Consider the following 55,826-nt stretch of genomic DNA (forward strand, 5'->3'; position numbering starts at 1 on the left):
TGTTGAAGACGACGAAGAGCTGCATCCCGAGCAGCCACCGCAACGCGCCGAACCGCTCCGGGTCCAGCACGATCAGCGCCGCGCAAACCCCGGCCGCGACGATGTCGATCATCGGGCCCACCATGGCCACCGCGAGGCGGCCGAAGCGCGAGCGCACCCGGTAGGCGTCGGTGCGGTCGACGTAGGTCAACGGGACCAGGAAGCAGAACAGCTTCACCCCGGCCTCCCGCACCGGTACCCCGAGCGCCTGGCAGACCGTGGCGTGGCCCATCTCGTGCACCGCCGCCTGCACCAGCAGGGCGGCGAACAGGACCAGCCAGGGCGGGCCGACGAAGTCGAGCGGAGCCGGCAGCGTCAGCGCCAGGACGATCGCGGCCACCGCCGCGGCACCGGCCAGCACGGTCAGCGCCGTGGCGGTCCGGGGGAAGCGGGCCAGCACCGCCGACGGCGGCCGCAGCATCAGGTTCAGGTGCCGCGCCGGGATCCGCAGGTGCGGGGTGAGCCGGAAGAACCTGGCGATCCACAGATCCCTGCCGCGCAGCGGCTCGGGCGGCACGGAGAGCACGCCGGCCCTGCGCAGATCGGTCAGGAACGACAGCAGGACGGGCGCGCGGTCGTGGACGCCCCCCGGCCCGCGCGCGCGACGGGCTGCGTTCAGCAGGGCGGTGCCGGTGCGGCTGCCGTCCAGCAGTGGCACCAGGCGCGCGCCGGTCGCGCTCAGCCGGACGTAGGTGCCGGAGTCCTCGGCGAACAGCAGGGGGTGACCGTCGGCGCCGTCGACGAGGGTGACCCGCGGCGCCAGGGCGACCGGCTCGTCGAGCCAGTCAGCGGACATCGTGCCTCCGTGATGTCGGGAGACCACCGGGGGAGCACCGCGCGGCACTCCCCCGGGCTCGTTCACTGAACGCTCAGCGAGCGGGGCGTCAACGGCATCCGCCGCAGCCACCGCCGCAGCCGCCGCAGCCGCCGCAGCCGCCGCAGCCATGGCAGCCGTGGCAGCCATGGCAGCCACGGCACCCGATGCAACCGCGGCAGCCGTGGCAGCCGCCGCAGCCACCGCCGCCACCGCCGCAGCCACCGCCGCAGCCACCGGTGCCCAGCAGAGAAGCGCTGACCACTGTCGGCAGCTGCTCGGCGGTAAGGTCGTCCTCCAGCCAGAGGTCGAGTTCCTCGGAGACCTCGGGTCTGCTCAGTTCACTTTGCATGCGACTCAGCTCCTTCGATGTGTCGTTCCATGCGGTTCGCCGTCCGGCCAGCAGGCCGTCCGACCGGGGGCCCGACGGCTCGCGAGCGAGCGTGGACCCCAGACTGTGTTCCGGTGCTACGCCGGCGCACCCGTCGCCGGTTGCCCGGCGGCGAACGCGATCAGCGCGGCCCGGTGGTATCCGTCGGCTCCCGCCCGCTCGCGCAGCACGTGCGGCAGCAGACCGGCGAAGACGGTGCCGCCGAGGTGCAGGCGCAGCGCGGCCAGCCACGCGGCGTTGCCGGCCGCGCCGGCGCGGGCCAGCAGCAGCCGGTGGCCGTGGCTGCCGTGCCGGTCGAGCGCGCCGGCCAGGTTTCCGGTGATCAGGATGAGCGCGGGCGCCCAGGCGAACTCGCGCTGCAGGACCAGCTCCTCGGCCGCCGCGCCGTCCGGCAGACCGGCCACCCGGCACAGTGCCGCCTTCTCCGGCAGATAGCGGTAGAGCCCCGTGCCGAGGCCGGTTACCCGCCACGCCGCGCAATAAAGCTCCAGGTCCACACCGGCGGCCCGCTCCTGCGGCCAGGATTGCGCGTCCATCCGCTCGGCGGCGTCGAGCATCGCGGCGAGTTCCGCGCCGGTGAGCGCGGCCGGCGTGAAGTAGTGGACCGACACGCGGTCGAGGAGCACGTCCGGCAGGCCGGCGCGTGGGGCGGCCGGCTCCGGCAGCGCGACGAGGTTCGACCGGTCCGGCGGGATCCGCAGGAAGTCCGGCACCGGAGACAGCGGGCGCCGTGCCGACACGGCGTCCAGCCGGGTGTCCGCCAGCAGTTCCATCAGCAGCTCGGAGCGGTCCTCGTCGACGGGCGTGGTCATCGTTCCTCCTTGAGCGCCACCACCGCGGTCACCGGCTCGGCGGTCGGATCGATGCGCAGGGCGGCGGCGATCGCCGCGTCGTCCCACCGGTCGGCGAAGCGTGCCGCCAGCCGGTACTCGGCGGCGAGCGCGGACAGCTGGGCGAGCGCCACCCCGGCGTCCAGGCAGAGGATCCGGTAGGCGAAGTCGTGGTACTTGGCGGCCACCACGCCGAGCGCGCCGGTGAACACCAGCAGGGCCGCGGGCCGGTCCGTCTCCAGGGCCGGGCAGATCCCGGCCGACACACCGCGGATCCGGCCCAGGCTGTGGTCGCCGCGCTGGTAGAAGTACCAGGCCGGGTCCAGGGTGGGCACGTCCAGGGCGAGCAGGTACACCTGCACCGAACCGAGATTCCCGCCGGTCGCCGCCCACCGGCTGATCTGGCCGGGCCGGCCGCGCTCGCCGAGGTCACGCAGCCCGGCGGTGTGGCGCAGCAGCGCGGACAGGTGCCGCAGCGGCCCGCCGTCCAGCGGGATCCGCGGGGCGGCCTGGTACTCCTTGTTGTACCGCTGCAGGGCGTGGTTCGCCGGACGGAAGTGCGCCTGGTGGTCCTTCGGGTGTAGCCACTCGCGCGGCGGGAACGCCACCGCCTGCTCGTAGCGGTGCGCCACCGGCGGGCGGTCCAGCTCGGCCCGCGGGTCGGCGGGCAGGCAGACGGGGCAGCCCGGCCGGCGGTACGCGGCCACCGCCCGCTGCGCCCATCCCGCCAGGTCCAGGACGGTGCAGACGCTCATCGACGGAACCTGGCCGACCCGGGACAGCAGGTGTACGACCTCGGTCGCCACCAGCGCCGCCCAGATCGCGGCGCGTACCGGCGACGGCACGCCGGCCGGGGTGGCCCGGTTCCGCGAGAAGCAGTCGTGGCAGCAGGTGTACCGGGCGTCGAACAGCGGCCCGATCTCTGCGGTGTCCGCGCCGGCCGCGGCGCGCAGCCAGCTGATCCCGGCCTTGCGGCAGGCCTCGTCCACCTCGGCCATCGCCGCGGCGTCGCCGTCGTCGACGGCGACCACCAGGTCACCGGCTCCGGCCGGCCAGGCGCCGGCCTCCGCGTCGACACCGGCCCGGGTCAGCTCGGCGCGCAACAGACCGGCCAGCCTTTCCGGCCCACTGATCAGCACCCGGGCGCGGGCCAGCCGCTCGCACGCCTCGTCCCGGCTGCGGTTGACCCGGGTGGTGTCCAGGTTCCGGCCGAGGTAGCCGGCCACCTCGGGCGGGATCACCTCGACGACGTCGCCGGCCGGGCCGTCCTGCAGCAGCCCGCTGGCATACAGCAGGGTCACGCAGGCACTCAGATCGGATTCGGACACTCCGGGGAACGCCGCGGCCAGTTCGGCGACCGTGCGGGTGCCGTCGAGCTCGGGCAGCAGCCGCGGGACGAGCCGGACCGCGGCCCGGCCGCGCAGCACGGTCTGCCGGTTGCCGGTGCCGGCGAACGCGAGGCCGTCGACCAGCGGCACCTGCACCAGGCCCGGGATCAGGCACGGCCGGACCGGGACGGTGAACTGCGGATCACTGGAGGCCACTTCCGCCATGGTGGCCGCGGTCAGCCGGCCCTCGTCGCGGGTGGCCTCCTCGGTCGGGATCATCGCCACACCCCCTGCAGCATCTCGGGCAGCCGTTCGTACGACCGCGTCGTCTCGTCGCGTCCCAGCCCGCACCGCGGGCAGCCGTGCACGCCGACCACCCGGCCGGTCCGCACCTGCTGGGTCGCCACCTCGATCTGCCGCACCCGCCCGGCCTCGGCGGCCGCGTCCTCGCGGATCCGGCCCACCACCTCCGCCGCGGCGGCCGCGGCGAGCAGGGCGGTCGACGGCAGGTAGCCGCCCGGTCCGGCCTCGGGGTGCGCGTCGTAGTACTCGTCGAGCGCGGCGCGGATCACCCGGGCGTCATCGTGCTGCATGATTCGGCGGCGGTAGCAGCCGAGGCACGCGCCGGCGCCGGGCACCACCACCGGGCCGATCTCCAGCTGCGGATGGTCCAGGGTCACCGGCAGCCACGGCTGCCCGGTGCGGAACGCCTCCTCGTCGAACTCGCGTTCCAGCTCGGGCACCCGCCGCCAGGACGCGAGCAGGTGCAGGTGAGGGCCGGGCGGGGGTGGCGCGGCGCGCGGCCGGACGAAGGCGGCGCCGACGACCTCGGCGTCGTGGCACAGGTCGCCCAGCCGCTCGGCGACCGCGTACCCGAACGGGCCGACCGGCGTGATGATCAGGTGATGCATGCTGGCTCCCGGTGACATCAGGCGAACGGCTGCGGCCAGGCGTTGAGTTCGGTCTCCGGCCGGCTCGGATATCCCATCCGGACCGGCGCCTGGTAGAGGCGGGGCGAGCCGAGGTAGCGCGAGCGGTAGCTGAACGAGAGCGGCAGCAGCCCGGGGACGACCGCGCGGACCACAGTCATCCCGGCGCGCAGCGCCTCGTCCGGGGTCAGATCGACCAGGTACGAATCCATCCCCCGCTCGTCCAGCCGGGACAGCACCACGCGCAGGTCCTCGGCCGGGTCGCCGGTGGCGAGCACGGGCAGGTCGGAGAGCCGGCGCCGGGCCGGGCCGGCGAGCAGGAAGTCGAACGCGGCAGCGTGCTCGGGGCGGGCCAGGTAGGCCGCGCCGTCGGACACCCCGGTGAAGTCGCGCACGTCGTCGGCGAGCGGCTCGTAGCCCTGCAGCGCGATCCGCACCGACACCGTCTCGGCGATCGCCTTCACGGCGGCGGCCTGCGGGTCCAGCCCGGTGGCGCAGGAGACGACGGTCCGCAACCGGGGGTGGTGCGGGGCCACCGAGACGCCGTACACGGTGGGGATCCCGAGGTCTGTGGTCCCGTCGAAGAGGTGGATCGCGACGTCCCGGCCGCCGTACAGGTCAAGGTAGCGCTGCAGGTCCGGCCCGACGGTGTCGAGTTCGAGCCGTGGCAGGGGAAGCTGCTGCAGCCAGGTCAGGCTGATCGCGTCGCGTTCGATCACCTCGCACAGGGCGCCGCAGATCGCGCGGACGGGATCCGGGTGCGCGGCGGCACCGGTCGAGATGGGGTTGGCGACGCGCTCCGCCCCGTGTGCCGGGAAATGCATATACACCAGCACCGCGGGAACCCAGGCGGGCTCCCGGGTACGCAGGTTCAGGCCGCGTATCCACCGCATCCGAACGGATTTGTCGGGCCGGGCCACCGGGCAGTGCGGATCGGACAGCTCGGTGGGCGAGCAGCGCGGCAGCGTGTCCAGGTCGAGCGCCTCGGCGCCGAGCTCGTCGGCGGTGGCCCAGCGCAGCTGTCTCTCGTCGTAGAGGCAGTTCGCGTAGCGTTCCAGAGCCTCGGCGGTCGCGACCATCTCGGCGCGCTCCGGATCCACCCCGGTGCCGGCGCCGTCCAGCGAGCCGAGGCAGTCCGGGCCGCAGAGGTTGGCCAGCACCGCCGACACGTCGCCGAGGTCGGCGGAGGAGACCTGCAGCGGGGGGTTGGACGGTTCGACAGCCAGCTGCGTAACGTTCGTGATCAGGCCGCCGAGCGGCGAGACCAGATCCTGCAGACCCGCGGATCCGGCCGTCGCCGGTCTCCGCCGCGCCGCCTCTGCGGCAACCGCACTCATCTCGTGTGCCCTTCCGATCCAAAGCCGTGGCGCCGTCCGGGAGGTTCGGCGCGTTCATAACTCTGGTCCGAAAAAGGCCGCTTCGCTGGGGTTTACCGAAATTGCTCTCCGGGTAATTGAATTGCGCTTCTTGTAAGGACGTAGGAACAGTAACCCACTGATTGTCCGATCGTTTCCGCCGGACCCGCCAGGTTCTTTTTCCTAGTACCGCGGTAGGTATTACGCTCCGTTGTTTCCCTCCAGGGTGACAGTCACCTGGGTGATCGTTTTGTCACTCAGAAGTGAATGCCGCAACCGGGTGACCCGATCCACCAGATCGCCCTCGCCCTTCGGCGTCACCCACAAGTTCACGAGCAACTGCGACGGGCCGACCCAGACTCCGTGCAGATCGCGGATCCGCGCGATCCAGTCCTCGTTCTCCACCTGCTCGCGGATCGGGCCGAGCACGTCGGCCGGCGCGGACTCGTCCAGCAGCAGTGCCTTCGAGCGGCGGGCCAGCAGGAACGCCACAGCGATCAGCAGCAGCCCGATCGTCGTGCTGCCCACCGCGTCCCAGCCGGCCCAGCCGGTCACGGCGTGCAGCACCAGCGCCGCGAGCGCCACCGCGAGGCCGATCAGCGCCGCGCTGTCCTCCAGGAAGACGGTGACGGCGCTCGGGTCGGAGGCGTGCCGCAGGTGGTGCCGCATCGACCGGTTCTGCTCCCGCGCCTCGTCGCGCAGCTGCTTGTGCGCGGTGTACCAGGAGTAGCTCTCGAATCCGGCGGCCACCACGAGCACCCCGACACCGACCCAGAGGGACTCCACCGGCTCCGGCGCCAGCAGGCTGCGCACACCCTCCCCGATCGACAGCACCCCGCCGACCAGGAAGATCCCGAGGGCCGCCAGGAACGTCCAGAAGTACCGCTCCTGGCCGTAGCCGAACGGGTGCCGCTCGTCGGGGCTCTTGCGCGACTTGCGCAGGCCGACGAGCAGCAGCACCTCGTTACCGGTGTCCGCGACCGAGTGCGCGGCCTCCGCCCACATCGACGCGGATCCGGTCAGGAACCCGGCCACGATCTTGGCGATCGCGATGGCGAGGTTGGCCGCCACCGCCACGATCACCGTCCAGGTGCTGCCCTTTTCGTCGTCCGGCCCGGACTCTTCGATACGGCCTTCGATCACGCTCGTGCTGTTGTCCACGCAAGCGCACTACCCGGGTACCGTCTTCCCCGAACCATCGACAGTGATTTCTGGAGGCCCGTCGTGACCGTGCTCCCCGTCCGGACGGTTGGCGACCCGGTGCTGCGCCAGGTCGCCGCCCCGGTGACCGACTTCGACGCCGAGTTGGGCAGGCTCGTCGAGGATCTGGCCCAGACCCTGGCCCGGTCGCGCGGCGCCGGGCTGGCCGCGCCGCAGATCGGCGTCGGTCTACGGGTCTTCGCGATCAACCCGGACCTGCCCGGCAACGATCTGCGACTCGACCACCTGGTCAACCCGGTCCTGGAGTTCCCCGACGAAGAGGAGCAGAGCGGGCCGGAGGGCTGCCTGTCCATCCCGGGGATCTACCTGGACACCAGGCGCCGGATGAACGTGCTGGCCAAGGGCTACACGAAGAAGGGCGACCCGGTGCAGGTGGTCGGCGCGGGCATCCTGGCCCGCTGCATGCAGCACGAGACCGACCACCTGGACGGCGTGCTGTTCATCGACCGGCAGGACACCGAGGGCCGGCAGCGGCTGCTGGACACGCTCCGGGAGGCGTCCTGGTTCGACGGCCTGCCGGCGCCCGAGGTCCGCGTCAGCCCGCACTGACGCCCGGTTGCCGCCGATCACGCCGCCGAGGGCCGCGGCGCCCGAAGCGCGATGGGCACGCCGCGCCACCCGGCCGGAACCGCCGGGGCGCGATCGCCGCGCCACCCCGCTCGGAACGGTCGCGGTCACGAAACCGCGGTCGCCCGGTCCGATGCCGTGAAACCCCCCGTGGAATTGACGGACGAATAGGCCGGATCCGCTGATTGTCCCAGCCAGGCCGGCCACCTGGACAGAAAAGGCCGGACGCGCCCGGCCCGCCTTTCGCCTCTGCTCTACTCGACCGGGTACGACCCGCGAACAGAAAGGCTGAGAGATGAACAAGGCAAAAGGCCTGATCGTTACGGCCGCCGGCGTCGTCTCCGGATTGGCCATGGGCGCCGGCCCCGTCCAGGCGGCCGAGAATCCGCCGCCCCGCGGCGATGACGCGGTCGGTTATTTCCCGCGCCGCAGCGACTGCCAATGGGCCGGAACCGCCGGAATAGCGCTCCGCCGATGGAGCGGTTTCGAATGCGAACGGGCATGGGGCGCATATCGCGGTCTCTGGGCACTCGACGTCTGGCGCGGCGGCTCCGGCGGTCCCGGTCGTCCCGGCGGTCCCGGCGGTCCGGGTGGTCCCGGCGGCCCCGGCGGTCCGGGCAACCCAGGGGGTCCCGGGGGTCCCGGCAACCCAGGGGGTCCCGGGGGTCCCGGCAACCCAGGCGGTCCCGGCGGTCCGGGCAACCCAGGCGGTCCCGGGGGTCCCGGCAACCCAGGCGGTCCCGGGGGTCCCGGCGGACCGGGCAACCCAGGCGGTCCGGGTGGACCCGGCCGGCCTGGAGGACCCGGCGGTCCGGGTGGACCCGGCCGTCCTGGCGGTCCGGGCGGTCCCGGGGGTCCCGGCCAGCCAGCCGCGGCAATGAGCCAGCCCGGTGTGATGGACAACCTGCCCGATACGATGAGCCGGCCCAGTTCGGCCAGCCGGCCCACCGACGTCGACCTGCCCGGCCTGCCACATCCGCAGCACCCGCCGCGCGACTCAGCGCCGGCCTGATCCAGCACCCGCCTCGGGGCCGGCGCCCGATGCCGGCCCCGAGGAGCCGGTGAGGCGTGGCGCGAGCATCTTCTCCGACACCGGGCCGGCGCCGATCCGCGCGATCAGGTCCCGGCTCCAGGCCACCAGGGCGGCGACCGGGATGTCGTGCGGGGCGATTCCGTCGTACGCCGAGATCCGCTCCCCCGCCCTGGTCAGCAGCCGCACCGCACCCACCCGGTTGCCCCGCCGCAGGTGCGTCACGCCGACCGCGAGCTGCGCCAGGCCCTTCCACAGCTCCCGGTTGCCGTCGCCGCACGCCTTCCAGGCACCCTCGAGCACCTCGTGGGCGTGGAACGGCCGGCCCGCCGCGAGCAGCCGCTCGGCCTCGCGCAGCGCCTCTGCGGGCGGCAGCACGAGATCCTCCGGAGTGGTCGGGACACCTGTCATGCCGTGCGGCAACGGCCGCCCCAGACCGTCACGCGGCCGGGCGTTGCGGGCCCGTCCCGCCGTGTCCCGATCCCGCGGCACGTCGACCGGCGCGGGGCCGGGGAGAGCCGGTCCCGTACCGCAATCGCGGTCTTCGCCGTCGTCCGCGGATCCCACACCTCTTCGCATGCCTCCATTTTGCCGCCGGGTCCGAGGCCGCCGCGGCGGCGGCCTCGGACCCGCCGCGCGACGAGCGCCACAGTTGACCTCAAGCTCACTTGAGGTTTTACCGTCTCCCGGTGGATGCAGCAACGAAGCAGGATGCCGGCGAACGCATGAAGGACGCCTTCCGCCGATACCCGACAGGCGTCGCGGTGATCACCGCGGCCGGCGCGGACGGCCCGGTCGGCCTGACCGCCTCCAGCGTCGCATCGGTCTCGGTCGACCCGCCGGCATTGTCGTTCTCGGTCATGGGCACCCGCTCGGCCCGCGCCCTGCTGACCGCGCCGAGCTTCGTGGTCCATCTGCTCGGCGCCCGGCACGCCGGCCTGGCCCGTGCCTTCTCCCGTTCGGCAGGCGACCGTTTCACCCCGGACCAGGGCTGGAGCAGGCTGCCCACGGGTGAGCCGATCCTGCTCGACGCGGTCGCCGCGCTGCGCGGGGAGCGGCTGCGCCTCGTGCCGGTGGGTGACGCGACACTGGTGGTCGCCGCCGTCCTCGACGTGTTCCACGGCCCGGCGGACCGTCCGCTGATCCACCATTCCCGGAAGTTCATCACCCCGGAGGAATGCTGATGAGGATCTTCCGGGAGACCGGCCAGGCCTGATCACCACCCGAGGCGGGGCTTCCCGGACGTACCCGACGATCGCCGGAGCAGGCCGTGCGGCATCAAGCGGCCAGGGCCGCCTTGTCCGGTTTTCCGCTCGGCGTCAGCGGCACGCGCTCGATGACGGTCACGGTCTTCGGCGCCGCCAGCGGGCCGAGACGCGCGGCGACCAGGGCGCGCAGCTCGGCCGGGTCCGGTTCCCGGCCGGTGACCGGGACGACGAACGCGTGGATCGCCTCGCCCGTCTCGTCGTCCGGCCGGCCCACCACGTACGCCTCGGCGACCGCGTCGGCGGTGGCCAGCACCCGCTCGATCGGCCCGGCGCAAACCAGCGTCGCCTGCACGATGATCACGTCCCGGGCCCGCCCGAGCAGGCGCAGGTAGCCGTCCTCGCCGAGCGAGGCCAGGTCCCGGGTGCGGACCCAGCCGCCGGTGAACACCTTCGCCGACTCCTCCGGATCCCCCCAGTAGAAGCTGGCCTGCGCCGGCGTCCGCACGTAGAGCTCGCCGTCCTCGAAGCGCAGCGAGACGGCCGCGGGTGGCCGCCCGACCGAGTCCGGCATCTCCCCCGGCGTGGCCATCGAGATCATGCCGGTCTCGGTCTGCCCGTAACCGTGGAAGACCACCGGGCCGAGCACGTCGAGCGCCTCGCGCAGCCGTCCCGGCTCCAGCGGCGAGCCGGAGACCATCAGCGCCCCGAGGCCGCTCAGATCGACCGGGTTCGCGCGCTGGGAGCGGACCAGCTGGTGCAGCTTGCCGACCGTGATCACGCTGGCGGTGGCCCGGTGCCGGACGAACGCGTCCGGGAAGGCCGGCGAGCGCGCGGCGACCAGGACGCCGCCGGCGGCCAGCGTCAGGATCCCGTACTCCAGCATCACCTGGCTGCTCAGCGACCCGAACACCAGGTAGCGATCCAGCCGCTCGGCGAGCTGGGCGATCGCCGGCGGCCAGCGGTCCGGACACGGCGCCCAGGCCGCGGACATCGCCGCGTACGTCTGGGCACAGCCCTTGGGCCGCCCGGTGCTCCCGCTGGTGTAGATGATCCGCGCGACGTCACCGGGGCGGCCGGCCGCGGCCAGCGGCTCGTCGTCGCCGAACGCCACCTCGTCGATCGGCACCGCGTCGTCACGGGACAGCAGGTGCTCCCGCTGCGCCGCGGTCAGGCCGGCCGGCAGCCCGCAGACCCGTGCGCCGACCGCGAACGCGGCGATGGTGGCCGCGAACGCCTCCGCGCCGACGCCGAGGCGCAGCGCGACGCCGCGGCCCGGGCCGATGCCGCGGGCCCGGAGCCCCGCGGCCGCCCGGCGGATCATCGTGGACATCTCGGCGGCGGTGACCACGCGGTCACCGTCCTCGAACACCGGCCGGTCCCCGCCCACCGCGAGCAGGTCCAGCACCGGGGTGGGCCAGATCGTCACAGCACGCCCTTGACGAACCGGGCGAGCGGCTCCCGGTGCACGGCCGGGATGTTCCAGTGGTTCTCCAGGTTCTCCGCGAGGTGGTGCACGGCGACGACCTCGCCGTCGCGGCGTACCCGGACCACCGGGTGCAGGTAGCTGGCCCGGTGCGCGGTGGCCGCGTCGTTCTCGGCGACCCGCGGGACGTCGATGTCGAACGGGTCCACCTGGTCGTGGCCGGCGCCGTACTCCAGCGTCACCACGAAGGCGAGCGGCTGCGGGCCCAGGTAGGCCACCGGCACCTCCTCGTGGTAGCGCGCCGTGCCGTCCTCGACAGTGACCACGTCGGCCAGCACCCCGAACTGCTGCCACAGGCCGGAGGAGACGTTGATCCGGGCCACGATGGCCTCGGTGATCGCCTCCGGGGTGGCGGCGACAGACGTCGACGGCCACGGCGTGTTCTGGTGGCGGCTGTTCAGGATGCGGTGCAGGGCGCGGACGCCGTACCGGAAACCGTGGATGAACCCGTTCGTGGACTTCTTGAAGTCGCGCTGCTGGGTGAGCGTGCCGGCGAAGTAGAGGCCGGGCACGTTCACCGACTCGAACGCCGGCGTCTGCTCCGGGAAACGGTCGTCGATCGCCAGCCGGGGGCGCGCCGACTCGTCGAAGACGGACGCGTCGAACCGGAAGCCGGTGGCCAGGATGATCCGGTCGTAGTCGATCTCGCGGAGGCGTTCGACGGTCCGGGCGTACCGGAAGACGATCCGCAGCCCGCCGTCCGCGCGCCTGACGATGCGCTCCACGGTCCCGTCCAGCACGGCGTTCTGCGATTTGAGCTGATAGGTGTCGAGGAAGTTGTTGTTCACCGCTCGCAGATGCCCGACGTAATGGGTCTGCCAGGCGAGCCGCACCGAGTGCGGGCCGGCGACGTGGATCACCGCGGCCGTCTCCACCAGGGCGTCGGCGGTCTCGAAGGCCGAGTTGCCCTTGCCGATGATCAGGACCCGCTGGTCGACGAAGTCCTGCGGGTCGACGCTGACCGTGTCGTAGCGCTCGCAGAGTTCCGCGCCCTCGATCGGTGGGACGTGGAGCTGGGAGACGCCGGTGGCCACCACGACCCGTCTCGCGCGGAACGCCCGCTCGCCGGCCTGGACCGTGAACAGCTGCTCCGAGCGGGCGACCCGGTCCACCCGGGACCCGTAGACGACGTTGAGGCCGCGTGCGAAATCGGCCAGATAGCGCACGAAGTCGTCGGCGGCCGGGAAATACCGCTTGCTGTAGTTCTTGAACAGCAGCGCCGGATCGTCGGTCAGCAGCGAGTTCCAGTCCGCGCGCAGATTGAACTCCGGATCCTCGGAGCCGGTGTGCACCTTGTTGATGGAGATCAGCGTCCGGTGCCGCGGATAGCGGGTGAAGAAGGTGCCCGGCACGGCGCCGGCCTCCAGCACGACGTAGTCCTGACCGTCGCGCTCCAGCAGGGCGGCGAGCTGCAGACCGGCGGGCCCGGCGCCGATGATGAGGTAGTCGTGCGTCATGTCCGGCAAACTACCGACGCGATTTCAGAGCGCTCTGAGAAATCGTCACTAGTGTCCCGGTCCATGACGATCGAGGTGGATCTGGCGGCTCCGCTGGGGATCGCCGACCTGCGCGTGGCGCGGGCGCCGATCACCGTGCTGGTCGGCCCGGACGTCCGCGAGCGGCTGGCGGCCGGCCGGGTCTTCCTGGCCGAGGTGCTCGGCGAGGACCGGGCGGTCTACGGCGCCACCACCGGTTTCGGCGCGCTGGTCGGCTACGCGGGCCGCGCCGACCAGCGCGACCAGGCCGACAACACGCTCGCGCACCTGGGCGCCGGTCAGGGCCCGGACCTCGACCCGGACCTGGCGCGGGCGACCATGCTGGTGCGCGCGCACTCGCTGGCCCGCGGCGCCTCGGGCGTGTCGCCGCACGTGGTCGACGCGCTGGCGGCCGCGCTGGGCACGACGTTCGCGCCGGCCATGCCGCGGCTCGGCTCGGTCGGCGCGAGCGGCGACCTGATTCCGCTGGGCGCCGCGGCGCAGGCTCTGCGGGGACGCGGCAACGCCTATCTGCGGGGTACGCGGCTGCCCGCCGCCCAGGCTCTGCGCGACGCCGGGCTGGAGCCGTTGCCGCTGGACGGCCGGGACGCGCTCGCCCTGGTCAACGGCACGTCGCTGACCACCGCGGCGACCGCGCTCGCGCTGCACCGGATCCGCGTCTCGCACCGGGTGATCCAGGCGCTGACGTGTGTGCTGGCCGACCTGCTCGGCTGCGATCCGCAGTTCCTGGACGAGGGTCTGCTGACCGCTCACGGTCATCGCGGCGCGGTGGAGGTGGGAGCGGCGATGCGCTCGGTGCTCGCCGGGACGGCGCCGTCCGGGACGCGGCCGCTGCAGGAGCCGTACAGCATCCGCTGCGCGCCGCAGCTGCTCGGCGCCGCCGAGGACGCGCTGCGCTACGTGGACGGCGTGGTCGCCGCGGACCTGGCCGGCGTCAGCGACAACCCGTTGTTCTTCCCCGGGCGGGATCAGGTCGTACACGGCGGGAACTTCTTCGGTCAGCCCGCCGCCTTCGCCGCCGACGTCCTCACGATGGTCCTCGCACAGCTGGGCAACCTCGCGGAACGCCAGCTCGACCTGCTGGTCGACCCGGTCCGCAACGGCGGCCTGCCGCCGATGCTGGCGGCCGGCCCCGGCCGGCAGCACGGCCTGCAGGGCGTCCAGCTGGCCTCGACGGCGCTGATCGTGGAGATCCGGCGGGACGCGATGCCGGCGAGCATGCAGAGCCTTCCCACCAACCTGCACAATCAGGACATCGTTCCGTTCGGTACGCAGTCCGCCCTGCGCGCGCTGGACCAGTCGCGGCTGCTCGGTCTGATCACCGGCTCGCTGGCTCTGGCGTTGCGCCAGGCCGTCCACGTCGGCGCGCGCCGGCCCACCGCGCCGGGATGCGCCCGGATCCTCGACGCCCTGGCCGCGGCGATCCCGCCGATCGACCCGGACCGCCCGTTGGAGGCCGACGTCCGCCGGGCCGCCGAGATCGCCGAGGGGCTCACGCGGTGACCCGCCGGATCCATGCTTGCGGAGCGGACGCTGGAGATGACGGTTTGCCTGACCGGCTGGGCGCCCTGACCGGTGCTCTTCCCGGCGAGAGCCGACCGGGGAGGATCCGGCCGGCATGACAGTGTTCAGCGGCGGGAAGCACTCCGCCGCACCCGTGGGCGGATGGTCCGGCCCTGGCCTGGGGCCGGCGACCACGCCACCGCCGCCAGCAGCATCAGCATCAGGGCGGTCGCCGTCACGTGCCCGCAGGACGACCGCACGGCCGAACTCCAGGTGGGTACGGCCGCGGCCGACCGGTCCGACGGCTCGCCGGTTGCCGCCGGCGGGCTCAGGGCGGCCCGTTCCACCCGTTCCCGCCGGCGCGCCAGCTCCTTCTTGCTCAGCCGATTGGTTCTGAGGAACTCGCCGGCCAGGGTGAGGGCTTCCCTGATCTCCTCGTCCACGCCGCGGCGCGGCCACTCGTCCGGGGTGTGGGATCCTTCGTCGAAGTTGGTCACCGGATGGTCTCCTTTCCGGGCGGCGCGAACCGGCGGACCGGTCCCCCGCTTTCCTGTGCGCGTTGCCTCTCCAGTTCCCGCTTCAAGCGTTCCCTGGCCAGTTGCAGATTCTTCCGGACGGCCGGCTCGCTCATCCCGAGCTGCCGGGCGATCTCCGGACCCGACCAGCCGTCATAGATGCGGGCCATGACGGCCCGCTGGGCCGGCGGCAGGCGGCGGAGCAGCTGAACGATCCACTGCTTCTCCTCGTATGCGGTCAACTGACGGTCGTCGCACCCGTCGCTGACGTACACGTGCTTGCCGAAGAGGCCGCGGAGTCCCCTGCGGTCCTTCGCCTTGGTCCCGTTCAGGTGGTTGAAGACGATCCGGCGGGCGTACGCGGCATGGTTGTGGATCTGATGCCACCGCCGCCGGATCTCCTCCAGCGCGTGCTCGGCCGCGTCCTCGGCGTCCTGGTGGCTGGCGCCCCACCAGACGCCCGCCGCGACCAGGGGCTCGTACGACTTCTCGAAGAACGTCTCCCACTGTGCCTGGTCTCCGGCCGTCCACACCTGCAGGGCGGGCTCTCCGTCGGCCTGGCTCCTCTCGTCCGAGGACATGGGCGCACTCCACTCCTGTCCGTATCCGGTGAAACTTCGTCAGTTACCGGACCCGACCAAGGCGACTGAGACGATCACCGCAGCAGCCGCCGCCACCATCGTCGCGGGAACGGACGAAGTAGCGAGGAACACGCCACCCACACCGACCAGTATCCCGTTGATCACCACCACCAACCCCCGCGCCGACCACCGATCGTGCCGGTGCCCGACGTTGCCGTTCGCGTTGCCCATCTCCCCCGCCTCTCCCCGGACGTGCGCCTGCACCCCTGAGGTCCGGAGCGGGCCGCCATCGTGAACAAAAACTCGCAACATCCACCGATCGGGTGACAGTGAGCGGTGGCCCGGACGCTTGCGCCCGGATCCGCGACGGCACGGGCGGCGGACACAGCGCCCACCTGACGCCGCGGGGTTCGGGCTGAAAACTCTCTGAATTCTGATTCGTACGTTGGGCCCCATGCCGCTTGATTACGTGATCATCGGGGCTGGCCCGGCCGGCCTGCAGCTCGCCGCCCTGCTGGAGGCCGACGGCAAGCGCGACTACCTGGTACTGGAACAGAGCGACAAACCCGGCGCGTTCTTCGAGCGCTACCCCCGGCACCGCACGCTGATCTCCATCAACAAGCCGCACACCGGCACCGACGACCCCGAGCTCAACCTGCGGCTGGACTGGAACTCGCTGCTCACCGACGACCCGGACCGGCTGTTCACCAGCTACACCGAACGCTACTTCCCGGCGGCCGACGACTACCTGCGGTATCTGGCCGATTTCAGTCAAGGGCTGAGGATCGAGTACCGCACCCGGGCCGACCGCATCAGCAAGGACGGCGACCTCTTCACGATCCGGGCCGGGCGGAAGAGCTTCGAGGCCCGGCGGCTGATCGTGGCGACCGGGGTGTCGCGGACGTACCGGCCGGACATTCCCGGGTTCGAGCTCGCCGAGGGCTACGACGAGATGTCCGTCGACCCGCGCGACTACCTCGACCAGCGGGTGCTGATCATCGGCAAGGGCAACTCGGCGTTCGAGACCGCGGACAACCTGATGGAGACGACCACTGTCATCCACCTGGCCGGGCCGAGCTCGGTGCACCTCGCCTGGCGCACCCACTACGTCGGGCACCTGCGGGCGGTCAACAACAACTTCCTCGACACGTACCAGCTGAAGTCGGCGAACGCGATCCTCGACGGCGAGGTCAGGAAGATCGAGCGCGACGGCGCCGGCTTCAAGGTCACGTTCGCCTTCACCCGGGCCAACGAGGTGATCAAGGAGCTCTCCTACGACCGGGTCCTGGCCTGCACCGGCTTCCGGTGGGACTCCTCGATCTTCGACGAGTCGTGCCGTCCGGAACTGACCATCAAGGACCGGTTCCCGGCGCAGACCGAGGGATGGGAGTCGGCGAACGTTCCCGGGCTGTACTTCGCCGGCACCATCTCGCAGGTCCGGGACTTCAAGAAATCGACGAGCGGTTTCATCCACGGCTTCCGCTACGCCGTACGCGCGCTTTTCAACATCCTCGAGCGTACGTACGGTGACGTGCCCTGGCCCGCCGGGAAGCTGGACGGCACGCCGGAGGCGGTCACCGGCGCGATCGTCGCCCGGGTGAACCGGACGTCGGCGCTGTGGCAGCAGTTCGGGTTCCTCGCCGACGTGGTGACGGTCGACGGGCCGGACGCCCGCTACCACGACGAGGTGCCGGTGGACTGGTTCGCGCGGCACGGCCTGGCCACTGCCGGCCACGACTACCGGCACGCGTTCGTGGTCACCCTGGAGTACGGCCCCGAGCACGATCGGGTCGACCCGTTCGACGTCACCGTGTCCCGGATCGCCCAGGACACCCCCGGTCAGGCCCACGACGCCGCGTACCTGCACCCGGTGGTCCGCTACCACCACGACGGCCGGCTCACCGGGACGCACCACCTGGCGGAGAACCTGGAGAACCGGTGGGACCGGCCGGACGTGCACGTCGCGCCGCTGCAGGACTTCGTCGCGCGCTGCCTGTCCGGGGCCTGACGTGAACCCCGTGCACGCCGACTTCTTCGCGGGTGGGGCCGGGGAGGAGCGGACGCTGCGCGGCAACCTCGCGGCGTACGACCGGCTGCGGATCGTGCCGCGGGTGCTGCGCGCCACCGGCGAGCGGGACCTGCGCACCACCCTGTTCGGCACCGGGCTGAGCACTCCGGTGCTGGTGGCGCCGACCGCGTTCCACCTGCTGGCGCATCCGGGCGGGGAGGCCGCGACCGCGGAGGGGGCGGCCGCGGCCGGCACGGTCATGGTGGTCAGCATGGCCGCGACGCAACCGGTCGAGGCGATCGCCGCGGCCGGCGGCCCGCTGTGGTTCCAGCTCTACCCGCAACCGGACCTGGCGTTCACCGCGGCGGTGGTGAAGCGGGCCGAGGCAGCCGGCTGCCGGGCGCTGGTGGTGACGGTGGACTCCCCGGTCTTCGGCCGCCGCGAGCGCGACCTGCGCAACCGGTTCACCGATCTGCCGGACGGACTGGCCTGCGAGAACATGCGGGACGCGACCGGCCGGGTACGCACCGTCGAGATGGACGCGACGCTCGGCTGGGACCGGCTGGCCCGGCTGCGCGAGGTGACCGGACTGCCTCTCCTGGTCAAGGGCATCCTGCACCCGGCGGACGCGCGACTGGCCGTGGAGCACGGCATGGACGGGGTGATCGTCTCCAATCACGGCGGGCGGCAGCTGGACGGGGCGATCGCCACGATCGACGCGCTGCCGGCGGTCGCCGAGACGGTGGGCCGGCGGGTCCCGGTTCTGGTGGACGGCGGGATCCGGCGCGGCACGGACGTGTTGATCGCGCTGGCCCTGGGCGCGGACGCGGTGCTGGTGGGACGGCCGGTGCTGGAGGCGCTCGCCGCGGGCGGCGCCCGGGGCGTACAGCGGCGATTGGAGCGGCTCACCGCGGACCTGGACCATGCCATGGCGCTTGCCGGAGCGAAGCGACCGGCCGAGCTGACCCCCGACCTGGTGGCGGTGGCCGGATGAACGCGGTGATCCGGCTCCGGGAGTGGATCTTCCGGCGGGTGAACGGGACGGAGGGGATCCCCGTTCCGGGTCCGTTGGTGGGCGCGGAGCATTTCGAGCGGATCTACAGCCATCCGGCGGCGGACGGGCGCAGCCGCGGGGCCGGGCTGTCCGACCTGTTCTGGTACTGGCTGGCGCCCGGTCCGCAGATGCACCAGGAGCATCTGGAGCCGGGTGATCGGTATCAGACGGTCGCGCGGACTACCCGCAGGGTTCTCGCGGTGCCGGGCCAGCGCTGCGACGAGCTGGCGACCGCGGCGACCCGGCGGATCCTGGACGGGCTGCCGCCGGACCGCACGACGCTGGTCCGGTTGCGCGATCTGATGATGCCGGTCTGGGCGGAGGTCTTCTACGAGCTCGTCTTCCAGGAGGACGAGCCGTGCCCGCCGGCGACGCGGCAACTCATCGTGGACAACGCGAACGACGTGGTGACCGCCCTGAAGGGCCTGAGCCTGCGGCACATGAGGCGCCGCGACCGCCTCACCGGGTATCTGCGGGACCGGATCCACGCGGGCACGTGCCCGGTGACCCTGCCGTTCACCGCCGAGGAGACCGCCTGGTACCTGCAGGGCGCGTTCTTCAACACCGCTGTCGTGCAGATGTCCGAGGCGATGGCCCACGTCCTGCTCTGCGCCGCGCAACACGGAACGCCAGGGCTGTCGGACGACGACCTCGACCGGCTCATCGACGAGACGCTCCGGGTCCATCCGCTGTTCGGCATCGCGCACCGCGTCACCAGCGCCCCGATCGTCGTCGACGAGAACACCACGCTGCCGGCCGGCTCGGTGCTGCTCTTCAACTACCTGGCGTTCCAGCGCACCGGCCCGGCCGGGGACGGCGAGTTCGACCCGGACCGCTGGCGCACGCTCAAACGCCGGGAGGCGCACTTCATCCCGTACGGGATCACCGCGAACCGGGCCTGCCCGGCGCGCGGCGCCGCCCCGGTGATGCTGCGCGCCGCCACCCGGGAGGTGCTGCGCCGGTTCACCCTGGCGTCGTCCGTCGCGCACACCCGCTCGCTGCCCAACCGTGGCCCGGCCTATCTGACCCCGATCGGTCACCGGGGGCCGGGCAGCTCCCGGCTCGCCGCCCTGCGCCGCGCCGATCGCGTCGCCGACGCCGGCCGTTCGGTGAAGCAGCTGGTCCTCGGCACCTGGATGGTCGTCGACGCCCGTCGCCAGAGACTCTGCGGCTCTTACTTCGAGGAGGCCTGCCCGTGACCCCCACCGAGCTCGCACCGCGGTTCTTCATCGCGGTCGCGGTGATCATCCTGTTCTGCCGCCTGGTCACCTGGCTCCTCGGCAAGATCGGCCAGCCGCCGGTGGTGAGCGAGATGCTGGCCGGCGTGCTGCTCGGCCCGTCCCTGCTCGGCCTGCTCCTGCCGCAGGCGCAGGAGGCGCTGTTCCCGGCGCCGCTGCTGCCGGTGCTCTACGTGGTCGGCCAGATCGGCCTGGTGATGTTCATGTTCCAGACCGGGTACGCGTTCAAGTCGCACCGGGTCACCCGGCTGGCCGGCACCGCGGGAGCCGTCTCGGTCGCCGGCGTCACCGTGCCATTGGTGCTCGGGGTGCTGCTGGTGCTGATCACCGCGGGGGCGGCCCCGATCCGGGTGGAGGGCGTCTCCATCGGGGTGACCGCCGTGTTCGTGGGCGTGGCGCTGGCGATCACCGCGTTCCCGATGCTGGCCCGGATCATCACCGAGCGGGGCATCGCCGGCACCCGGCACGGCTCGCTCTCGCTGGCCAGTGGCGCGGTCGACGACGGGATCGCGTGGATCATGCTGGCCGTGGTGCTGGCGTTCGGGTCCGGCGAGGCCGGGCCGGCGTTCGTCACGGCCGGCGGCACGGTGCTGTTCGGGCTGGTGCTGTGGCTGGCCGGAGCGCGGGTGACCGGCCTGCTGATCACCAACCGGCGGTTCGGCGACCGGGCCCGGATGCTCGGCGTGGTGGCGCTGCTGTTCCTGGTCGCCTGGTACACCGACGAGATCGGCCTGTACGCGGTCTTCGGCGCGTTCGCTCTGGGTGTGGTGATGCCGCGGGACGAGCGGACGGACCGGGTGATCGACACGCTGGTACCTGTCGCGTCGGCGGTCTTCCTGCCGCTGTTCTTCACGTTCTCCGGGCTGCGGACCGAGTTCGGGCTGCTCGGCGACGTGCGCGTGCTGCTGTTCGCGGCGGCCTGCGTGGTGCTCGCGATCGTCGGCAAGTTCGGGGCCTGCTGGGCCGCGGCCCGGCTGCGCGGGGAGCCGAACGCGGTGGCGCTGCGGGTCGGGGCGCTGATGAACGCCCGCGGGCTGATGCAGCTGATCGCGCTGAACGTCGGTCTCGAGGCGGGAATCGTGAACTCGTCGCTGTTCACCGTGCTGGTGCTGGTCGCGCTGGTCACGACGCTGATGACGGCACCGCTGCTGTCCTGGCTGGAGCGGTCGGCGCAGACGCCCAGCCCGGACTTCAGGAAGGATCTCGTGACTTCTTAAGAATTTCACAAAGAATCGGCGCAACCTCCAAGACATATGAAATCTTCGATGTCATGCGCCGACTGCTTGTGGTCGAGGACGACACCGATCTGCGGGAGATGGTCAGCGAGACCCTGGCCGACGAGGGATACCACGTCGACCAGGCTCCCGACGGCCAGCGCGGACTGCACCTGGGCCTGACCCGCCCGTACGACGTGCTGGTGATCGACCGGCGGTTGCCGGCGCTCGACGGCCTGGACCTGATCACCCGGCTGCGGGCCAGGGCGGTGGCCGCCCGGGCGCTGATGCTCACCGCGCTCGGCACGGTCGACGACCGGATCGCCGGCCTGGACGCCGGCGCCGACGACTACCTGGCGAAGCCGTTCGACCTGGACGAGCTGAGCGCGCGGATCCGGGCGCTGTGCCGGCGCACCGCGGACGCCACCGAGGCGCTGCGTGTCGGCGCCGGCCATCTCGACCTGGCCGCCCGCGACGCGGTGCTCGCCGACGGCACCCGGGTGTCGCTGTCCGCCCGCGAGTTCGAGCTGCTCCGGGTGCTCGCCGCGCGGCCCGGTGCGGTGCATCCGCGGGCGGCGCTGCGCAGCCGGGTCTTCGACGAGGCCGCGGCGGCGTCGATAGTCGACACCTACGTCTACTACCTGCGCCGCAAGCTGGGCCGCACGGTGGTGCAGACGGTGCACGGACTCGGCTACCGGCTGGGCGCCCTGTGACCGCGACCCTGGAGGTCCGGACCCTGCGGCGGGCCCGGTGGCGGATCGGGATCCTGGTCGGACTGGCGATCGGGGTGCTGCTGGCGATGGCCGGCGCGATCTCGTACGAGGTCCTGCGCCACAGCCAGGAGCAGCAGATCGGCCGGGAGCTGGCCTACGGCGTACGCAGAGGCGTGATCGCCGGTCCCCCGGCCTGCAGCTGGATCTTCCGGTACGCCGCCGACGGCACCTGGATGACTGGCGACCGCTCGGCTCCCCCGGGTGTCCCGCTGCGCGAGGACGTCGACCGGGTGGTGGCCACCGGCGCCGCGCAGACCCGGCAGGTCGACCGCGACGGCACCACCTACTGGGTGCGCACCGAGCCCCGCGAGGGCAGCATCGTGCAGGCGGTGTTCGACGCCCGCTTCCAGAACGCCGACCGCCAGCACCTGCTGACCGCGTTCCTGCTGGCGGCCGCGGCCGGGCTGCTCGCCGCGATCCTGACCGCCGTGATGGTCGGTCACCGGGCGGTCGCACCGCTGGCCGAGGCGCTGGGCCGGCAGCGGCGCTTCGTCGCCGACGCCAGCCACGAGCTGCGCACCCCGATCGCGCAGGTGCACACCCGGGCCCAGTTGCTGGCCCGGCGCGCCGCGCAGGCCGGCGCGGACAGTCACGACCTGGACCGGCTGGTCGGCACCACCCGGCGGCTCGGTGAGATCGTCGACGAGCTGCTGCTCTCCGCCCGGCTGGCCGCCGACCCGGTGCACCTGCCGCCGGGCGGGCCGGTGGACCTGACCCGGCTGGCCACCGAGGAGATCGAGCGGGCCCCCGAGCGCCCGGCGCTGGTCACGCTGCGGACACCGCCGGGGCCGGTGCCGGTCACCGGGGTGGAGTCCGCGCTGCGCCGGGTGGTGAGCGAGCTGCTCAACAACGCGCTCACGCACACCTCGGACGGGCACGTCACGGTCACCGTCCGCAGGGGTGAGGCGAGCCGCGCGTTCCGGCGCGGGACGGCCGAGCTGGTCGTCGCCGACACCGGCGACGGGTTCGACCCGGCCGACGCGGAACGGATCTTCGATCGGTTCCACCGCGGCGCCGGCCCCGGCGCCGGCGCCGGGGAGCGCCGCTTCGGCCTCGGCCTGGCGCTGCTGCGCGAGGTGGTCACCAGCCACGGCGGCACGATCACCGCCGACGGTCACCGCGGGGTGGGCGCGACCTTCACGGTGCGCCTGCCGCTCGCCGGGGATCCGGCCGACAACCCAGCAGCGGCAGCCACAACGCGTCGACGATCCCGTCGATCGTCTCCTCCGGCACCGCCCGCAGCGTCATCAGCGGCTCGTTCCGGAACAGGTCGAACCGCAGGCTGATCATCCGGGTCGGCCCGATCCTCGGCCCGGTGATCGGCGGCCTGATCCTCGGCGCAGCGCTCCGGCTCGCCGGCACCGGCGATCAATGAAGCCGGGCAGGTGGTGGGCGTCTCGATCCCGCTGTCCGTGACACCTTCTCGCGACCTGACAGATCTTTACTCGATGGCCGAAGACTCAGCTCAGCCGATGTGGCCGACGCCGCCGAACAGGTAGACCTCCGGCTCGTCGGCCCGCGGGTCGGGGCGCCAGCGCGAGCACGTAACGACGCCGGGCTCCAGTAGATCCAACCCGTCGAAGAAGCGCTCGAGCTCCACCTTCGTTCTGGCGCGGATGGGAGTGCCGCCGCGCTCGGTGGTCTCTCGCATCACGCGCAGCATCGGCTCGCCGTGGATCTCCGCTGTGGAGTGGGTGAGCACCAGGTGGCTACCGGCGGGCATCGCCCGGACCAGCTGCGCGACGGAGCTGTACGCCACGTCGTCGTCCATGAGGTGGTTGACGACGCCGAGAAGCATGAGCCCGATCGGCTGCGAGAAGTCGAGCGTCTGCCGGGCCGACGCGAGTATCGTCTCCGGCTCCCGCAGGTCGGCCTCGACGTAGTCGCAGGCACCTTCCGGTGTGCTGGTCAGCAGCGCACGCGCATGCACCATGACGAGCGGGTCGTTGTCGACGTAAACCACCCGGCAGCGCGGGTCGAGAGACTGCGCGACCTCGTGGGTGTTGTCCGCCGAGGGGAGCCCGGTCCCGACGTCGAGGAACTGACGGATGCCGGCATCCTCGACGAGGAACCTGACCACGCGCTTGAGGAACGCGCGCTCGGACTTCGCCCCGACAGGGATGTCCGGGATGTGGGCGATCACCTCATCGCCGGCGGCCCGGTCGACCTCGAAGTTGTCCTTGCCGCCGAGCCAGTAGTTCCAGATCCGCGCCGAGTGCGGAACCGTGGTGTCCAGTTTGACGTCTTCGGTGAGCCCTCGATCCTCGGTCATGAGGGCATTCTTCCGCGCCGAAGGGGCGGTGACGCAAGGGGGGCGGCTGGTGCGGACAATGACGGGTCCTGATGCGACGTGGCGCTAGCTCGACATCCAGGCTTCTTCCCGCCGGCGGCGATGCGCTCGCGCAGCTGCCGCGCTTGCTCGGCGGTAGGCGCGTTTGCGGCCGGTGCGGACGCCGCGCTGCTTGGCCGGTTGACACCATGCTGCCCGACAACGATAGTAAGGTGCGTGCCTAAGTATCACGGCGAGATCGACGCCGTGCTCCGCGCACTCGCGGATCCGACGCGCAGGGCCGTCGTGGAACGGCTGGCGAGATCCCCGGCCGTCGTGTCCGAACTCGCCGCGCCGTTCTCGATGGCCTTGCCGTCGCTCATGCAGCACCTGCGCGTCCTCGAGGACGCGGGACTGGTCACGTCGCAGAAGCACGGACGCGTCCGGACCGTCAGCTTGCGGCCCGGCGCCTTCGACGTGCTGCACCTGTGGCTCGACGAGCAACGAACCCCCGCAGAACGCCAGGCCGACCAGCTCGGCATCCACCTGACCCGGACCAAACCGAAGGACACCTGACATGACCCGCGTTCGCATCGACATGTTCGCCTCGCTGGACGGCTACGCCTCGACGACCGGCGGCACCTCCGACAATCCGATGGGAGAAGACTGGGGGCGCCTCACGGCGGCCTACGCCGCCACTCGCACGTTCCACGAACGTGTCCTCGGCGACACCAGCGGCGCCGGCACAACCGGCATCGACGACTCTTACGTCGCCGCGCACTTCGACGGCATCGGCGCCGAGATCATGGGCGCGGCTATGTTCGGCCTGCACGCGTTCCCTGACGACCCCGATTGGAAGGGCTGGTGGGATGACCAGCCGCCGTTCGGAACGCCGGTCTACGTCCTCACCCACACCGCACCGCGTCCGCCCATCCCGATGAAAGGCGGAACGACGTTCCACTTCCGCAACACCGCGGTCGAGGACGTGCTCGCCGAGGCGACCGAGGCCGCAGGCGGCTTGGACGTACGCATCGGCGGCGGCGTCAGCACCGCCCGAGCCTTCCTGCGCGCCGGTCTGGTAGACCACTTGCACGTCATGATCGCCCCTGTCCTGCTCGGCCGGGGCACCCGACTGTGGGACGACCTGCGCGGCCTCGACCTCACCCACAAGGTGACGACGGAAGTGGCCGAGAGCGGCACGATCCACGTCACCTTCACGCGATAGGGCCCACAGATGACGATCGAACGCCGCCTCGCCCGTGCCGGGTTCACTCTGACCCGCGACTACCCCATTCCGCTCGAGCGCGTCTGGGACGCGTTCGCCGACGAGCAGCAGAAGCGGGCCTGGTGGGGCGCCGGTGACGCCATCGAGCCCCGCGAATGGGCCTTCGACTTCCGCGTCGGCGGACGCGACGTCGCCGAGGGCAAATTCCACGACGGTCCGCTCTCACGCTACGAGGCCACGTACACCGACATCGTCGAACACGTCCGCATCGTCACGACGTACGACATGTGGCTCGACGGGATCCACATGTCGACCTCGGTGGCGTCGCTCGAGTTCGAGCCGATCGACGAGGGCACCCGGTTCACGCACGTCGAGCACGGTGTCTTCTTCGACCAGTTCTGGGCCGACGGGCCGAACCGCGAGAAAGGCAGCCGGGGCCTGCTCGATGCTCTGGGCGGCCATCTCGCGTGACGCATCTTCGTAGCTTTTCCGCTCTGTCGTTCTGAGGTACACCGGAGTCGGCCGCTTCCGGGCCGAAGGAAAGCAAGAAAGGGCTGGCCCGGACGCCACGAGCCGTCGCCGCCGGCATGGCCGGCTGCCTGTCGATCGACTTGCGCGCACCCGACGGTCCGCCAGGAACCCGGCGCGCCGGGCGGTGACCGCGGCTTCGGCACCGACCCGTCGGCGTAGGCGTCCGGGTGCTCACCGGCCCGCTCGCGGCCCGGCGGTACAGGCGCGGGCCTGCCGCCGGTAGGCCGCGCCTGCCGCGTACGCGCCGGTGCCACCGCAGCTACCCGACAGGTCGCGCCGGAGTGGCTGCGGACCGTCCTCGCCGATGACAGGTGAAAAACACTCATTTCGCTCATGCTTCCCATGGCAGAACGACGTTTGCTGAGCAAGAGCGACTCTCCTGGGTAGATCCCGATGATCTATCCGGACCGCCATTCTTGACGTCGGCCAGTGGCCGGATAAGGTGGTTTCGGTCATCGACGGATCGCGCCATACGGGGGACGGGGGAAAGGGATGACTGGGTTAGCGGCCACGACCGATATTGATCGTGGCGAGCGCAACCTCCGACTGGTGGTGGCGCCGGATATCGCCGAACGCTATCCAGCCTGCCGGACTGCGGCAATCCTGGTCTGCGGGCTGCGCAACGGGGAGCCCTGGCCGGAAATCGACGCCGCCTTGAGCGCCTTCGAATCAGACGTGCGCAACGGTGCTCGGCAATTGCCCCAACAGGACGATCCCGCCATCGTCGCCTGGCATGATCTGCTGCGCAGTTTCGGTACCAATCCGCGGCGGATGCGACCCGCCGTGGACGCGTTGAGTCGTCGACTGGCCAAGGCGGGACGGCTGCCGCGGATCTCGCCACTCGTCGACGCCTGCAACCTGATTTCCCTGCGCTACACGCTGCCGACCGGTGGATACGATCTGAGTCGGATCCGCGAAAGCTTCACGCTGCGGTTCGCGCGACCCGGGGACGTGCACATCCCGCTGGGAAAGCCGGACGAGCGGGAGCAGCCGGTCGACGGCGAGGTGGTCTACGCCGACGGAGCCCAGGTGCTGACCCGGCACTGGAATCACCGCGACGCAGACAACACCAAGGTCACCGCCGACACGGTGGACGCCATTCTCTTACTCGAGGGCATCGTGCCCACCATCCCGCCGGAGACACTCGCCCGTGCGCAGCGGGAGCTGGCCGGACTGGTGGCTCCACACGCTCGCGCTATCGAACTCTACGCATTCGACCCGCACGCCGTCGTCGAGATCAACTGGAAGCCCAGCTTCTGATTCACACCGAAAGGACAACAACAACGGGGTCTTTGCGTGGATAGCTATCTGACGGGATTGCTTCTCGGACTCGCCATGATCACTCCTATCGGGCCGCAGAACATATTTCTTGTCAATCAGGGTTTCACATTCGGCATGCCGAGGGTCCTGGTCGCCGTCGGGGCGGCCGGGGTTTGCGACACCGTACTCATCGCACTGGGTGGTGCCGGTGCCGCCGCCGCGCTCAACGCCGTACCCGGATTGGAAACGGTTCTCCTGATCGGCGGGGCCGTTTTCCTCACCTATCTCGGCATCAAGTCCTTCCGCACCACATACGAAGAACTGGATCACGCGCGTCCGACAATCATGCGCTGGCCAACGGTGGTCGCCCAATGTGCATCGGCGTCCGTTCTGAATCCCCATGCGGTGCTCGACGTGGTCGGCCTGCTCGGCGTGGCGATCGCCGCGCAGACACCCGATGACCGACCGGTGTTCGCGGCCGGGACCGTCAGCGCCTCCTGGATCTGGTTCCTCGCCCTCGCGATCGGTGCCTCCGCGCTGCGGCCGTGGCTGACGTCCCGCCGCCGGCAATGGATCGATCGCATATCCGGAACGCTGCTGCTGGTCTTCGCCGCGCTCTTCGCAATGGAGGCGCTCCACGGTTGACCAGCCCTTCCCCCCACGGAGGTACACGACCATGATAAAGATTGGTCTGGTCCAACAAAGTGCCTGGGACCTTCCGATTGACTCCATGCCACTGGCCGCGGGTTACCTGAAAGCGGTGGTGGAGGCCGACACCGACCTCGGCCCTGAAACAGAAGTCCGGATCCACAACCTCCGTGGCGGATGGTCCGTCACCGACATGGCCCGCCGGATCTTCGCCGACGACGTACCCGACATTCTCGCCTTCTCGGTGTTGGGCTGGAATTACCGCAATTTTGCCTGCCTCGCCGAGTTGTACAAGCAGCTCAAGCCCGGCGGGCTTGCCGTGTTCGGCGGAAACCACGTCAGCCAGCAGGGCGAACGCGTCTTCCGCGAACATCCGTCGGTCGACATCGTAGTCAACGGCGAAGGCGAGCTCACCTTCCGCGACCTGGTCGGCGCCGTTCTCGCCGACCGCCGCCAACCACGCCTGTCCGACATCGCCGGCCTGTCGTTCAGAGCGCCGGACGGCTCCTGCGTCAGCACACCTGACCGGGAACGGATCGACAACCTGGACGTCATACCGTCGCCGTTCCTCACCGGTGCGATCCCGCTGCTCGACCACGACGGCCATTTTCCGTACGAGTTCGCGTTGCTCGAGACGAATCGCGGCTGCCCGTACAAGTGCTCGTTCTGCTACTGGGGTGGCGCCACCGGCCAACGGGTACGCTCCTTCTCCCGCGAGCGGCTCGCCGCGGAACTGGACCTCTTCGGCTTCCACAACGTCCCGACGGTGTTTCTGTGCGATGCGAACTTCGGGATGCTCGAGGCGGACGAGGAGTTCACCGAAGATCTCCTGCGCACCAACGCCAAGTACGGCTATCCCACGGCCCTGGAGGCGAACTGGGCCAAGAACAAGTCCCAGCGCTTCCACCACATCGTCCGGACCCTCAGGGACCACGGCTTCAAAAGCTCGTTCACGCTGGCTCTTCAGACGCTGTCCGACGAGGCGCTCGCCGACATGCAGCGACGCAACATGAAACTGAACCAGTGGAGCGAACTGGCCGACTGGCTCGCCGAGGAGAAGATGGAAGCCTTCGTCGAGCTCATCTGGGGCGCTCCGGGCGAGACCACGAAGTCGTTCTTCACCGGGTACGACCGGCTCGCCGAGAAGGTGCCGCGCATCGCCGTGTACCCGCTGCTGCTGCTACCCAACACCGCCTACAGCGAACAGCGTGAGCTGCACGGCTTCGTCACCTTGCGGGGTCAGAACGACGACTTCGAGTATGTGCTCGCGAACCGGTCCTCGACCTTCACCGAGAACCTCAGCATGCAACGCTTCATGTACCTCGCCCGGATCCTGGGCGAGAACCAGTACTTCAAGCGGCTGTGGCATCCGGCGCGCCGGCTCGCGGGATTGACACAGTCGCAGGTGATCCACAGCCTCCTGGAGTGGATCGACGCGTCCGTCCGCGAGCCGGTCGTCGCCTTCCGCGAGTCGATCCCCGTCATCGCCGAGTCACCGGCGGTCGCGGCGGGCCATCGGATGCTGTACAGCGACCCCGCTCTGGGCGAGGAGATCGAGCGCTGGTGGAACACCGAGGTGGTGGGTCGCTTCCCGGACGGCTGGGCCGAGGCGGGCCGGTACGTTTACACGTTCGAACGCTGGAGCCGCCCCGTCTACCAGCCGCCCGGCGCACCACTGCCCGCGGGCTGGCGGGTGGACGGCGACGAGTACGTCAGTGATCCGGTGAGCTTCCCCTACCCCATGGTCGAGGTCTTCGATCGGCTCGCGTCCGGGACCGTCGATCCGCCCGACCGAACCCCGGTCACGTACGAGTTCCGCAGCACTCGCGGCTTCTACCAGCACCTGGACAACCACGAGACGGGAGCACACTACTTCGCCCATGCCGTACGACTCGAACCAGCCACCAACGTCCCTGATCTGTACGCCTAGTACGACAGCAGCGCTCCCCGTGAGGTGGAGTCTTCGCCGGTAGTGGCTGGTTCTGGCTCTGTGCTGGTGTCGGCGACGCCATCGTGACCATCGATTGATGAAGTCGCGGGTGCGGCGGATGGTGATCAGGTGTGCCAGCAGACGCCGGGTTTCGTTGCGGGGTGAGGGCGATGAGCCCGTCTTCGGGCTGTCGCCTTTTCCCGCTGTGACAGCGGTGACGGCGGGGCAGGGATGGCCGAGCATGGCCAGCGTGTGGGGCGTACTGCGCCTGCACGACGTGGCCCCCGGCCCGGCCACCGCGCTGCTGGACCAGCGCGGATCTGGGGTGGCGATCCTCCACAGCACTTCGCCCGGTTCCGGCCGCCGGGCATCGCGTCCGCTCCCGGCACTGGCTGCCCGCGTGCGCGCCCCGATCGCCGACGTGCTCATCACGCTGGGCCGCGCCCGCGCCAGGATCACCGCCAACCTGCTCGTCACGCTGACCGCCAGCTGGCTCGCCGCCGCCGGTTATGCACCCGCGTCGCAGTCATCGAGCACCGCCGTACCCGCATGTGGCAACACCGGCCGGTCAGATTCGGCAGGCCGAACGCGTACTGTTGGCGGCCGCCGTCGAGGTAGGAGAAGTGCACCGCTCGAAGTCCTCGGGCGTCTTGCGTAACGTCCATGATCGAGATCAGGGCGACGCCGACCTTACGAAGGTCCCGCCTGGAGACGGCCGCGTCGATGCTGTTGCGGTGCAGCCAGGATCGAGCGTAGACCAGGTCTGTTTCAGTATGCGCAGGTAGCTGAACGCTCGGGCGTACTCCCCGGTCGACCGGCAGACCACACGCCGAGTTCCATGTGGGCGGTCGCGGCGTGGAATGGCTCGGCTTGCGACTCGTCGTCGGAGCACCCTACGACGAGGCGGCGGCGGCGATCGAACTCTACGTCGACCCGCTGCTTCAGGTCACCAAATACAACAGAAAATCCGCCTTTCAGGCAGTCGTTGTCATTCGCACCCCATCGGGCGACGGCATGGGTAGGCTCGACGGTGCGATCCGGCCGGTGTGCCAGTCTGAACCGCCGGATCATTCACAAGATCACCGGACTGCCTGAGCAGCCAACAAGCGGCCTGTCATTCATCTTTCCCACAGGCCGCGCTGGCAGTGACAGGTTGACGTGGCTCCGCAGGGCGCCCATCCGGGCGGGCGGCCGCGTTTGCCGTTACCACCTCATTACGCGGGAGCACCGCATCCGGTGGCGAGACAGCAAAATGTCCGGCGGTTTTGCTATTCCCGCGCGAAAGATGTGAATGAGAGGGTCCCATGTTCAGGTTGAGGCGCATGATGGCGGCCGCAGCCCTCGGAGTATCGCTGATCGTGTCGCTGATCCCCTCGGCGCAGGCGCATGCGCGGGCGCGAGTGGTGGATCCCGTCGTCACGCTGAAGGTCAAGGGAGCCAACGGCAGCGGTTGCCCGGCCTCTTCGAGCGTCACCACCGGCGTACCGGACAACACGGCGTTCTCCGTGAGTTTCAGCCAGTTCAAGGTGACCGGCGGCAGCTACAAAAACTGTAATGTCGTGATCGAAGTCAGCATTCCTGCGGGCTGGACATATTCGGTGTACGAGGTCATCAATCGCGGCTACGGCGTTCTCGGAAATAGCGCGTCCGGCCGGATTACCATGAACTCCTGGTTCACCGGTTTCCCGTGGACCCTGCGCGCGGACCAGACGGTCAAAGGGCCGTACGACGACTTCTGGCAGACGGACAGCACCGCCAGCGCGCAAATCTTCGCCCCCTGCGGCGCGTCGGCCAACTTGATTCTCAACACCACGCTGCGGGTCGCCGGACCCACGACGAGCTCGATGGAGTTGTTCGCGCAGGACGCCCGCGTATCAACCACTTTTCTTCTGAAATGGAAGAACTGCTGATTCCGGCAACACTACTTAATAGGAGTTTCTCATGTCCCGTACGAAGAAGGCGGCGGCGGTCCTCGCGGGAGCGTTGCTCGGGCCGCTTCTCCCGACGGCGGCTCAGGCGGTGCCGACGGGGGCGCCCGAGATCACCCTCAAGGTCCTGGGCGCCTTCGGCAGTGGCTGCCCCAAGGACACCACCTCCGCTCAGTCCACCGCGGACAACACCGCGTTCAGTCTGTCCTACAGCGCGTTCCGCGTGTACGGCAACGACTACAAGAGCTGCAAGGTGTCGGTCCGGCTCAGCGTACCCCAGGGCTGGACCTATGCGGTGACCTCGGTGGTCAACCGGGTGACGCCTGATCTGGACTATCAGTCCTCGGCCAGGTTGCAGATGAACGCGTGGTTCACCGGAAGCCCGTGGAACGCGTCGGCCACCAATTCGCTCAGCGGTCCGGATACCAACCTCTGGACCACGACGAGCAACACCGGCACCCTCATCTACGCGCCGTGCAACAAGTCGTTGGACCTGAACGTCAACAACACGCTGCGGGTGAACGGGAAAGCCTCGAGTTCCGCCGAGCTCATCGACACCGATTCTCAGGAGTCGACGATTTTCAACCTGACCTGGAAGACGTGCTGACATGCGAACACCTATCGGCCGGCAACAGGGCTCCCTGTGGCCGGCCGGTTTCTCGCCACCAAAATCTCCGCTGGGGAGCTGTCCGGCAAGCGCCGCGATACAAGCCAAGGAGTACCCATGTCCGGATTGAAGATCATCGTGTTGGCGCTCGTCGGCGCTTCCCTTTTCGTGCCGTCCACCTCGGCAAGTCCCCTGCCACCGCGGCCCCAACCGCAGCTCACCGTGAAGCTGCTCAGCGCGAACGGTAGCGGCTGCCGCCGCGATACCACCACCAAGCCGCCCGTCGACGCGCTCGTACTGCCGTCCGGGGCCGTTACGGTGCGATATCGCGGTTTTTCGGTATCGGGCAGCGACTACAAGAGCTGCGTCCTCTTCGTCAGCGTGGCGACTCCGGTCGGATGGACCTATCTGATCCCCTCAGTGGCCAATCAGGCCACCGTCACCCTCGACGAGTCTGCAACCGCGACCCTTTCGACGGCCATGTGGTTCACCGGCCTCGAATGGACCGTGCGCGACACCAAGAAAGTGACGGGCCCGCAGAACCGCACCTGGAACACCAGCGCCGTCCCCCGCCCGGCGGCGTGGGCCCCGTGCGGGACATCGGTGAACCTGTCCATCGCTGAAACGGTGCGCGTCGCCGGAAGCCCGGCGAACACCGCTCGCCTGGTGGCGACGACCTTCGGCCCCCCGAAGTGGCGGCGATGCTGAGCCGGGGACCAGGTACGCGCCGGCATTGCGACCCGATGGTCACGGAGCTCGTGCTCAATGGTCTGGTGAATTCGATGGGGCGGCCTGCCTGAGCGGTGCCGGCCGCAAATACCAGCGGTTCCCTGGCAGGGCAGGACGGCCTTCGTTATTTTGTATGCCAGGGTGTATTTCTTCTTGAGGGAGATCGCCGAGAAATCCTGGCCGCGGCAGCAATGCGGCTCCGGCGCTCTCTACCGATATCCAGGTACGTCGCTTGCGGCCGTGGTCGGCGAAGATGCGGGCCTGCCCTCAGAATCATCGGCTCGCAGCCCATTCGAAAAGAATCGCACCCTGTTCCGAATAGTCATACTTTCTCAAGGAGGATCTCATGAAACACCGCAACCCGCGCCGGCGTCTGGGCATTCTGGCGGCCGTCGCCATCCTGATGTTCAGCGCGCTGCCGACCGTCGCGGCACATGCGGCGCTGCAGCCCGTCTCGAAGATCTCGGTGGTCAACAACGGCGGGTACGTGTTCTCGTTCCAGGTGCAGTGGCTCAGCGGCGACGACGGCAACTGGCACACCGCCGACTGGAACAGCGGCAATTATCCGATCGACCAGACCCGGACCAGCCCACCCCTGTCCGAGATAGGTGTGCCGTCCGACGCGCTGGCGGTCACGCCGTACGGTTCGGCCGTCCTGGGCACGTCCGGGCAGGGCCACGGCTTCGTCCAGTTCGACCCGTCGAGCAGCAACGTCGCCACCTACAGCGCGACCGGCACCACGTTCGTCGGCTTCGACATCAAACTGATTTCCTGACCCGCTCAGCGCTGTCGCCCGGCGTCCCCTACAGCCCGCCGGGCGACAGGCTGTCCGCGGCACCGTTGCCGGTCGATGGGTCACCGCTGACCGGCCGCCCGGTTCCGCGTCGGCCGTAGCGCCTGCCAGGACCTCCACCAACGGGCAGAGCGCCACCCTGGTTCCGGTGATCGCCGTTCGGCTTCACTCCGGGACCGCCGGGAGAACCTGGTGAGCCAACGCCTGCCAACCCGGCACGGATCGCGGGGCGTGGTCGTTCCCGTCCTGCCGCCGTCGGCCGGCGTGCCGCGGCCCGCTGGTCCCACAGCAACATGGTCGACGGCCGGGCGTACGCCTTCCCTCCGACGACGCGTTGGCCCAGGAGTCGCTGGTGCATGATGGAGTCCCGCGCCGCCGGCGGCATCACGCCGTCTCGTTCTGATCTTCTACATCGATGAAGCGCACTCTGAAAGAGTGCGCTTCGTGCAGTATGTGGCAATTGTCACTCGGCGGTCGTCGAAGTGCTCCTCACGAGGACATGCGCAGGTAGCGCCGCGCCCGAGGGCCTGTGGGCCCAGTGTCAGAGCGTCCCACGGCGTGCGGGCCAAGTTTCCTTCCCATGCCCGGAAGGCTAGCCTCCCCCTCTAGTTAGGTAAGGTTTACCTTATTGGAGGCCCCGTTGGAGCGGTCCGATTCCCCACATCTGTTTTCCGGCTCCACCCTGGACGGTTACACGGCCGGTGTGTGGCACGCGTCGGCGCTGCTCGCCGACCGGGTGAAGGCAGTGCGGCAGCCGTACTCCGGCGCAGGCGTCGCCGAGTTGCAGGAACAGGTCGACACCGTCGACCTCGACCGGCCCCTCGGTGACACCGGTGCGGCATTGCACGAAGTCGCCCGGCTCTACCTGGACAACGCCGTCTGGTTCCATGAGCCCGCCTACGTCGCCCACCTCAACTGCCCGGTCGCCATCCCCGCGCTCAGCGCGGAGGTACTGATCTCCGCGGTGAACTCCTCGGTGGACACCTGGGACCAGAGCACCGCGGGCACCCTCATCGAGCGCCGCCTGATCGACTGGACGGCCGGGCGGATCGGCTTCGGCCCGGGCGCCGACGGTATCTTCACCAGCGGCGGCACCCAGTCCAACTTGCAGGCCCTGCTGCTGGCCCGCGAGGAGACCCTGGCCGGTCCGGTCGGGGACCGGGCCACCGCGATCCCGAAGCTACGGATCTTCGCCACCACCGAGAGCCACTTCAGCGTCAGCAAGTCGGCCGGCATCCTCGGCATGGCCGCCGACGCGGTGGTCGGTGTGGCCACCGACGGCACCGGCCGGATGGACCCGGAGGCGCTCGCCGCCGCCATCGACGACGTGCGCCGCGACGGCGGGATCCCGATGGCCGTCGTCGCCACCGCCGGCACCACCGACCTGGGCCGCATCGACCCGGTCGACGCCATCGCGGCGATCTGCGAGAGCCGGGGCATCTGGTTCCACGTCGACGCAGCGTACGGCTGCGGTCTACTCGTCTCGCGCCGCCGGAACCTGCTGGACGGCATCGAGCGGGCTGACTCGGTGACCGTCGATTTCCACAAGAGCTACTTCCAGCCGGTCAGTTCCAGCGCGATCGTGGTGCGCCGGGGCGAGACGATGCGCCGGATCGCGGTGCACGCCGACTACCTGAACCCGCGCACCGCCGCCGTGCCGAATCAGGTCGACAAGAGCCTGCAGACCACCCGCCGCTTCGACGCGCTGAAGTTGTGGATGACGCTGCGGACCATGGGCGCCGAGCAGATCGGTGCCATGTTCGACGCCGTCATCGACCGGGCGCACGAGGTCTACCTGGAGATCTGCGACGACCCGGACTTCGAGGCGGTGGCCGCGCCGACGCTGAGCACGGTGCTGTTCCGGTACCGGCCGTCCGGCACGACCGTCGCCGAGTGCGACGACCTGATGCCGCGGCTGCGCCAGCGGCTGTTCTACGGCGGCCGGGCGATCGTCGCCGGCACCACCATCGGCGGACACTACTGGCTCAAGTTCACCCTGCTCAACCCGAACACCACGATGGACGATCTGCGCAGCGTGCTGGACCTGATCCGCGGGATCGGCGCCGAGATGACCGGCGAGCGCGACGAGGCCGCGGCGGTGATGGCCTGATGCGCGGCACGTACGACTTCGCCGCGATCGGCGTCGGCCCGTTCAACCTGGGACTGGCCGCGCTCACCGAGGACCTCACCGACGTCGACGGAATCTTCCTGGAGCAGCGGGCCGAGTTCGACTGGCATCCCGGTCTGATGATCGACGGCGTGACGATCCAGGTGCCGTTCATGGCCGACCTGGTCACGATGGCCGATCCGACCTCGCGCTTCTCGTTCCTCAACTATCTCAAGCAGGTCGGCCGGCTCTATCCGTTCTACATCCGGGAGAGCTTCTACCCGCTGCGCGCCGAGTACAACGAGTACTGCAAGTGGGTGGCCCGGCAGCTGTCGTCGGTCAGGTGGAACACCCGCGTCGACACCGTCACCCACGACGGCGAGGCCTACCTGGTGCACACGAACGGTGAGACGTTCCGGGCCCGCAAGCTGGTGCTCGGCATCGGCACGGCGCCGCGTATCCCGGCCGTCGTGGACCAGGGGCCGTTCCTGCACAGCGCCGACTACCTGCCCAAGAAGGCCGAGCTCCAGCAGCTCGACTCGATCACGATTATCGGCAGCGGGCAGAGTGCCGCTGAGATCTACCTCGATCTTCTCAACGACATCGGGACGTACGGCTACCACCTGAGCTGGATCACCCGCTCCCCGCGGTTCTTCCCGATGGAGTACACCAAGCTCACGCTCGAGATGACCTCGCCGGAGTACATCCGGTACCACCAGCGCCTGCCGCTGGAGACACGCGACCGGCTCGGCCGTGAGCAGCGCAACCTTTACAAGGGCATCAGCGGCGACCTGGTCGACACCATCTACGACACGCTCTACACCAAGAGCCTGGCCGGGCCGGTGTCCACGACACTGCTCACCGGCACAGCCCTTTCCGGCGTGATCTGGGACGGCGAGCGCTGGACGCTGGCGCTGGAGCACCAGGAGGAGGGTAGCTCGTTCACGGCCACCACCCGGGGACTCGTGCTGGCCACCGGCTACGCCCCACGGGTGCCGTCCTTCCTGGACCCGGTCCGTGATCGGATCAGCTGGGACGCCCGCGGCCGGTTCGACGTCACCGTCGACTACGCCGTCGACCGCGAGGGTGACGAGATCTTCGTCCAGAACGCGGCCGAGCACACGCACAGCGTGACCGACCCCGACCTGGGCATGGGCGCCTACCGCAACAGCGTGATCCTGCGGGGTATCACCGGGCGTGAGATCTACCAGGTCGAGGAGTCGATCGCCTTCCAGCAGTTCGGGGCCCCCACGGCCGACATCCCCAAGGCACTGGTGACATCGTGAGACTCGTACCGCTGAATCTTGATCGTGATCTCGATCTTCTCTTCGCCTGGGTGACACATCCCCGTGCGCACTACTGGGGCCTGCAGGGCGCCACCGTGGAGCGGGTGCGCGAGGAGTACCAGGGCTTCCTGGACAACCCGCACTACGACGTGTGGCTCGGGCTGGACGACGACGATGCCCCGCTGTTCCTCGCCGAGACCTACGACCCGGCGCACAGCGAGCTGGCTCCGCACTACCCCGTACAGCCCGGTGACATCGGCATGCACGTGCTCGTCGCGCCGCCGACCCGCAAACGCTCCGGGGTCACCTCCGCGGTGATGCGGGCCGTCATGGACTTCTGCTTCGCCGATCCGCGGATCGAGCGGGTCGTCGTCGAGCCGGACGTCCGCAACGACGCCATCCAGCGCAAGAACGCCGAGGTCGGGTTCGTGCCGGAACGCGACGTGCCGCTGCACGGCAAGACCGGCCGACTCAGCTTCTGCACCCGCACGGCGTACGCGATGAGCGTCCCGCACCTGCGACCGGAGGCCATCGAGTTCGCGCACCGGCGGCTGATCGCGAAGGCCATCGCCGAGTTCAGCCACGAGCGCCTGATTACGCCCCTCTATGACCCTCCTCAAAACAGGTACCGATTCGGCGAGAACACGTTCACCGCGAAGCGCTACCCGCTCGAGCACTGGGTGATCGACCCCGAGTCGCTGGACGGGCCGCTCGACGCGCTCGACTTCATCGCTCGCCTACGCGAGACGCTCGGCATCCCGGAGAAGCTGCTCGGCACGTACCTCGAGGAGATCTCCGCGACGCTGGCCGGCAGCGCCTGGAAGTACGCGCATCGCCGGGAGAACGCCGAGGACCTGGCGCACGCGAGCTTCCAGACCATCGAGGCGGCCATGACCGAGGGGCACCCCGGGTTCGTGGCCAACAACGGGCGCATCGGTTACGGGCTCTCCGATCACGAGGCCTACACCCCGGAGTCCGGGCGGCCGGTCCGCTTGCGGTGGGTCGCCATCCGAAAGGACCAGAGCATCTTCGTGTACTCCGGTGACGAGCGCGACCATTACCGGGCCGAGCTGGGCGACCTGCTGGACCGTTTCGAGCAGCAACTCCGTGGCCACGGGCTGGACCCGGCCGAGTACCGCTACCTGCCGGTGCACCCGTGGCAGTGGGAGCACAAGGTCACCGTCACGTTCGCACCCGACGTGGCCCGCAGGGCGATCGTCCCGCTCGACGCCGGACCTGATCGTTATCAGGCACAGCAGTCGATCCGGACGTTCTTCAACCTGGACCGGCCGGAACGCCACTACGTCAAGACCGCGATCGCCGTGCAGAACATGGGCTTCCTGCGCGGGCTGTCGCCGAAGTACATGCAGGCCACGCCGCCGATCAACGACTGGGTCGCGCGGGTCGTGGAGGGTGACGAGGAGTTGCGCGCCTGCGGATTCGGCGTGCTGCGGGAGCTGGCGTCGATCGGGTACATCGGCGACGCCTATCACCGGACCGGGACGCCCAGCGCGTACACCAAGATGCTCGCCGCCCTGTGGCGGGAGAGCCCGCTCCCGCGCCTCGCCGAGGGCGAGCGGCTCGCCACCATGGCCAGCCTGCTGCACCGCGACCGCGCCGGCAACTCGCTGGCCGCCGCCCTGATCCGCGAGTCCGGCGTGGCACCGGCGGCGTGGGTGGCGACCTACCTGCGCGCCTACCTGCGGCCGATCGTGCACTGCCTGCTCAAGCACGATCTGGCGTTCATGCCGCACGGCGAGAACCTGATCCTCGTGCTCGAGAACCACGTACCTGTCCGCGTGTTCATGAAGGACATCGGCGAGGAGGTGGCGGTCATGAACGACCAGCCGCTGCCGCCCGAGGTCGAGCGGATCCGCATCGACGTCAGCGACGAGATCAAGGAACTGGCGGTCTTCACCGACGTGTTCGACGGGTTCCTGCGGCACCTCGCCGGGATCCTCGACTCGGACGGGGTGCTCAGCGCCGCCGAGTTCTGGGCGCTCACCGGCGACTGCATCCGCGAGCACGCCAAGGACCACCCGTCACTCGGCGGGCGGCTCGACCTGCTGCGGCCCACGTTCCGGCACTCCTGCCTGAACCGGCTCCAGCTGCGCAACACGCTGCAGATGGTGGACCTCACCGATCAGGCCAGCTCGCTGATCTTCGCGGGTGAGCTGGACAACCCGATCGCGGCATGAGGGTCTACCGCGACGCCTACGGGATCCCGCACCTGCGCGCCGGCTCGGTCCTCGACCTCGCCTGGCTGCAGGGGCGGGTGACCGCCACCGACCGGGGCCGTCAGATCACCGTCGAGCGGCTCCGCTCCGAGGGGCGTCTCGCCTCCGTCGCCGGGGCCGCCGAGGTGGGGTGGGACCGGTTCGCGCGACGGGTACGGCTCGACGAGACGGCGCGACGGTCATTCGCCGATCTGGACGATGCGACCCAGCGGTGGCTGCGGGCGTACGCGGCGGGTGTCCGCGCTGGTGGCATCGAGTGGCAGCCCTGGTCGTCGCTCGGCGTTTTTCAGGTGCAGCACGTTCTGTTCGGGACGTTCGGCAACAAGATGTGGCGGGCGCACGTCGAGCGGACCCTCGGCCCGGACGCCGCCGCGTGGTTCGCCAACGAGGGGCCGGGCGGCTCCGGCAGCAACGCCTGGACGATTCCGGGCGAGATCGCCGGCGACCCGCACCGGCTCCTCGAACTGCCCGGCGTCTACCAGCAGATCCGGCTCGCCTGCCCGGCCTTCGACGTGGCCGGGCTGACCTTCCCGGGCGTCCCCGGCGTGCAGCACTTCGGCCACGCCGGATCGGTGGCCTGGGCCGTCACCAACGCGATGGCCGATTACCAGGACCTCTACATCGAGGAGCTGCGCGCGACCGGGGACGGGTTCGAGGCTCGCGGCGCGAGCGGCTGGGAGCCGGTGGTCACCCACCAGGAGACGATTGTCGTACGGGACGAACTCCCGGTCGTGGTCGATGTCCTGGAGACCGCACGAGGGCCGGTCATCGATGGAAACCTGAGTCTTCGTACGCCATCGTTGTCCGCATTCGACCTTGGTTTCGACGCCCTGTTGCCGCTGCTGCACGCGTCCACCGTCGACGATGTGGCCGACGCCCTGTCCCGCTGGGTCGAACCGGTCAACAGCGTCCTCACCGCCGACAGCACCGGCCGCACCCTGCAGCTCACCGTCGGCCGGGTGCCGCAGCGCGACGAGCGCAACCGGATCGTGCCGGTCCCCGCCTGGGAGGCCCGCTACGCGTGGCGGCCGGAGTGGGCGCCGATGTTCCGTGCCGAGGTGACTACCGCCGTCAACGCCAACGACCGGCGGCCCGACACCGAGCCGTACGGCGTGGACTTCGCACCGCCCGCCCGCGCCCGCCGGATCCACGAGCTGCTCGAATCCGGGGTGCCGCACGAGTCGATCCACATGGACACCGCGCTCCCCGCCGACTCCGCCGAGGCCGGGCGCCGGATGGCCGAGCGGTCGGCCGTCGCCCGTGGGTTGTGCGACCTTCCCGCGTTGGGGCCGCTCTTCTCGCCTTCCGGTCATGATCCGCTGTTCGCGCCGTGGACCGATCCCCGTGCGCGGATCGGGCTTGCTCTCGACGGGGTGCTCGCCGGGCTCGGCCTCGATCCGGTGGCCCTCGCCGCCGCGCCGGCCCCTTCGGCCTCAGCTTCCCCCCTGCCCGGTTTGCCGGATTCTTTCTGGGGTGCGCGGCATCTGCTGCACCCGCTTCAGCTGCCCGGGCTGCACGTCGACGTGCCGGAGGTCCGGCTCGGTGGCTCGGCCGGCTGCGTGCTCAACACGTCCAGCATTCCCGGGGTCAGTGACCTGTGCTGGCGCGGGCCGGTCGCCCGCTATGTCTGGGACCTCGCAGACCGGCGGCGTAGTCGGTGGGTCGTACCGTTCGGCGCGTCCGACGACCCCGCGTCGCCACACTTCCTCGACCAGCTCCCGCTCTGGGCGGAGGGGGCGCTCGTCCCGCTGGTCACCGACTGGGAGGACCTCATGGAGGAGCGCTTGATCGTCTTCGCGGAGAAGCTGCCCGGCCTGGGCGAGCTCACCATGGTTCCGCTCGATCCGGCCGCGCACGCCCCGGTCGTGCACGGCTGGGTGACCAAGGAGCGCAACCGGTTCTGGGGCATGGGCGAGCACTCGGTCGCCGACGTCGAGGAGATCTACGGTTACGTCGACAGCCTGGAGAGCCACCACGCCTACCTGCTGCTGCTCGACGACGGCCCGATCGGGATCTTCCAGACGTACGAGCCGTCACTCGACCCGGTCGGCGAGTGCTACGACGTGCAGCCCGGTGACTTCGGCCTGCACCTGCTGATCGACGCCGAGGGCCGCGATCTGCCACACCTGACCAGCGCCGTCTTCCCGGCCCTGCTCCGGCGCCTCTTCGCGGCGGACCCGGCCCGCGCACGCATCATCGCCGAACCGGACGTCCGCAACGACCGCATGATCAGCCGCCTCCAGCGGGAGGGTTTCACCCTGGGCCCGGAGATCGACCTAGGCCACAAGAGGGCCCAGCTGACCTTCCTCGACCGGGTACGTTTCGAGGCCGCCGGGAGGTAGTGGCGGCGTTCTCACCGCCGTGGTGGCCGGCCGGGCCCCGGGCGGCGACCGCGCACGCCCCGCGCGCAGCGCCATCGCCCCGGCAGCCAGGTCCTCCACCACGGCGACGACCGACTCGAGTTCAGTATCAGAAGCTGACTGTGTCGTCGCGCGTTGCAGCCGGGCTGGCCAGAACCAGGTCAAAGGCTTGGCCGAGATCGGCGTCCATAACGACGCTTTGTGAGCGGATGTGGCTGAACGGTGGCGTAGAGACGTGGAGGTCGGTCAAGGTCGGCGAGGTGCCAAGACCGGCGTTCAGAAGAGCTTTCTCGATGCTGCCGTCTGGGGGCGTGGGCAGGCCGACTTCTTCCAGAGTGAAACCCACCGGTGAATCCTCGGCGGGGAAGGCCATCTCCGGCACGTGCCTTCCCGTATGCGTGAGCGCGATGGTGCGGTAGCCGCTTCCGAGGTTGCGGGCGAGGTAGTAGCCCATGGGCAGTGCTGTGAGTTCGCCGTCGAAGATCGCGGTGGTTTTCTGAATGTGGTTGTTGTGCGCCATGACGATGATGCGGGCGTCCACGGTCGTAGCGGCGAGGTCCTGCACCGATGCCGCCATGTGGCGCTCGCGGAGCGACGGGTCGCAAGGGGCGCCGCTACCTGCGAAGAAGGCGTTCATGGCGCGCAGTTGGTAATCGGTGTGGACGGCTGCGTTGAGGCACCGGCGTGCGGTTGTGTAGGCGTCAAGGCCTGTCTGCTCGATGTAAATCGGTTCCATGGTCTGTAGCCGCAGGGACAACCGGGCGAGGCCGGCGGTGAGAGCGTCTTGTTCAGCGGTGCCGAGGGCGCCCCACTGATGTGCGGACAGGACGGCTGAGCTGCCGGTGATGCGCCCGGCCAAGGGCAATATGTCGTTCAACGCAGCGGAGGCTGACGGATCGACGCCGGCCAAGTAGGCGTCCGCCCGCGCGAGATCCGAGTTCAAGGTCAGCGTGTTGGGCAAGTCGATACCGATGACCTGCAGTGGCTTCGGACGGCTGCGGTTGTAGTCGCGTAGCCAGCGCAGCAACTGCCCGAACACGCCTACGGTCAGAGGCCCTACGAGCTGCGGCAGGCCGGCGTCGTCACCTTCACCTGCCAACCACGGATTGATGGCGGCGGCTTCTGCGTGGCCGCATTCGAACGCCAGGGTGGTGAAGCCGCACTCTTCCACGAGGTATCGCACCAGGCGAGCGCGGGCGAGCGTGAACTCCACGACGAAGTGAGCACCCTCGCCGACCCCGACGACACGGGCGTCGGCAAGCGCACCTCGGAGCGGCTCAAGATCGGAAAGCTGTGGATCGAACGGATCCAAGGTGTTCAAAGTGACGGTGCCGGTGAGCGAAGTCATGACTGGAGCACTCGACTCTCTGTTCGAAGGGCATGGCGGCTAGACGCAGCGGCCTATGCCGCTGCGTCGGTTGAGGACCGCTTCGCTCAGAGGTAGAGGATGCCAGGAAACACGTTCCCACCTTATAGCCGTCGTTACCGGTTGGTGAGGCCGCTCCTGCGGCTGGGAACGCTTCTCGCGGACATACCACGATCTCCGCGTCCAGCATGGCCGGGCGAACCCCAGGTTACCGGGTCTGAGCGCACCGGAGAGGTCCGCCACCCGGGCCAAACGTCCACCGCTGATCCCCGGTGAAACCGTGCGCCGCCGGATCCTCGTCCAGCAGCATGGCCAGCTCCCGCGGCTGATCCTCGTCGAGGCGGCACCCGTCCACCGCACCGGGCGCCCGCCGGGCGTACCCGTTCCGGCCGCCGCCGGGATCCAGGCGCGACAGCGCCGCCCGGGTGCCTCCTGGCGACCCGGGCGGCGCGGATACCGTTGATCAATCAGCGCACGACGAGGCGTAGGTCGGCCGGCACCACCTGCTCGGGGGCGTCGTCGGCCGCCACGGCCCGCAAGGCCGCCTCGTCGATCGGGCCGGTGACCGTGACCAGGGCGGTCCGGCCCAGGTCGACGAACTCCATCGCAACGCCGCCCGCGTACTCGATGGCCGAGACCGTCAGGCCCTCCGCGACCGGCCGGCCGGCGGCCGGACGCAGCTCGACCGTCGCGCCCAGCCGGACCGTCCCGGCGACGCAGCGCACCGTGCACCGCAGCGACGTCGGCGACACATCCTTGATCTCGAACAGCTGCAGCTGCGGCTCGTCATCCATTGCCCGCCTCCCGGACGAACTGCTCGATCTGTTCGCACGAGAGCTTCGGCAGGTCCAGCAAATCCGTGCTGGGGTCGCTCGTGGAGACCCGGATCGGAACTCGGATGCCCATGCCCTTGAGGATCTCGCGCGACCGCTTCAACGGGATGATAATCGTCGACCGGCGTTCGAAGTCGGCGGCCGTCATCTTGAGACCGACCTCCGCCTCCTGCGGGATGAGGCCGCGCGGCTTCACGACGTCCCGCAGCTTGCCGACCGGGGTGATCACCACGACGCCCTGGCCGCTGTAGCGGTCGGAGTCGGTGGCGAAGACCGTCGCGACGCGGATTTTTTTGACCACGTCCCAGAAACCTTTGATCGACTTGGTCGCCTGACCGGACCGAGCTGATCGACGACCAGGATCAGGCAGGACAACACCTTGCCGCTGAAGCGACTCGTGATGTCGTCCCGGGCGCCTGTGAACGATGTCACTGAAGTCCGGACAGCACGGCTTTTGATCTAGGCCTCGGTGCGCCGATCAGCACGGCATGGTCCAACTTCCGGTGCACGGCGGCTACGCCCGGCTGCGGTCGTTCGCGCAACGAGACCTGATGCGCTCGTTGCGGCTGTTCTTCGTCGTGTCACTCGCCGTCTGTTCGTTGGTACTGACGATTCAGATCGCTCACATGGGCATCGGCGTCGCAGCGACGCTGGGCTGCGCGGCAGTGCAGGTGCTGGTGCTGACACTGCACGCCGTGGAGTTCCGGCGGGCGGCTCCGCTGCCGGTCCGGTGGGACCTGCTCGAGCTGTCCGCAGTGTTGTTCGTATTCTCCCAGGTGACCGACGTGACCCCGGTCGTCAACACGCTGTTCATGCCGGTCCTGTTCCGCGCGGCCATCGGCAGTCTGCCTCGGCTGCTGCTCTCGCAGGCCGGCTACCTGGGCGTGTGGCTGATCGCGGTCGCCATGCCCTGGCAGGTGAAGCCGATCGTCGGCGCCATGATCTCATTGCCGATCTCCGGGCTCATGGTCTACATCACCCGCACCCTGATGACCAAGCTGCAAGAACAGCAGAAGGCTCAGAACGCGCTGCTCGAAGGCGTACTCACGGAACTGCCGTTCCCGGTGGTGGTGGCCGACACCGCCGGTGCGGTGGCGCTGGCCAATCCCGCCGCGAAGGATCTGATCGGCTGGCCCGAAGCTGGCGTACCGAACCTGGACGAGCTGCGGCTGCAAGATCTCGAGGGGCTGCCGATCGACCTGCGAACGGTGGTGGCCGAGAGCGCGGACGGCGCCCACCGCCAGCAGCTGGAGGTGCGCCTGGTACGCGCCGACGGCTCCACCGTGCGGGTCGTCGTGCAGACCGTACCGCTCGCCACGGGCCTCACCCGGGGCCGCAGCATGGTGCTCGCGCTGCGCGACGTGACCGCGCAACGCGCGTACGAGGAACACCTGCACAGCGCGGCGTACGTTGACCTGCTCACCGGGCTGCCGAACCGCCGCATGCTGTCCGAGCGGCTCACCCTGGTGCACGACAGCGGCATCCCGTACGCGGTGCTGCTCATCGACCTGAACGACTTCAAGCTCGTCAACGACACGCTGGGCCACGCGATCGGCGACGAGTTGCTCACCGGGATGGCGCGGCGGATCCGCCGCGCCGTCAACGAGACCGCCACGGTCGCCCGGCTGGGCGGCGACGAGTTCGCGGTGCTGCTGCCGCACGCGACCCCGGAAAGAGCAGAAGCCGCGGCGCGGGCCATACAAAAATCCTTCGCCGAACCGCTGCACCTCACCTGCGGCCCGCTGCAAGGCAAGGCCGCGGTCGGCTTCTCGGTCGCCGAACCCGGCGACACGCCGGACCGTGTCATCGAGAAGGCCGACGCGGCGATGTACCTGGCGAAGCCCGAGGCAAAACGGCGCACCCGCACGCCAGCCGGCACCCGCGACGCCCGCGGCTGATCATGGCACTGGCAGGACGGGGCGCACGGGCGTTTCACCGACGAGATAGGGATAGATCGCTTCGACCAAGGCCGGGTCGCGGTAGGCGGTGGCCAGGGTGATCCAGGACAGGAACCCGCCATAGCCGCCGCACAGCGCGCCGCCGCCGTCACCGCCGCACAGCACGGCCGGGTCGGTGGTGAATTCCGCCCGGTAGGGATCATCGCCGATGACGAGCCCGAAGAAGTTGGGATTCTGGATCAGCGGGACATCACCGTAGGGCTCGCCGTCAGGGTATTCGTCGCCCCACCGGAACAGCGTGGTCGCTCCGGCACCGCAGTCGTATTCCCACTCGTCCGGCGTGGGCGGCCGCAGGCCTCGCCACTCCAGCCGGGCCATGACGGACTCGTGGTCGTCGGTGCCGTCATGCTCGGCTGTCAATAGCGAGTCGGTGTCAACCGAGCGCACAGCGACCAGCCGAGCCGGCAGGGCCGCCCGGCGCCGTGGGGACATCTGTTCGGCCAGGAAGCGGTGGATCGGCTCGGGCACCGAATATTCGGCTACCGCCTCCGCGAAGTCTTGCAGTTGGCGAGAGGTGGGAACGAACCGCGCAGGATCGTAACCGAGCTCTACCGTGCCGCCAGGCACCAACGCGTACCGGATGCCGTCACGCTCGAACAGCGCCACCCGCCCACTGCGCCCGGCGTAGCCGTGAGCGCTGACCGACACCAGCACAGCCTCGACGGCATGGGCGATAGCGGCGGCAACGCCGACAGCACCAGCATCGGAGAGGGCCAGCCAGCCATCCACAGTGAGATCGGCATGCGACATGCAGGCATTATGCAGTTCGGCGGCTGATCCGGAGACGTTGGCGCCGGCCGTCGCGCGGTTGGGGCCGATGGCGGTGATGTCTTCGCCGCGCGGCTGCTTATCGACGCCGTTCCCGGTCGTCGTCCGTGTCCGGGTCGGTGGTGCTGTGGGGCAGGTTGATCAGGCTCAGCACGTGGTGAGCGGTGCTGCCCGCAGGGGCGTACAAGCGAAGCGGGTACGGGCGTCCCTCGCCGGAGCGTTGGGCCCGATACAGCTCGGCGATGGCGGCGCTGCCGAGGTGGGTGACCGCGGTGAGGTCGACGGTCAGCTCGTGGGTGCCGCCCAGCGTGCGCCGGTCGAGTTCGGTACCCAGCTCGGCGACGGTGTCGGTGTCGAGCGGGCCGTAGATGGCGATACGGCTGCTCCTAGCGTGCGGCTGATCGAGCATGATCGTCACCTCGGCCGCCGTGCCGGTCGCGCCCGGACGGCCGTGACTGATCTGCTCGTCCGTGAATAGCTTGGCGGGACGGGACAAGCGCCGCCGCACGGTGGCCGTCGTGCCGTCATCGGACCGGTCGATGTCGAGGTGGTCGGCGAAGCCTGCGGTCATGGCCAGCCCGAAGCCGTGGCCGGCGCGGAGCTGTTCGTCACCGGGGCGGGCGCGTTCGCGCCAGCGGCCGTTGTCGGCGACACACAACCGGGCTTCGCCGTCGTTGCGCAGGTAGGCCGTGACGGTCACCGTGACGTCGTCGCTGTCCGTCCGGGCATGCTCGTAGGCGTTGGTCACCAGCTCCGTGACCGCGTGCGTCAGCGCAAGCCGGTCGCGTTCGCCGGCGCCGTGCAGGGCCAGCCAGTCCTGGACGGCGGTGCGAGCCATCCTCGCCGTCACTGTGTCGACCGGGCCGCTCAGGTACAGCGGCGGGGGCGGGACGCGCCGTTGCGCGGCGAGCAGGGTGATGTCGTCGGTGTGCCCTGATTGGCGCACCAGCAGTTCCAGTGTCTGGGTGCTGGCCCGTTCGACCGCCGACAAAGCGGGATCGAAGCCGCGTCCGGCAACGCTGTCGATGGCGACTTGGGACAGCTCGACGGTGGCTGCGGCCGGGTCACGGCCGGGGCGTTCGATGATGCCGTCGCTGTAGATCAGCACCATGTCGTCGGCCTCGAGTCGGTCGGTGTCCAAGCGGTAGTCGGCGCCGGTGCCCAGCGGGCCCGAACCGGACAGCGGCAGGTATCGCGCGGACTCGGTGTTGACTACCAGTGGGGGTGGGTGCCCGGCCGAGCACCAGGTCAGCGTGCCGTCGGCGGGGTCGAGCGCGGCCAGGCACACGGTCGCGGCGTGGGCCGCCGGAACGCGGCGGGCCAGCCGGTCGGCCGCGCGGATCGCGCCGAGGAGGTCGCCGGTGTCGTCGAGCCGGTCCTGCAGTACGGTGCGCAGCTGCCCCATCGCGGCGGAGGCGGCCACGCCGTGGCCCACCACGTCGCCGGCCACGAGCGCGACCCGCCCGTCGGGCAGCGGCACCGCGTCGAACCAGTCCCCGCCCGCCGCGGTGTCCGCGTCGGCCAGCAGGTAACTGGCCGCGATCTGCACCGAGGGCAGCACTGGAAGCCCGGGTGGTAGCAACTGCTGCTGCAAGGTGCGGATGACGTCGAGTGCGTGAGCGTAACGCCGTTCCGCCTCGGTCGCGCGGTCCTGGTCGGCCTGGCGGCGCCGGACCTGTTCGGTGACGTCGATGGCGAAGGCCGTGATCCCGGCGATGGCACCCTCCCCATCCAGGTACGGCTCGACGATGAAGTCCAGGAAGTACTCGCGCCGCCGGTCGTCGGAGTCGCCGACCTGGAACCGCCATTCCCGCCCGCCCTGGGCCTGGCCGGTCGCGAACACCTTTTCCATCATGGGGCTGATCTGCTGCGCTGCGAACTCCGGGAACAACTCGTGGAAGGTGCAGCCCACGACGTCATCTTGGTCGACGAACGACCGGAACGCGGCATTCGCCGCGGTGACCCGCAGTTCCGGGCCCTCATAGGTGGCTATGAGCAGGCTGCTGGCGTCGAACCGGTCGCGAATGATGTTCGCTTCCCCGATCCGGCTGTCGGCGTCGTCGTTCATGCTCGCAATCCCGCTCCACCGTCGTCGCTTTCCGCCATCACGTACAGTCAACGCTATCTCGCCGAGCGTGCTCGCCCGTCAGGGGCCGCCTTTGCCGGTGGTAGCAGGTTTCGTGCGGCCGGCGGATTGCTTGGCGCGTGGGTGAAGCGGGCTCAAGACGCGAGGTGCCCGGCGGCGGGGAAGATGTTCATGTCCACGCCGAGGTCGGCGATGAGTTCCTGAGCGCGGCGCGGACCGATCGCGGATCAGCGAACGGCGGTACCCGTTCAGGTCGCGTAGCCGACGGATCGGTTTCGGTGCAACGAAGCTGGACGAGCACATTCCCCGCTCGACGACCTTGGCCAACCACACCGCATCAGTTTGTCGGTCTTGGGCCAACCGGGCACGTTCTAGACATGCGTCGCGTTGAGCAGCCAGCACTCGAACCCGTCGGCCTCAAGCAGATAGAACACCGACTTCCAGTAGTCAGAGGTGGCCACCCAGGTCACGCCCCGTTCGCGCATAGGTCGGCCAGACGCAGCAGCGCCGCGGTGCTGGTGGCGTACTCGGCGACCTCCTGCCGACGTCGGCCGGCGACCTTCTGCCCCGTGGCTCCCGGGTGCCAGCCGGCGGATCGGTCCACCGGATTCCTTGGCTCGGGTACTCGATCGTCCGATATTCCTGGTGATCCGTTGCGGCATGCCTCTCAGCGGAGATCATCCCGGGAGTTGAGCATGTCGAGTCGCCAGTTCGTCACCTTCGAGGTCGCCGACCAGTTTTTCGGCGTGGACGTGGACGCCGTGCAGGAGGTGCTGTCGTACAGCGAGTACACGCCGGTGCCGATGGCGCCGAACGCCGTCGGCGGCTTGTTCAATCTGCGCGGGCAGGTGATCGCCGCGGTGGACCTGCGTGTTCAGTTCGGGTTGCCGCGCCGCGACATGTCCGGCCTCGTGATGAACGTGATCGTGCGGTACGCCGGCGAGCCGGTGAGCCTCCTGGTGGACCGCATCGGGCAGGTCGCCTATCTGGACGCCCAGTTGTTCGAGGAGCCGCCGGCAACACTGACCGGCCCGGCACGTGCGCTGGTCACCGGTGCGTACAAGACCGACGGCAGGCTGCTGCTTGTGCTGGACGTCGCCGAATGCGTGAACACCTCCCGCGTCCCGGCCTGAGACCCGTACTCGTAACACCGCGGCTCGCCGGGGGCAGCCTGGCCTTTCGTTTCACGCCGCTCTTGCGAGCAATCGTTGCCGACATGCCGGTCGCTGTCGTAGATCAGGCGGGGCCAGGCGTCTGTGCGTCCGGGCGACAGGACGCCGTTACCCGCAGCGCACGCCGAGGGCGAGGCCAGGCAGCAAGCACGCGCCCTGGACTACACCGCCGACGTCACGTCGGCCCTCCTGACTGCGAGTCCATTCGCAAAGTGCGACCTCGCGTCGCAACGGCAGATCCGGATAACGGCTGGCGGTCCGGTGGCTTGGCGCGTCAGGGTGAGCCGTGATCACTATTCAACGCGTGCGTGTGCGCTGGAGTGCGGCAGCACGTGGAGCACCGGCGGCGAACGTCCGGCGGGGTCTGTGCAGTCCAGCGGTGCTTCCGCCGTCGATGCCAGCCGGTGATGTGGTCATTCACGACGTCCTTGCAGATGAGGCAGCCCGGTACGTGCCTCATGACGGGGTAGTCAGTGGTGGCCTGGATCAAGCCCGTGAGCTCGACCTCTGGTTGTCCGTGGAGAGCGGGACGCTGGTCGTTGACCGGCTACCGGGTTGGGCCGCCTATCCGCGGCAGAGTGGCCCGGCCCGTCTCTTCGCGCTCAAGCTTGGGGAGATCGGCCGGTATCGGGCGAACTTCCGGTTCACCTTCACCACCTGCGCCTGCAATCCGAGCTGGTACTACGAGGACTGGCTGATGCTCATCGCGAACGGCGAGATGAAGAGTGACGGGTTCGTCTCACACGAGTCCGACCATCATGTCGACCACCGCGTCCACCTTTACGGCGGAGCGAGACGGCCGAGCCGGGGACACGGCACGTGAGTGCGAGGCTTCGGCCGGCCCGCACAATCGGCAGATCCGGATACCGAATGCTTATGAGCTGCGGGCCGATGCCCGGAAGTGTTCGTGCGGGCGCTGTCGATGGCCGAAGGCCAGCGGCTGCACAAGATCACGCGGACCGCGAAGAACCCGGTCAAGCTGCGCCGGGCGACCAGTTCCGCCGAGGACGCCGCGGCGGCGAGCCGGGACCTTGCCGGATATTTCGACACGCTGACCGAGCGCAAGCGGACCGAGGCCGGCGTGGGCCTGCTCGACGACCTGGTGGCCGGGCCGCTGCGTGCCGGTGAGCTGAGCCAGGAGGAGGTCTCGGCTCACCACCGCATCGACGGCAGAGCACTGAACACGAGATCAACACTTGCCGGCGAAGACGGCGAGCAACGTGAGCGGTGACGCCTGCCGGGGCCGCTGACCAACTTCGACGGCGTCCTTTGAGCTTGTCCTTGGCTCGCCGGCGAGCGGGAGTCGCTCCGGCTAACCGATGTCGGCTCGGACATCGCAGCACTGACCGCACCCCAGGCCGATGCACGCGCCCTTCGAGGCCGTACCCTCATGCGCTGGTGCGCGTGGGTTCGAGTGTGATGCTGTCGATCGTGGCGTTGGCGATGCGGTTCAGCGTCTTGGTGTCGACCCCTGCCTTGAGAAGCGCCTCGAGTCCGCGATGTGTGGCGACAACCAGCCCGCCGAGCGCCGCGGAGTCGGCGGCCGGATCGACCTGCCCGGCACGCTGAGCCTGCTCGACGAGCATACGGCAGCTCTCGAGCAGCGTTTCGTAGGCTGCGAGCGACCGGGCAGCGATGCCCTCGTCCTCCCACGCCAGTTCGGCGGTGGTCTTGGCCAGCAGGCAGCCACGCCGGTCGGGACACCCATCCGGCGCGGTGAGCCAGGCGCGGAGGCGGTCGAGCGCCTGATCCTCCGGACCGTCGACCCGGGCCGCGGCGCTCTGGTCGGAGCTGGCGCAGTACTCGTCGAAGATTCGCCGGAACAGGGTCTCCTTGTCTCCGAAGGCGCTGTAGAGGCTGCCTTTGCTGAGCCCTGTCACGCGGGAGAGATCGTCGACCGAGGTGCCGTGGTAGCCGGTCTCGTTGAACTGCCGCCGCACGGCGATCAGCACTTCGTGCTCATCGAATTTTCGTGGACGCCCCATGTCGGCATGGTACGCCGTTCTGAACGATGGTTCCAAAAAGGTTATGGACGTTCGTTCCAGAATCTGCTTATTCTGAACGCATGTTCAAAACTCTTGTTCCCGCAGACGTCACCGAGTTCGCCGGCAAGCGCGCGATCGTCACAGGCGGCTCGCGCGGGATCGGCGCGGCCATCGTGCAGCGGTTGCTCGACGGAGGTGCGAGCGTCGTCACCACGGCACGCAACGCCACCGACGAGACGCCGAAGGGCGCCACCTTCATTCCGGGAGACATCAGCACGCTCGCCGGGGTACGGGCGTTCACCGCGGCAGCGCTGCGCGAGCTCGGCGGTGTCGACATCGTGGTGAACAACGCGGCCGCGGCGCGGACACACCTCGGCGGCATCGCGTCCATCCCCGACGAGGAATGGCTCGACGCCCTCGACCTCAACTACCTGTCCGCCGTACGCGTCAACAACGCGCTGCTGCCGGCGCTGCGCGAGGCGGGGGCGGGCAGCGCGATCGTCAACATCTCCTCCGGGTCAGCGATCCTGCCCGGCCCGGCGCTGGCGCACTACGCCGCCGCGAAGGCCGCGCTCAACACCTACGGCAAAGCGCTCGCCGCCGAACTCGCGCCGGCCGGGATCCGGGTCACCACGATCATGACCGGCAACGTGCTCACCCCCGGGGCCGACGCGATCCGCCAGAACTTCGCCGACGCGATGGGCGTCGAGCTCGCCGCGACCACCGCAGGCATCCCGCTCGGCCGCCCCGGGGACCCGCGTGACATCGCCGAGGCCGTCGCCTTCCTCGTCTCCGACCGAGCCCAGTGGATCACCGGCGCCAGCCTCAACGTCGACGGCGGCGAGCTCCCCGCCATCTAGCTCCACACCCGGCCGGCCAAGCGGGCCCAGCCTTCCCTCGCCGGACCCGCGCGGCCGACCGGGGTCGTGCCCGACTCCCGCGCTACGGGCCCGCCGAACCGCTGCACCTCACCTGCGGCAGATCCGTATGTCATCAAAGGATGTGCGCTGGGCGCGTCTCCCCCGACCGCCGTAAATCCCATAAAATTTGTGATCATCTGTTTATTTGGGTGCATGGTGGTCAATGTCTGCGGGACGGTTACCACCACCCAAAGGAGGATTTCATGGCATCGCGAACGCTCAGCGCCGCCGTAGTGCTCGTCGGGACGGCGGGCGTGACCGCGCTCGCCGCCACCCCGGCCCAGGCCGCGACTCCGTGCGTGCAGAAGATCGCCGTGGTCAACAACGGCGGCTTCGTGATCAACTTCCAGCTCACCACGCGCACCGGCGAACTGTCCGCGCCCACCGACGACTACCCGATCAACCAGTACCGGGTGGTCGATCTGAACTCGACGCCGTTCGCGCCGGGGTCCGACGTCCGGCCGCTGGTGCATGCCCAGGCCGGCAACACGGTCGCCGGCAACGTGTTCGTGTCGTTCTGCGACAACGGGCAGACCGCGACGTACACCGCCAGCGGCACCACCCTCAACTACAGCGTCACGCTGCTGACCTGATCCGGAGGCACCCGATGGTTGCGCGTCGCGCGGCGTCCGCCAGCGTGATGCGCAACCACAGGTCGCATGAGGATGTCATGGAACGGCGAAGCGTCGAGCCGCCCGCTGCTGGAACGTGTCGGCCCGGTGCGGCCTGCGGCCGAAATCGCGCCAAATCCGCCCGATCGTAGATTTCGACAGCCCCGACTTCTCGCCATCGAGGCCCGCGACCAGTGGGTGGCGTTGCGCGGAGTCCGTTCGAGGGTGTCGACCACGACCTGTTCGACCTGGTCCAGGGTGATCCGGCCAGGGCGTTGCTCGTCATTGGCGCCGCCTCGCGGCCTTGCGTCGCCGTAGTGCTCGGCCGCGGTCGTCGCCGGCTCAGTGACGCCGGAAGGCGTCGACGACGAGGTCGAGCAGTCTGGTGATGCGAGGGTCACTGGCCGTTTCGAGGTGCCACAGGAAGCTGGCCAGGGCGATCAGATCCCCGGCCCGCGCGTCCTCGCGAAGCTCACCGGACGCGATGCCCCGCGAGAGCAGCATGTCGATGGCGACCATGGTCCTGTCGTACTGCTGATGATGGAGCTCGGCCTGGGTGGCGGCGTCCAGCGCCTGGGCGAGGGCACGCTTCCTCCGCCCGAAGGCCGCGAGGTGGTCCAGCCACGCCCGGAGCGCCTCGACCGGAGGGCGCGCGTCGGCGAGGGTCCGGGACGCGGCGAGCAGGTCGGCGAACTCGTCCTGGTAGACCTCCACGAGCAGGGCGCCCCGGGTGGGGAAGTGCCGGTAGATGGTGCCCTGTCCTACGCCGGCCGCGCGGGCGATCGCTTTCATCGTGGCGTCGCCATCGGCGTCGAGGGCGGCCCGGGCGATCGTGAGGAGTCGCCTCCGGTTCTTCTCCGCGTCCGCACGCAGGCGTCGTCCCGACTCCGTTCCGGCCTCGGCCATGGGGCCCTCCCTGTCCTTTTGGTGCCAACTGACATCCAGGCGCCGTTGCAATCGGACACGTGTCCACTTAACCTAAGCGGACACGTGTCACCTTACAGCTTGGGGTTCCGGTGAACGACTCGACTCTGCACGGAAAGACGGTCATCATCACGGGAGCGAGCAGCGGCATCGGCCGGGCGACGGCGGACCTGCTGGCCCGGCGCGGCGCGAATGTGGTGCTGGCGGCCCGGCGTACGAACCGAATCGAAGCGCATGCGTCGGCGTTGCGCGACGGCGGCGCGCGGGCGGCAGCGATCGCGGTTGACGTGTCGTCTGCCGTCGACGTTCGGGCGCTCGTCGATCAGTCAGTGCGGCTCTTCGGCGGCATCGACGCGTTCGTGAGCAATGCGGGGGTCGCGCGATTGGCGCGGCTGGAAGACGGCGACGGCGCGGACTGGGATGCGATGGTCGACGTCAACTTTCGTGGGCTGTTGCACGCTCTGGCCGCGGTGCTACCGGTTTTCCGCCGGCAAGGACACGGACATGTCGTAGCGGTCGTGTCCACCTCCGGCATCACGATCTCCCCCACCATGGGGGTGTACGCGGCGACGAAGAACGCCGCCCGCACCGTGATGGAGGCGCTGCGGGCCGAGTCGACGGACGGCGTCGTGCGCACCACCGAGATCTCGCCCGGTTTCGTCCGTACCGAGCTCGCCGACGGCATGGACGACGCCTTCCGCAAGCAGATCCAAGCCGATATGCACTCGTTCGGCCTGGATCCCGCCGCCGTCGCCCGAGCGGTGTGTTTCGCCTTGGAACAGCCGCAGGACGTCGAGATCGGGTCGTTGACGATCCGGCCGACCGTGCAGGGCTGAGCCACCACGAAGACAGGGAGGTAGGAGCCGGTCCGGGCCACCGTCGCACCGCGGGCCCGGTGACGGCTCGGTGCTGACCCTGTGGGACGTGGCCGCCGGCGCGCCGCTACCAGCAGATGCTCGACCCCGGTCACGCCGAGGCCTGGCCGGCCACCCGAGCGGATTTCACCGCCCTGTTCGACGGCCTGGAGCTGATGGAGCCGGGGGTCGTGCTGGTCACCGACTGGCGGCCAAACGGCCACGTGTCGGACGTGGACCCAGCCGGATCAGCATCTGGCCGGTGCCGCCCGCAAAGCCTGAGCGACACCACCCCGTTCCTCCTGCGGCTCCCCCGCGACCGACCGCGGGGAAGGCCATAACAAATTTTTCCGAAAGACTTCCGGAAGATTTCCGAACCTGCGATACGACCGCCCGCGGTCCCGTCGCAGGTTTTTCCTGTCCGTTTCCGAGCGCTGGCGGACGAGCAGCCCCAACATTCTGCAGATGAGCTGCAGACTTCTTCTTTGATGTCCATTTTGTCGAGAGAAACTTCCGAAACATCTCCGAAACCTATTGTTTGCGGATGACTCCCGTGCTTAGCATCGTTAAACATCGAGCTGCATCCATACCTTGCTCAAGTCGTTGTCGCCTCGGCATCCCCCTCGGCGTATGGGCGGTCTCCGCCTGCCGGTGTGCCCGCGACCGCGACCCGGGCGGGGCTTCGAGAAGGAGAGGCCATGGTGGCAGGTAGCTTCTCAGTCCACCTCGGCGGTACACGTCGTAGACGGTCGTTGGGAATGCGGACCGTGGTCGGAGCCACGGTCACGGCGGCGGCCGTCGCGGTGAGCATGATCGCGATGATCCCGGACGCGAGCGCGGCGGCGAACACGCTCGGCGCCGC

55 protein-coding genes and 2 pseudogenes (1 of these 57 cut by a window edge) are annotated in these 55,826 nt (G+C 69.8%); 34 read left to right on the forward strand and 23 right to left on the reverse strand.

Features of this window, described 5'->3' with window-relative positions; translation table 11 throughout:
- The 7 genes from Asi03nite_RS15105 to Asi03nite_RS15135 all read right to left on the reverse strand — a co-directional run.
- Positions 1-835: the 5' portion of a site-2 protease family protein gene (locus Asi03nite_RS15105; RefSeq protein ID WP_203680302.1), read on the reverse strand. 263 nt of this gene lie to the left of the window's left edge; 835 of the gene's 1,098 nt are visible here — the first part of the coding sequence; its start codon is at positions 833-835; its stop codon lies off the left edge, out of view.
- An 88-nt stretch (positions 836-923) separates the two neighbouring features.
- Positions 924-1,205: a hypothetical protein gene (locus tag Asi03nite_RS15110; protein WP_203680304.1), complete on the reverse strand. Its 282-nt coding sequence runs from the start codon at positions 1,203-1,205 to the stop codon at positions 924-926.
- 116 nt (positions 1,206-1,321) lie between these two features.
- Positions 1,322-2,056: a nitroreductase family protein gene (locus tag Asi03nite_RS15115; protein WP_203680306.1), complete on the reverse strand. Its 735-nt coding sequence runs from the start codon at positions 2,054-2,056 to the stop codon at positions 1,322-1,324.
- Entirely contained in the window at positions 2,053-3,681 is a 1,629-nt protein-coding gene (locus Asi03nite_RS15120) for a hypothetical protein (protein ID WP_203680307.1), read from the reverse strand. The genes Asi03nite_RS15115 and Asi03nite_RS15120 overlap by 4 nt, the downstream gene beginning before the upstream one ends.
- Positions 3,678-4,313 (reverse strand): TOMM precursor leader peptide-binding protein, encoded by a 636-nt coding sequence (locus Asi03nite_RS15125; RefSeq protein ID WP_203680308.1) that lies wholly within the window; start codon positions 4,311-4,313, stop codon positions 3,678-3,680. The genes Asi03nite_RS15120 and Asi03nite_RS15125 overlap by 4 nt, the downstream gene beginning before the upstream one ends.
- Before the next feature lie 17 nt (positions 4,314-4,330).
- Entirely contained in the window at positions 4,331-5,668 is a 1,338-nt protein-coding gene (locus Asi03nite_RS15130; RefSeq protein WP_203680309.1) for a YcaO-like family protein, read from the reverse strand.
- A gap of 219 nt (positions 5,669-5,887) precedes the next feature.
- Positions 5,888-6,847, reverse strand: a complete 960-nt coding sequence (locus tag Asi03nite_RS15135) for a cation diffusion facilitator family transporter (RefSeq protein ID WP_239102694.1) — start codon at positions 6,845-6,847, stop codon at positions 5,888-5,890.
- 63 nt (positions 6,848-6,910) lie between these two features.
- Here Asi03nite_RS15135 and def point away from each other — a divergent pair, with 63 nt between their 5' ends.
- Positions 6,911-7,456, forward strand: a complete 546-nt coding sequence (gene def, locus Asi03nite_RS15140; RefSeq protein WP_203680310.1) for a peptide deformylase — start codon at positions 6,911-6,913, stop codon at positions 7,454-7,456.
- Between the two features lie 1,015 nt (positions 7,457-8,471).
- Here the strand turns inward: def and Asi03nite_RS15150 are convergent.
- Entirely contained in the window at positions 8,472-9,083 is a 612-nt protein-coding gene (locus tag Asi03nite_RS15150; protein WP_203680313.1) for a DUF309 domain-containing protein, read from the reverse strand.
- A gap of 110 nt (positions 9,084-9,193) precedes the next feature.
- Between Asi03nite_RS15150 and Asi03nite_RS15155 the strand changes: the two genes are divergently transcribed.
- Complete coding sequence (locus Asi03nite_RS15155) at positions 9,194-9,688, forward strand: flavin reductase family protein (RefSeq protein WP_239102695.1); 495 nt, start codon at positions 9,194-9,196, stop codon at positions 9,686-9,688.
- 94 nt (positions 9,689-9,782) lie between these two features.
- Here Asi03nite_RS15155 and Asi03nite_RS15160 read toward each other — a convergent pair whose 3' ends face one another.
- On the reverse strand, positions 9,783-11,138 hold the full coding sequence (locus tag Asi03nite_RS15160; RefSeq protein ID WP_239102696.1) for a class I adenylate-forming enzyme family protein: 1,356 nt from the start codon (positions 11,136-11,138) through the stop codon (positions 9,783-9,785).
- Positions 11,135-12,652 carry an NAD(P)-binding domain-containing protein gene (locus Asi03nite_RS15165; RefSeq protein WP_203680316.1) on the reverse strand — a complete coding sequence of 506 codons (1,518 nt, stop codon included), beginning with the start codon at positions 12,650-12,652 and terminating at the stop codon, positions 11,135-11,137. The genes Asi03nite_RS15160 and Asi03nite_RS15165 overlap by 4 nt, the downstream gene beginning before the upstream one ends.
- Before the next feature lie 63 nt (positions 12,653-12,715).
- On the opposite strand from Asi03nite_RS15165, the gene Asi03nite_RS15170 reads away from it, so the two are divergent.
- Positions 12,716-14,194 (forward strand): aromatic amino acid ammonia-lyase, encoded by a 1,479-nt coding sequence (locus Asi03nite_RS15170; protein WP_239102697.1) that lies wholly within the window; start codon positions 12,716-12,718, stop codon positions 14,192-14,194.
- Positions 14,195-14,319: 125 nt separating this feature from the next.
- Here Asi03nite_RS15170 and Asi03nite_RS15175 read toward each other — a convergent pair whose 3' ends face one another.
- From Asi03nite_RS15175 to Asi03nite_RS15185, 3 genes are read right to left on the reverse strand one after another with little or no spacing between them, the layout of a single operon-like run.
- Complete coding sequence (locus Asi03nite_RS15175) at positions 14,320-14,691, reverse strand: hypothetical protein (protein WP_203680318.1); 372 nt, start codon at positions 14,689-14,691, stop codon at positions 14,320-14,322.
- A complete protein-coding gene (locus Asi03nite_RS15180) occupies positions 14,688-15,290 on the reverse strand; it encodes an RNA polymerase sigma factor (RefSeq protein ID WP_203680320.1) in 603 nt (200 codons plus the stop codon). The genes Asi03nite_RS15175 and Asi03nite_RS15180 overlap by 4 nt, the downstream gene beginning before the upstream one ends.
- A 39-nt stretch (positions 15,291-15,329) precedes the next feature.
- Positions 15,330-15,521, reverse strand: coding sequence for a hypothetical protein (locus Asi03nite_RS15185; protein WP_203680322.1), 192 nt, complete (start codon positions 15,519-15,521; stop codon positions 15,330-15,332).
- Positions 15,522-15,744: 223 nt separating this feature from the next.
- Here Asi03nite_RS15185 and Asi03nite_RS15190 point away from each other — a divergent pair, with 223 nt between their 5' ends.
- The 6 genes from Asi03nite_RS15190 to Asi03nite_RS15215 are packed head-to-tail and all read left to right on the forward strand — an operon-like array spanning position 15,745 to position 22,863.
- Positions 15,745-17,298, forward strand: a complete 1,554-nt coding sequence (locus Asi03nite_RS15190; RefSeq protein WP_203680324.1) for an NAD(P)-binding domain-containing protein — start codon at positions 15,745-15,747, stop codon at positions 17,296-17,298.
- 1 nt (position 17,299) lies between these two features.
- On the forward strand, positions 17,300-18,292 hold the full coding sequence (locus Asi03nite_RS15195; protein ID WP_203680326.1) for an alpha-hydroxy acid oxidase: 993 nt from the start codon (positions 17,300-17,302) through the stop codon (positions 18,290-18,292).
- The gene (locus Asi03nite_RS15200) at positions 18,289-19,551 is read left to right on the forward strand and encodes a cytochrome P450 (protein WP_203680328.1); all 1,263 of its coding nucleotides are present in this window, start codon (positions 18,289-18,291) and stop codon (positions 19,549-19,551) included. The genes Asi03nite_RS15195 and Asi03nite_RS15200 overlap by 4 nt, the downstream gene beginning before the upstream one ends.
- Positions 19,548-20,807, forward strand: coding sequence for a cation:proton antiporter (locus tag Asi03nite_RS15205; RefSeq protein ID WP_203680329.1), 1,260 nt, complete (start codon positions 19,548-19,550; stop codon positions 20,805-20,807). Before Asi03nite_RS15200 ends, Asi03nite_RS15205 begins: the two co-directional genes overlap by 4 nt.
- A gap of 53 nt (positions 20,808-20,860) precedes the next feature.
- Positions 20,861-21,517: a response regulator transcription factor gene (locus Asi03nite_RS15210; RefSeq protein WP_239102698.1), complete on the forward strand. Its 657-nt coding sequence runs from the start codon at positions 20,861-20,863 to the stop codon at positions 21,515-21,517.
- Positions 21,514-22,863: a sensor histidine kinase gene (locus tag Asi03nite_RS15215; protein WP_203680330.1), complete on the forward strand. Its 1,350-nt coding sequence runs from the start codon at positions 21,514-21,516 to the stop codon at positions 22,861-22,863. Before Asi03nite_RS15210 ends, Asi03nite_RS15215 begins: the two co-directional genes overlap by 4 nt.
- A 179-nt stretch (positions 22,864-23,042) precedes the next feature.
- Here Asi03nite_RS15215 and Asi03nite_RS15220 read toward each other — a convergent pair whose 3' ends face one another.
- Positions 23,043-23,849 (reverse strand): SAM-dependent methyltransferase, encoded by an 807-nt coding sequence (locus tag Asi03nite_RS15220; RefSeq protein WP_203680331.1) that lies wholly within the window; start codon positions 23,847-23,849, stop codon positions 23,043-23,045.
- Positions 23,850-24,083: 234 nt separating this feature from the next.
- Between Asi03nite_RS15220 and Asi03nite_RS15225 the strand changes: the two genes are divergently transcribed.
- From Asi03nite_RS15225 to Asi03nite_RS38910, 17 genes and pseudogenes are all read left to right on the forward strand, one after another.
- The gene (locus Asi03nite_RS15225; protein ID WP_203680332.1) at positions 24,084-24,422 is read left to right on the forward strand and encodes an ArsR/SmtB family transcription factor; all 339 of its coding nucleotides are present in this window, start codon (positions 24,084-24,086) and stop codon (positions 24,420-24,422) included.
- 1 nt (position 24,423) lies between these two features.
- Positions 24,424-25,071, forward strand: coding sequence for a dihydrofolate reductase family protein (locus tag Asi03nite_RS15230; protein ID WP_203680333.1), 648 nt, complete (start codon positions 24,424-24,426; stop codon positions 25,069-25,071).
- A gap of 9 nt (positions 25,072-25,080) precedes the next feature.
- Positions 25,081-25,542, forward strand: coding sequence for an SRPBCC domain-containing protein (locus tag Asi03nite_RS15235; RefSeq protein ID WP_203680334.1), 462 nt, complete (start codon positions 25,081-25,083; stop codon positions 25,540-25,542).
- Positions 25,543-26,094: 552 nt separating this feature from the next.
- On the forward strand, positions 26,095-26,862 hold the full coding sequence (locus Asi03nite_RS15240) for a B3/B4 domain-containing protein (protein WP_203680336.1): 768 nt from the start codon (positions 26,095-26,097) through the stop codon (positions 26,860-26,862).
- A 36-nt stretch (positions 26,863-26,898) separates the two neighbouring features.
- A complete protein-coding gene (locus Asi03nite_RS15245; protein WP_203680337.1) occupies positions 26,899-27,507 on the forward strand; it encodes a LysE/ArgO family amino acid transporter in 609 nt (202 codons plus the stop codon).
- 31 nt (positions 27,508-27,538) lie between these two features.
- A complete protein-coding gene (locus tag Asi03nite_RS15250; RefSeq protein ID WP_203680338.1) occupies positions 27,539-29,440 on the forward strand; it encodes a KedN5 family methylcobalamin-dependent radical SAM C-methyltransferase in 1,902 nt (633 codons plus the stop codon).
- A gap of 241 nt (positions 29,441-29,681) precedes the next feature.
- The gene (locus Asi03nite_RS15255) at positions 29,682-30,098 is read left to right on the forward strand and encodes a hypothetical protein (RefSeq protein WP_203680339.1); all 417 of its coding nucleotides are present in this window, start codon (positions 29,682-29,684) and stop codon (positions 30,096-30,098) included.
- Between the two features lie 197 nt (positions 30,099-30,295).
- Positions 30,296-30,535: a hypothetical protein gene (locus Asi03nite_RS15260; RefSeq protein WP_203680340.1), complete on the forward strand. Its 240-nt coding sequence runs from the start codon at positions 30,296-30,298 to the stop codon at positions 30,533-30,535.
- 227 nt (positions 30,536-30,762) lie between these two features.
- Positions 30,763-31,350 carry a DUF4360 domain-containing protein gene (locus tag Asi03nite_RS15265; RefSeq protein ID WP_203680341.1) on the forward strand — a complete coding sequence of 196 codons (588 nt, stop codon included), beginning with the start codon at positions 30,763-30,765 and terminating at the stop codon, positions 31,348-31,350.
- Between the two features lie 31 nt (positions 31,351-31,381).
- The gene (locus Asi03nite_RS15270; RefSeq protein WP_203680343.1) at positions 31,382-31,975 is read left to right on the forward strand and encodes a DUF4360 domain-containing protein; all 594 of its coding nucleotides are present in this window, start codon (positions 31,382-31,384) and stop codon (positions 31,973-31,975) included.
- A 117-nt stretch (positions 31,976-32,092) separates the two neighbouring features.
- Positions 32,093-32,683, forward strand: a complete 591-nt coding sequence (locus tag Asi03nite_RS15275; RefSeq protein ID WP_203680345.1) for a DUF4360 domain-containing protein — start codon at positions 32,093-32,095, stop codon at positions 32,681-32,683.
- A 367-nt stretch (positions 32,684-33,050) separates the two neighbouring features.
- On the forward strand, positions 33,051-33,479 hold the full coding sequence (locus Asi03nite_RS15280) for a hypothetical protein (RefSeq protein WP_203680347.1): 429 nt from the start codon (positions 33,051-33,053) through the stop codon (positions 33,477-33,479).
- A gap of 658 nt (positions 33,480-34,137) precedes the next feature.
- Positions 34,138-35,607, forward strand: a complete 1,470-nt coding sequence (locus tag Asi03nite_RS15285; protein WP_239102700.1) for a pyridoxal phosphate-dependent decarboxylase family protein — start codon at positions 34,138-34,140, stop codon at positions 35,605-35,607.
- On the forward strand, positions 35,607-36,890 hold the full coding sequence (locus Asi03nite_RS15290) for a lysine N(6)-hydroxylase/L-ornithine N(5)-oxygenase family protein (RefSeq protein ID WP_203680351.1): 1,284 nt from the start codon (positions 35,607-35,609) through the stop codon (positions 36,888-36,890). Before Asi03nite_RS15285 ends, Asi03nite_RS15290 begins: the two co-directional genes overlap by 1 nt.
- Positions 36,887-39,088 (forward strand): GNAT family N-acetyltransferase, encoded by a 2,202-nt coding sequence (locus Asi03nite_RS15295; RefSeq protein WP_203680353.1) that lies wholly within the window; start codon positions 36,887-36,889, stop codon positions 39,086-39,088. The genes Asi03nite_RS15290 and Asi03nite_RS15295 overlap by 4 nt, the downstream gene beginning before the upstream one ends.
- A pseudogene (locus Asi03nite_RS15300) lies at positions 39,085-40,887 on the forward strand (penicillin acylase family protein); the annotation flags it as partial. The gene Asi03nite_RS15295 and the pseudogene Asi03nite_RS15300, both read left to right, overlap by 4 nt.
- Positions 40,888-40,899: 12 nt before the next feature.
- The gene (locus Asi03nite_RS38910; protein ID WP_373872116.1) at positions 40,900-41,469 is read left to right on the forward strand and encodes a GNAT family N-acetyltransferase; all 570 of its coding nucleotides are present in this window, start codon (positions 40,900-40,902) and stop codon (positions 41,467-41,469) included.
- Between the two features lie 127 nt (positions 41,470-41,596).
- On the opposite strand, the gene Asi03nite_RS15305 is transcribed toward Asi03nite_RS38910, so the two are convergent.
- From Asi03nite_RS15305 to Asi03nite_RS15315, 3 genes are all read right to left on the reverse strand, one after another.
- Positions 41,597-42,835: an erythromycin esterase family protein gene (locus Asi03nite_RS15305; protein WP_203680357.1), complete on the reverse strand. Its 1,239-nt coding sequence runs from the start codon at positions 42,833-42,835 to the stop codon at positions 41,597-41,599.
- A gap of 485 nt (positions 42,836-43,320) precedes the next feature.
- Positions 43,321-43,647 carry a hypothetical protein gene (locus Asi03nite_RS15310; RefSeq protein ID WP_203680358.1) on the reverse strand — a complete coding sequence of 109 codons (327 nt, stop codon included), beginning with the start codon at positions 43,645-43,647 and terminating at the stop codon, positions 43,321-43,323.
- Complete coding sequence (locus Asi03nite_RS15315) at positions 43,640-43,987, reverse strand: hypothetical protein (protein ID WP_203680359.1); 348 nt, start codon at positions 43,985-43,987, stop codon at positions 43,640-43,642. The genes Asi03nite_RS15310 and Asi03nite_RS15315 overlap by 8 nt, the downstream gene beginning before the upstream one ends.
- A 187-nt stretch (positions 43,988-44,174) precedes the next feature.
- Here Asi03nite_RS15315 and Asi03nite_RS15320 point away from each other — a divergent pair, with 187 nt between their 5' ends.
- Positions 44,175-45,584, forward strand: coding sequence for a GGDEF domain-containing protein (locus tag Asi03nite_RS15320; RefSeq protein ID WP_203680360.1), 1,410 nt, complete (start codon positions 44,175-44,177; stop codon positions 45,582-45,584).
- On the opposite strand, the gene Asi03nite_RS15325 is transcribed toward Asi03nite_RS15320, so the two are convergent.
- From Asi03nite_RS15325 to Asi03nite_RS15335, 3 genes are all read right to left on the reverse strand, one after another.
- On the reverse strand, positions 45,585-46,394 hold the full coding sequence (locus Asi03nite_RS15325; protein WP_203680361.1) for a hypothetical protein: 810 nt from the start codon (positions 46,392-46,394) through the stop codon (positions 45,585-45,587).
- 97 nt (positions 46,395-46,491) lie between these two features.
- Positions 46,492-48,480 (reverse strand): SpoIIE family protein phosphatase, encoded by a 1,989-nt coding sequence (locus tag Asi03nite_RS15330; RefSeq protein WP_203680362.1) that lies wholly within the window; start codon positions 48,478-48,480, stop codon positions 46,492-46,494.
- 484 nt (positions 48,481-48,964) lie between these two features.
- A complete protein-coding gene (locus Asi03nite_RS15335; protein WP_203680364.1) occupies positions 48,965-49,102 on the reverse strand; it encodes a hypothetical protein in 138 nt (45 codons plus the stop codon).
- A 91-nt stretch (positions 49,103-49,193) separates the two neighbouring features.
- On the opposite strand from Asi03nite_RS15335, the gene Asi03nite_RS15340 reads away from it, so the two are divergent.
- From Asi03nite_RS15340 to Asi03nite_RS37865, 3 genes are all read left to right on the forward strand, one after another.
- Positions 49,194-49,631: a chemotaxis protein CheW gene (locus Asi03nite_RS15340; RefSeq protein ID WP_203680365.1), complete on the forward strand. Its 438-nt coding sequence runs from the start codon at positions 49,194-49,196 to the stop codon at positions 49,629-49,631.
- A 418-nt stretch (positions 49,632-50,049) separates the two neighbouring features.
- The gene (locus Asi03nite_RS15345; RefSeq protein WP_239102701.1) at positions 50,050-50,493 is read left to right on the forward strand and encodes a hypothetical protein; all 444 of its coding nucleotides are present in this window, start codon (positions 50,050-50,052) and stop codon (positions 50,491-50,493) included.
- An 84-nt stretch (positions 50,494-50,577) separates the two neighbouring features.
- Positions 50,578-50,901 carry a hypothetical protein gene (locus Asi03nite_RS37865; protein WP_239102702.1) on the forward strand — a complete coding sequence of 108 codons (324 nt, stop codon included), beginning with the start codon at positions 50,578-50,580 and terminating at the stop codon, positions 50,899-50,901.
- Positions 50,902-51,058: 157 nt separating this feature from the next.
- On the opposite strand, the gene Asi03nite_RS15355 is transcribed toward Asi03nite_RS37865, so the two are convergent.
- Positions 51,059-51,655 carry a TetR/AcrR family transcriptional regulator gene (locus Asi03nite_RS15355; RefSeq protein ID WP_203680366.1) on the reverse strand — a complete coding sequence of 199 codons (597 nt, stop codon included), beginning with the start codon at positions 51,653-51,655 and terminating at the stop codon, positions 51,059-51,061.
- A gap of 80 nt (positions 51,656-51,735) precedes the next feature.
- Here Asi03nite_RS15355 and Asi03nite_RS15360 point away from each other — a divergent pair, with 80 nt between their 5' ends.
- Together Asi03nite_RS15360 and Asi03nite_RS15365 are read left to right on the forward strand one after the other, a co-directional pair.
- Positions 51,736-52,515 (forward strand): oxidoreductase, encoded by a 780-nt coding sequence (locus Asi03nite_RS15360; RefSeq protein WP_203680367.1) that lies wholly within the window; start codon positions 51,736-51,738, stop codon positions 52,513-52,515.
- Positions 52,516-52,778: 263 nt separating this feature from the next.
- Entirely contained in the window at positions 52,779-53,168 is a 390-nt protein-coding gene (locus tag Asi03nite_RS15365; RefSeq protein ID WP_203680368.1) for a hypothetical protein, read from the forward strand.
- 108 nt (positions 53,169-53,276) lie between these two features.
- Here the strand turns inward: Asi03nite_RS15365 and Asi03nite_RS37870 are convergent.
- Both Asi03nite_RS37870 and Asi03nite_RS15370 read right to left on the reverse strand, forming a co-directional pair.
- Positions 53,277-53,479: pseudogene (locus Asi03nite_RS37870) on the reverse strand (IS630 family transposase); the annotation flags it as partial.
- 49 nt (positions 53,480-53,528) lie between these two features.
- Positions 53,529-54,092 carry a TetR/AcrR family transcriptional regulator gene (locus Asi03nite_RS15370; RefSeq protein WP_203680369.1) on the reverse strand — a complete coding sequence of 188 codons (564 nt, stop codon included), beginning with the start codon at positions 54,090-54,092 and terminating at the stop codon, positions 53,529-53,531.
- A 110-nt stretch (positions 54,093-54,202) separates the two neighbouring features.
- Here Asi03nite_RS15370 and Asi03nite_RS15375 point away from each other — a divergent pair, with 110 nt between their 5' ends.
- Both Asi03nite_RS15375 and Asi03nite_RS38915 read left to right on the forward strand, forming a co-directional pair.
- On the forward strand, positions 54,203-54,946 hold the full coding sequence (locus Asi03nite_RS15375) for an SDR family oxidoreductase (RefSeq protein WP_239102703.1): 744 nt from the start codon (positions 54,203-54,205) through the stop codon (positions 54,944-54,946).
- Positions 54,947-55,062: 116 nt separating this feature from the next.
- Complete coding sequence (locus tag Asi03nite_RS38915; protein ID WP_203680371.1) at positions 55,063-55,305, forward strand: SAM-dependent methyltransferase; 243 nt, start codon at positions 55,063-55,065, stop codon at positions 55,303-55,305.
- Positions 55,306-55,826 lie beyond the last annotated feature (521 nt).

It is taken from the genome of Actinoplanes siamensis (assembly GCF_016862395.1).
Taxonomy (GTDB): Bacteria; Actinomycetota; Actinomycetes; order Mycobacteriales; family Micromonosporaceae; genus Actinoplanes; species Actinoplanes siamensis.

Excerpts from the sequence above, each read along its gene's own strand:
- Asi03nite_RS15265 (WP_203680341.1), top strand. The coding sequence starts at position 30,763 with ATGATGGCGGCCGCAGCCCTCGGAGTATCGCTGATCGTGTCGCTGATC.
- Asi03nite_RS15220 (WP_203680331.1), bottom strand. The coding sequence starts at position 23,849 with ATGACCGAGGATCGAGGGCTCACCGAAGACGTCAAACTGGACACCACG.
- Asi03nite_RS15200 (WP_203680328.1), top strand. The coding sequence starts at position 18,289 with ATGAACGCGGTGATCCGGCTCCGGGAGTGGATCTTCCGGCGGGTGAAC.
- Asi03nite_RS15290 (WP_203680351.1), top strand. The coding sequence starts at position 35,607 with ATGCGCGGCACGTACGACTTCGCCGCGATCGGCGTCGGCCCGTTCAAC.
- Asi03nite_RS15150 (WP_203680313.1), bottom strand. The coding sequence starts at position 9,083 with ATGCGAAGAGGTGTGGGATCCGCGGACGACGGCGAAGACCGCGATTGC.
- Asi03nite_RS15180 (WP_203680320.1), bottom strand. The coding sequence starts at position 15,290 with ATGTCCTCGGACGAGAGGAGCCAGGCCGACGGAGAGCCCGCCCTGCAG.
- Asi03nite_RS15190 (WP_203680324.1), top strand. The coding sequence starts at position 15,745 with ATGCCGCTTGATTACGTGATCATCGGGGCTGGCCCGGCCGGCCTGCAG.
- Asi03nite_RS15235 (WP_203680334.1), top strand. The coding sequence starts at position 25,081 with ATGACGATCGAACGCCGCCTCGCCCGTGCCGGGTTCACTCTGACCCGC.
- Asi03nite_RS15185 (WP_203680322.1), bottom strand. The coding sequence starts at position 15,521 with ATGGGCAACGCGAACGGCAACGTCGGGCACCGGCACGATCGGTGGTCG.
- Asi03nite_RS15240 (WP_203680336.1), top strand. The coding sequence starts at position 26,095 with ATGACTGGGTTAGCGGCCACGACCGATATTGATCGTGGCGAGCGCAAC.
- Asi03nite_RS15365 (WP_203680368.1), top strand. The coding sequence starts at position 52,779 with ATGGCATCGCGAACGCTCAGCGCCGCCGTAGTGCTCGTCGGGACGGCG.
- Asi03nite_RS15360 (WP_203680367.1), top strand. The coding sequence starts at position 51,736 with ATGTTCAAAACTCTTGTTCCCGCAGACGTCACCGAGTTCGCCGGCAAG.
- Asi03nite_RS38910 (WP_373872116.1), top strand. The coding sequence starts at position 40,900 with ATGGAGGAGCGCTTGATCGTCTTCGCGGAGAAGCTGCCCGGCCTGGGC.
- Asi03nite_RS15120 (WP_203680307.1), bottom strand. The coding sequence starts at position 3,681 with ATGATCCCGACCGAGGAGGCCACCCGCGACGAGGGCCGGCTGACCGCG.
- Asi03nite_RS15230 (WP_203680333.1), top strand. The coding sequence starts at position 24,424 with ATGACCCGCGTTCGCATCGACATGTTCGCCTCGCTGGACGGCTACGCC.
- Asi03nite_RS38915 (WP_203680371.1), top strand. The coding sequence starts at position 55,063 with ATGCTCGACCCCGGTCACGCCGAGGCCTGGCCGGCCACCCGAGCGGAT.
- Asi03nite_RS15340 (WP_203680365.1), top strand. The coding sequence starts at position 49,194 with ATGTCGAGTCGCCAGTTCGTCACCTTCGAGGTCGCCGACCAGTTTTTC.
- Asi03nite_RS15275 (WP_203680345.1), top strand. The coding sequence starts at position 32,093 with ATGTCCGGATTGAAGATCATCGTGTTGGCGCTCGTCGGCGCTTCCCTT.
- Asi03nite_RS15320 (WP_203680360.1), top strand. The coding sequence starts at position 44,175 with ATGGTCCAACTTCCGGTGCACGGCGGCTACGCCCGGCTGCGGTCGTTC.
- Asi03nite_RS15370 (WP_203680369.1), bottom strand. The coding sequence starts at position 54,092 with ATGGCCGAGGCCGGAACGGAGTCGGGACGACGCCTGCGTGCGGACGCG.
- Asi03nite_RS15115 (WP_203680306.1), bottom strand. The coding sequence starts at position 2,056 with ATGACCACGCCCGTCGACGAGGACCGCTCCGAGCTGCTGATGGAACTG.
- Asi03nite_RS15125 (WP_203680308.1), bottom strand. The coding sequence starts at position 4,313 with ATGCATCACCTGATCATCACGCCGGTCGGCCCGTTCGGGTACGCGGTC.
- Asi03nite_RS15355 (WP_203680366.1), bottom strand. The coding sequence starts at position 51,655 with ATGGGGCGTCCACGAAAATTCGATGAGCACGAAGTGCTGATCGCCGTG.
- Asi03nite_RS15210 (WP_239102698.1), top strand. The coding sequence starts at position 20,861 with ATGCGCCGACTGCTTGTGGTCGAGGACGACACCGATCTGCGGGAGATG.
- Asi03nite_RS15310 (WP_203680358.1), bottom strand. The coding sequence starts at position 43,647 with ATGGATGACGAGCCGCAGCTGCAGCTGTTCGAGATCAAGGATGTGTCG.
- Asi03nite_RS15305 (WP_203680357.1), bottom strand. The coding sequence starts at position 42,835 with ATGACTTCGCTCACCGGCACCGTCACTTTGAACACCTTGGATCCGTTC.
- Asi03nite_RS15165 (WP_203680316.1), bottom strand. The coding sequence starts at position 12,652 with ATGACGCACGACTACCTCATCATCGGCGCCGGGCCCGCCGGTCTGCAG.
- Asi03nite_RS15250 (WP_203680338.1), top strand. The coding sequence starts at position 27,539 with ATGATAAAGATTGGTCTGGTCCAACAAAGTGCCTGGGACCTTCCGATT.
- Asi03nite_RS15270 (WP_203680343.1), top strand. The coding sequence starts at position 31,382 with ATGTCCCGTACGAAGAAGGCGGCGGCGGTCCTCGCGGGAGCGTTGCTC.
- Asi03nite_RS15255 (WP_203680339.1), top strand. The coding sequence starts at position 29,682 with ATGGCCAGCGTGTGGGGCGTACTGCGCCTGCACGACGTGGCCCCCGGC.
- Asi03nite_RS15110 (WP_203680304.1), bottom strand. The coding sequence starts at position 1,205 with ATGCAAAGTGAACTGAGCAGACCCGAGGTCTCCGAGGAACTCGACCTC.
- Asi03nite_RS15130 (WP_203680309.1), bottom strand. The coding sequence starts at position 5,668 with ATGAGTGCGGTTGCCGCAGAGGCGGCGCGGCGGAGACCGGCGACGGCC.
- Asi03nite_RS15280 (WP_203680347.1), top strand. The coding sequence starts at position 33,051 with ATGAAACACCGCAACCCGCGCCGGCGTCTGGGCATTCTGGCGGCCGTC.
- Asi03nite_RS15330 (WP_203680362.1), bottom strand. The coding sequence starts at position 48,480 with ATGAACGACGACGCCGACAGCCGGATCGGGGAAGCGAACATCATTCGC.
- Asi03nite_RS15170 (WP_239102697.1), top strand. The coding sequence starts at position 12,716 with ATGACGATCGAGGTGGATCTGGCGGCTCCGCTGGGGATCGCCGACCTG.
- Asi03nite_RS15325 (WP_203680361.1), bottom strand. The coding sequence starts at position 46,394 with ATGTCGCATGCCGATCTCACTGTGGATGGCTGGCTGGCCCTCTCCGAT.